Annotated in this window: 54 protein-coding genes (2 of these 54 only partly in view); 31 read left to right on the forward strand and 23 right to left on the reverse strand. The window is 71.8% G+C overall.

What is annotated here, in order from left to right:
* The 8 genes from ABZ444_RS03420 to ABZ444_RS03455 form a co-directional block, all read left to right on the forward strand.
* On the forward strand, window positions 1-430 hold the 3' portion of the coding sequence (locus tag ABZ444_RS03420) for a PaaI family thioesterase (RefSeq protein ID WP_357992030.1). 125 nt of this gene lie to the left of the window's left edge; only the last 430 of its 555 coding nucleotides appear in the window; its start codon lies beyond the left edge, outside the window; it ends in the stop codon at window positions 428-430.
* Window positions 427-867 carry a dUTP diphosphatase gene (gene dut / locus ABZ444_RS03425; RefSeq protein WP_352324043.1) on the forward strand — a complete coding sequence of 147 codons (441 nt, stop codon included), beginning with the start codon at window positions 427-429 and terminating at the stop codon, window positions 865-867. The genes ABZ444_RS03420 and dut overlap by 4 nt, the downstream gene beginning before the upstream one ends.
* 59 nt (window positions 868-926) lie before the next feature.
* Entirely contained in the window at window positions 927-1,565 is a 639-nt protein-coding gene (locus ABZ444_RS03430) for a DUF3710 domain-containing protein (RefSeq protein ID WP_357992033.1), read from the forward strand.
* Between the two features lie 103 nt (window positions 1,566-1,668).
* A complete protein-coding gene (locus ABZ444_RS03435; RefSeq protein WP_352324045.1) occupies window positions 1,669-2,055 on the forward strand; it encodes an OB-fold nucleic acid binding domain-containing protein in 387 nt (128 codons plus the stop codon).
* Window positions 2,056-2,059: 4 nt separating this feature from the next.
* Complete coding sequence (locus tag ABZ444_RS03440; protein ID WP_357992035.1) at window positions 2,060-2,731, forward strand: DUF3159 domain-containing protein; 672 nt, start codon at window positions 2,060-2,062, stop codon at window positions 2,729-2,731.
* 78 nt (window positions 2,732-2,809) lie between these two features.
* Complete coding sequence (locus ABZ444_RS03445; protein WP_357992038.1) at window positions 2,810-3,415, forward strand: Uma2 family endonuclease; 606 nt, start codon at window positions 2,810-2,812, stop codon at window positions 3,413-3,415.
* A gap of 25 nt (window positions 3,416-3,440) precedes the next feature.
* Window positions 3,441-4,238: an SDR family oxidoreductase gene (locus ABZ444_RS03450; RefSeq protein WP_357992041.1), complete on the forward strand. Its 798-nt coding sequence runs from the start codon at window positions 3,441-3,443 to the stop codon at window positions 4,236-4,238.
* A gap of 59 nt (window positions 4,239-4,297) precedes the next feature.
* Window positions 4,298-4,780 (forward strand): NUDIX domain-containing protein, encoded by a 483-nt coding sequence (locus tag ABZ444_RS03455; RefSeq protein WP_357992044.1) that lies wholly within the window; start codon window positions 4,298-4,300, stop codon window positions 4,778-4,780.
* On the opposite strand, the gene ABZ444_RS03460 is transcribed toward ABZ444_RS03455, so the two are convergent.
* The 3 genes from ABZ444_RS03460 to ABZ444_RS03470 are packed head-to-tail and all read right to left on the reverse strand — an operon-like array spanning window position 4,746 to window position 6,486.
* Window positions 4,746-5,153, reverse strand: coding sequence for a TIGR03668 family PPOX class F420-dependent oxidoreductase (locus tag ABZ444_RS03460; RefSeq protein WP_357965126.1), 408 nt, complete (start codon window positions 5,151-5,153; stop codon window positions 4,746-4,748). The genes ABZ444_RS03455 and ABZ444_RS03460 overlap by 35 nt on opposite strands.
* A gap of 8 nt (window positions 5,154-5,161) precedes the next feature.
* Window positions 5,162-5,821 carry a TrkA family potassium uptake protein gene (locus tag ABZ444_RS03465; RefSeq protein ID WP_357965123.1) on the reverse strand — a complete coding sequence of 220 codons (660 nt, stop codon included), beginning with the start codon at window positions 5,819-5,821 and terminating at the stop codon, window positions 5,162-5,164.
* Entirely contained in the window at window positions 5,821-6,486 is a 666-nt protein-coding gene (locus ABZ444_RS03470) for a TrkA family potassium uptake protein (RefSeq protein WP_357992047.1), read from the reverse strand. The genes ABZ444_RS03465 and ABZ444_RS03470 overlap by 1 nt, the downstream gene beginning before the upstream one ends.
* Before the next feature lie 101 nt (window positions 6,487-6,587).
* Here ABZ444_RS03470 and ABZ444_RS03475 point away from each other — a divergent pair, with 101 nt between their 5' ends.
* Window positions 6,588-8,633 (forward strand): APC family permease, encoded by a 2,046-nt coding sequence (locus ABZ444_RS03475; RefSeq protein WP_357992050.1) that lies wholly within the window; start codon window positions 6,588-6,590, stop codon window positions 8,631-8,633.
* Here the strand turns inward: ABZ444_RS03475 and ABZ444_RS03480 are convergent.
* Window positions 8,620-10,260, reverse strand: coding sequence for an alpha/beta-hydrolase family protein (locus ABZ444_RS03480; protein WP_357992053.1), 1,641 nt, complete (start codon window positions 10,258-10,260; stop codon window positions 8,620-8,622). The two genes, ABZ444_RS03475 and ABZ444_RS03480, sit on opposite strands and share 14 nt — an antisense overlap.
* Window positions 10,261-10,357: 97 nt before the next feature.
* Between ABZ444_RS03480 and ABZ444_RS03485 the strand changes: the two genes are divergently transcribed.
* The 3 genes from ABZ444_RS03485 to ABZ444_RS03495 all read left to right on the forward strand — a co-directional run bounded on the left by ABZ444_RS03485 (window position 10,358) and on the right by ABZ444_RS03495 (window position 13,316).
* Window positions 10,358-11,614, forward strand: coding sequence for a class I SAM-dependent RNA methyltransferase (locus ABZ444_RS03485; RefSeq protein ID WP_357992055.1), 1,257 nt, complete (start codon window positions 10,358-10,360; stop codon window positions 11,612-11,614).
* A gap of 82 nt (window positions 11,615-11,696) precedes the next feature.
* Window positions 11,697-12,104, forward strand: a complete 408-nt coding sequence (locus ABZ444_RS03490; RefSeq protein WP_357992058.1) for an STAS domain-containing protein — start codon at window positions 11,697-11,699, stop codon at window positions 12,102-12,104.
* Window positions 12,105-12,173: 69 nt separating this feature from the next.
* Complete coding sequence (locus ABZ444_RS03495) at window positions 12,174-13,316, forward strand: DUF418 domain-containing protein (RefSeq protein ID WP_357992061.1); 1,143 nt, start codon at window positions 12,174-12,176, stop codon at window positions 13,314-13,316.
* 47 nt (window positions 13,317-13,363) lie between these two features.
* On the opposite strand, the gene ABZ444_RS03500 is transcribed toward ABZ444_RS03495, so the two are convergent.
* The 4 genes from ABZ444_RS03500 to ABZ444_RS03515 are packed head-to-tail and all read right to left on the reverse strand — an operon-like array spanning window position 13,364 to window position 17,212.
* The gene (locus ABZ444_RS03500; RefSeq protein WP_125646369.1) at window positions 13,364-13,963 is read right to left on the reverse strand and encodes a response regulator transcription factor; all 600 of its coding nucleotides are present in this window, start codon (window positions 13,961-13,963) and stop codon (window positions 13,364-13,366) included.
* Entirely contained in the window at window positions 13,960-15,060 is a 1,101-nt protein-coding gene (locus ABZ444_RS03505; protein WP_357992064.1) for a histidine kinase, read from the reverse strand. The genes ABZ444_RS03500 and ABZ444_RS03505 overlap by 4 nt, the downstream gene beginning before the upstream one ends.
* Window positions 15,057-16,175 (reverse strand): histidine kinase, encoded by a 1,119-nt coding sequence (locus tag ABZ444_RS03510; protein ID WP_357992066.1) that lies wholly within the window; start codon window positions 16,173-16,175, stop codon window positions 15,057-15,059. Before ABZ444_RS03510 ends, ABZ444_RS03505 begins: the two co-directional genes overlap by 4 nt.
* Before the next feature lie 38 nt (window positions 16,176-16,213).
* The gene (locus ABZ444_RS03515; protein ID WP_357992069.1) at window positions 16,214-17,212 is read right to left on the reverse strand and encodes a hypothetical protein; all 999 of its coding nucleotides are present in this window, start codon (window positions 17,210-17,212) and stop codon (window positions 16,214-16,216) included.
* Window positions 17,213-17,331: 119 nt separating this feature from the next.
* Here ABZ444_RS03515 and ABZ444_RS03520 point away from each other — a divergent pair, with 119 nt between their 5' ends.
* The 9 genes from ABZ444_RS03520 to ABZ444_RS03560 all read left to right on the forward strand — a co-directional run bounded on the left by ABZ444_RS03520 (window position 17,332) and on the right by ABZ444_RS03560 (window position 29,585).
* Window positions 17,332-18,246 carry an LLM class F420-dependent oxidoreductase gene (locus tag ABZ444_RS03520; RefSeq protein WP_357992072.1) on the forward strand — a complete coding sequence of 305 codons (915 nt, stop codon included), beginning with the start codon at window positions 17,332-17,334 and terminating at the stop codon, window positions 18,244-18,246.
* Between the two features lie 42 nt (window positions 18,247-18,288).
* The gene (locus ABZ444_RS03525; RefSeq protein WP_357992075.1) at window positions 18,289-19,821 is read left to right on the forward strand and encodes a 3' terminal RNA ribose 2'-O-methyltransferase Hen1; all 1,533 of its coding nucleotides are present in this window, start codon (window positions 18,289-18,291) and stop codon (window positions 19,819-19,821) included.
* Entirely contained in the window at window positions 19,805-22,264 is a 2,460-nt protein-coding gene (locus ABZ444_RS03530; RefSeq protein WP_357992078.1) for a polynucleotide kinase-phosphatase, read from the forward strand. The genes ABZ444_RS03525 and ABZ444_RS03530 overlap by 17 nt, the downstream gene beginning before the upstream one ends.
* A gap of 48 nt (window positions 22,265-22,312) precedes the next feature.
* Window positions 22,313-22,438 (forward strand): hypothetical protein, encoded by a 126-nt coding sequence (locus ABZ444_RS03535; RefSeq protein WP_352326762.1) that lies wholly within the window; start codon window positions 22,313-22,315, stop codon window positions 22,436-22,438.
* An 85-nt stretch (window positions 22,439-22,523) separates the two neighbouring features.
* Entirely contained in the window at window positions 22,524-23,924 is a 1,401-nt protein-coding gene (locus ABZ444_RS03540) for a sugar porter family MFS transporter (protein WP_357992081.1), read from the forward strand.
* 31 nt (window positions 23,925-23,955) lie between these two features.
* Window positions 23,956-24,495 carry a G/U mismatch-specific DNA glycosylase gene (gene mug / locus ABZ444_RS03545; RefSeq protein ID WP_357992084.1) on the forward strand — a complete coding sequence of 180 codons (540 nt, stop codon included), beginning with the start codon at window positions 23,956-23,958 and terminating at the stop codon, window positions 24,493-24,495.
* Between the two features lie 126 nt (window positions 24,496-24,621).
* The gene (locus tag ABZ444_RS03550) at window positions 24,622-25,473 is read left to right on the forward strand and encodes a hypothetical protein (RefSeq protein ID WP_357992087.1); all 852 of its coding nucleotides are present in this window, start codon (window positions 24,622-24,624) and stop codon (window positions 25,471-25,473) included.
* Window positions 25,470-27,326, forward strand: coding sequence for a hypothetical protein (locus tag ABZ444_RS03555; RefSeq protein WP_357992090.1), 1,857 nt, complete (start codon window positions 25,470-25,472; stop codon window positions 27,324-27,326). Before ABZ444_RS03550 ends, ABZ444_RS03555 begins: the two co-directional genes overlap by 4 nt.
* Before the next feature lie 15 nt (window positions 27,327-27,341).
* Window positions 27,342-29,585: a hypothetical protein gene (locus ABZ444_RS03560; protein WP_357992093.1), complete on the forward strand. Its 2,244-nt coding sequence runs from the start codon at window positions 27,342-27,344 to the stop codon at window positions 29,583-29,585.
* A gap of 44 nt (window positions 29,586-29,629) precedes the next feature.
* Here the strand turns inward: ABZ444_RS03560 and ABZ444_RS03565 are convergent, their stop codons facing one another.
* The 4 genes from ABZ444_RS03565 to ABZ444_RS03580 all read right to left on the reverse strand — a co-directional run bounded on the left by ABZ444_RS03565 (window position 29,630) and on the right by ABZ444_RS03580 (window position 32,711).
* Complete coding sequence (locus tag ABZ444_RS03565) at window positions 29,630-30,499, reverse strand: CAP domain-containing protein (RefSeq protein WP_357992095.1); 870 nt, start codon at window positions 30,497-30,499, stop codon at window positions 29,630-29,632.
* Window positions 30,500-30,664: 165 nt separating this feature from the next.
* Entirely contained in the window at window positions 30,665-31,345 is a 681-nt protein-coding gene (locus tag ABZ444_RS03570; RefSeq protein ID WP_357992098.1) for a DUF6879 family protein, read from the reverse strand.
* 93 nt (window positions 31,346-31,438) lie between these two features.
* Window positions 31,439-31,921, reverse strand: a complete 483-nt coding sequence (locus ABZ444_RS03575; protein WP_357992101.1) for a DUF1707 domain-containing protein — start codon at window positions 31,919-31,921, stop codon at window positions 31,439-31,441.
* A gap of 55 nt (window positions 31,922-31,976) precedes the next feature.
* Window positions 31,977-32,711 (reverse strand): PadR family transcriptional regulator, encoded by a 735-nt coding sequence (locus ABZ444_RS03580; RefSeq protein ID WP_357992104.1) that lies wholly within the window; start codon window positions 32,709-32,711, stop codon window positions 31,977-31,979.
* Window positions 32,712-33,022: 311 nt separating this feature from the next.
* Here ABZ444_RS03580 and ABZ444_RS03585 point away from each other — a divergent pair, with 311 nt between their 5' ends.
* Window positions 33,023-33,751, forward strand: a complete 729-nt coding sequence (locus ABZ444_RS03585; protein WP_357992106.1) for a metal-dependent hydrolase — start codon at window positions 33,023-33,025, stop codon at window positions 33,749-33,751.
* Between the two features lie 145 nt (window positions 33,752-33,896).
* A complete protein-coding gene (gene acnA / locus ABZ444_RS03590; RefSeq protein ID WP_357992108.1) occupies window positions 33,897-36,626 on the forward strand; it encodes an aconitate hydratase AcnA in 2,730 nt (909 codons plus the stop codon).
* Window positions 36,627-36,779: 153 nt separating this feature from the next.
* On the opposite strand, the gene ABZ444_RS03595 is transcribed toward acnA, so the two are convergent.
* Entirely contained in the window at window positions 36,780-37,574 is a 795-nt protein-coding gene (locus ABZ444_RS03595; protein ID WP_357992111.1) for an ABC transporter permease, read from the reverse strand.
* 29 nt (window positions 37,575-37,603) lie between these two features.
* Complete coding sequence (locus ABZ444_RS03600) at window positions 37,604-38,518, reverse strand: ATP-binding cassette domain-containing protein (protein WP_357992114.1); 915 nt, start codon at window positions 38,516-38,518, stop codon at window positions 37,604-37,606.
* Between the two features lie 70 nt (window positions 38,519-38,588).
* On the opposite strand from ABZ444_RS03600, the gene ABZ444_RS03605 reads away from it, so the two are divergent.
* On the forward strand, window positions 38,589-39,269 hold the full coding sequence (locus tag ABZ444_RS03605; RefSeq protein WP_357992117.1) for a TetR/AcrR family transcriptional regulator C-terminal domain-containing protein: 681 nt from the start codon (window positions 38,589-38,591) through the stop codon (window positions 39,267-39,269).
* On the opposite strand, the gene ABZ444_RS03610 is transcribed toward ABZ444_RS03605, so the two are convergent.
* Complete coding sequence (locus ABZ444_RS03610; RefSeq protein WP_357992120.1) at window positions 39,206-39,934, reverse strand: neutral zinc metallopeptidase; 729 nt, start codon at window positions 39,932-39,934, stop codon at window positions 39,206-39,208. The genes ABZ444_RS03605 and ABZ444_RS03610 overlap by 64 nt on opposite strands.
* Before the next feature lie 341 nt (window positions 39,935-40,275).
* Here ABZ444_RS03610 and ABZ444_RS03615 point away from each other — a divergent pair, with 341 nt between their 5' ends.
* Entirely contained in the window at window positions 40,276-40,965 is a 690-nt protein-coding gene (locus ABZ444_RS03615) for a sulfite exporter TauE/SafE family protein (protein WP_357992123.1), read from the forward strand.
* A gap of 7 nt (window positions 40,966-40,972) precedes the next feature.
* Here the strand turns inward: ABZ444_RS03615 and ABZ444_RS03620 are convergent, their stop codons facing one another.
* A complete protein-coding gene (locus ABZ444_RS03620; protein WP_357992126.1) occupies window positions 40,973-41,512 on the reverse strand; it encodes a DinB family protein in 540 nt (179 codons plus the stop codon).
* A gap of 524 nt (window positions 41,513-42,036) precedes the next feature.
* Between ABZ444_RS03620 and ABZ444_RS03625 the strand changes: the two genes are divergently transcribed.
* The 4 genes from ABZ444_RS03625 to ABZ444_RS03640 are packed head-to-tail and all read left to right on the forward strand — an operon-like array spanning window position 42,037 to window position 46,480.
* Entirely contained in the window at window positions 42,037-43,155 is a 1,119-nt protein-coding gene (locus ABZ444_RS03625; protein ID WP_357965037.1) for a substrate-binding domain-containing protein, read from the forward strand.
* Window positions 43,156-43,215: 60 nt separating this feature from the next.
* Window positions 43,216-43,980, forward strand: coding sequence for an ATP-binding cassette domain-containing protein (locus ABZ444_RS03630; protein ID WP_357992129.1), 765 nt, complete (start codon window positions 43,216-43,218; stop codon window positions 43,978-43,980).
* A complete protein-coding gene (locus tag ABZ444_RS03635; protein WP_357992131.1) occupies window positions 43,977-45,239 on the forward strand; it encodes an ABC transporter permease in 1,263 nt (420 codons plus the stop codon). Before ABZ444_RS03630 ends, ABZ444_RS03635 begins: the two co-directional genes overlap by 4 nt.
* A 35-nt stretch (window positions 45,240-45,274) precedes the next feature.
* A complete protein-coding gene (locus tag ABZ444_RS03640) occupies window positions 45,275-46,480 on the forward strand; it encodes an ROK family transcriptional regulator (protein WP_352365559.1) in 1,206 nt (401 codons plus the stop codon).
* Here ABZ444_RS03640 and ABZ444_RS03645 read toward each other — a convergent pair.
* Genes ABZ444_RS03645 through ABZ444_RS03655 form a run of 3 tightly spaced genes read right to left on the reverse strand, consistent with a single transcriptional unit; the run spans window position 46,477 to window position 49,016 of the window.
* A complete protein-coding gene (locus ABZ444_RS03645; RefSeq protein ID WP_357992135.1) occupies window positions 46,477-47,226 on the reverse strand; it encodes a neutral zinc metallopeptidase in 750 nt (249 codons plus the stop codon). The two genes, ABZ444_RS03640 and ABZ444_RS03645, sit on opposite strands and share 4 nt — an antisense overlap.
* Window positions 47,227-47,262: 36 nt before the next feature.
* On the reverse strand, window positions 47,263-48,075 hold the full coding sequence (locus tag ABZ444_RS03650) for a neutral zinc metallopeptidase (protein WP_357992137.1): 813 nt from the start codon (window positions 48,073-48,075) through the stop codon (window positions 47,263-47,265).
* 53 nt (window positions 48,076-48,128) lie between these two features.
* The gene (locus tag ABZ444_RS03655; protein WP_357992140.1) at window positions 48,129-49,016 is read right to left on the reverse strand and encodes a neutral zinc metallopeptidase; all 888 of its coding nucleotides are present in this window, start codon (window positions 49,014-49,016) and stop codon (window positions 48,129-48,131) included.
* Between the two features lie 148 nt (window positions 49,017-49,164).
* On the opposite strand from ABZ444_RS03655, the gene dxs reads away from it, so the two are divergent.
* A complete protein-coding gene (gene dxs, locus ABZ444_RS03660; RefSeq protein WP_357965864.1) occupies window positions 49,165-51,048 on the forward strand; it encodes a 1-deoxy-D-xylulose-5-phosphate synthase in 1,884 nt (627 codons plus the stop codon).
* Here dxs and ABZ444_RS03665 read toward each other — a convergent pair.
* A complete protein-coding gene (locus ABZ444_RS03665) occupies window positions 50,993-51,628 on the reverse strand; it encodes a DedA family protein (protein ID WP_357992143.1) in 636 nt (211 codons plus the stop codon). The genes dxs and ABZ444_RS03665 overlap by 56 nt on opposite strands.
* 90 nt (window positions 51,629-51,718) lie before the next feature.
* On the opposite strand from ABZ444_RS03665, the gene ABZ444_RS03670 reads away from it, so the two are divergent.
* Window positions 51,719-53,182, forward strand: a complete 1,464-nt coding sequence (locus ABZ444_RS03670) for an amino acid permease (protein WP_357992146.1) — start codon at window positions 51,719-51,721, stop codon at window positions 53,180-53,182.
* Between the two features lie 42 nt (window positions 53,183-53,224).
* Here ABZ444_RS03670 and ABZ444_RS03675 read toward each other — a convergent pair whose 3' ends face one another.
* From ABZ444_RS03675 to ABZ444_RS03685, 3 genes are all read right to left on the reverse strand, one after another.
* The gene (locus tag ABZ444_RS03675) at window positions 53,225-53,617 is read right to left on the reverse strand and encodes an SSI family serine proteinase inhibitor (protein WP_357965016.1); all 393 of its coding nucleotides are present in this window, start codon (window positions 53,615-53,617) and stop codon (window positions 53,225-53,227) included.
* Between the two features lie 88 nt (window positions 53,618-53,705).
* Window positions 53,706-55,793, reverse strand: a complete 2,088-nt coding sequence (locus ABZ444_RS03680; protein ID WP_357992149.1) for a 3-hydroxyacyl-CoA dehydrogenase NAD-binding domain-containing protein — start codon at window positions 55,791-55,793, stop codon at window positions 53,706-53,708.
* On the reverse strand, window positions 55,790-56,051 hold the 3' end of the coding sequence (locus ABZ444_RS03685) for a thiolase family protein (RefSeq protein ID WP_357992153.1). It continues 923 nt past the right edge of the window; only the last 262 of its 1,185 coding nucleotides appear in the window; the start codon falls outside the window, past its right edge; it ends in the stop codon at window positions 55,790-55,792. Before ABZ444_RS03685 ends, ABZ444_RS03680 begins: the two co-directional genes overlap by 4 nt.

A 56,051-nucleotide genomic window follows, 5' to 3' on the forward strand; every position in this document is an offset into this window, starting at 1 on the left:
CCACCCGACCGGCCTGCACCTGAAGGCGGTCACGCCCGACGGCGTCACGGTCGAGGCCGAGTTCACCGTGGGGGAGGCCCACCAGGGCGCGCCGATGCTGGCCCACGGGGGCGTGCTGGCCGCCGCGATGGACGAGGTCATCGGAATGTCCGTCTACCTTTTCCACAAGCCCTATGTGACGGCCCGGCTGGAGACCGACTACCTTCTCCCCGTTCCCGTGGGCACGACACTCCACCTGCGCGCCTGGTGCAACGGGATCATGGGCAGGAAGGCGTACCTTGAGGCTGAGGGGCGCGTCGGCGCCCCCGACGGGCCGGTCGCCGTCCGCGCGGCGGCGCTGTTCATCGAGGTGAGCATGGAACACTTCGCCGAGCACGGCGACCTCGCGGCCATCGCCGCCGAACACCAGGACTTCGAGGTGAACCCGTGAGCGACGTGGAGGTCCTCATCCAGCGGCTCGACACCGGGCTGCCGGTGCCGTCCTACGCCCACCCGGGCGACGCCGGCGCCGACCTCTACGCGGCCGAGGACGTCGAGCTGCTGCCCGGCGAGCGGGCCGTGGTCGGCACCGGCGTGGCGATCGCGCTGCCCGACGGCTACGCCGCGTTCGTGCACCCGCGCTCCGGCCTGGCGGCCCGCCACGGCGTCACGCTCGTCAACGCCCCCGGCACGGTCGACGCGGGCTACCGGGGCGAGATCAAGGTGACGCTGATCAACACCGACGCCAAGGAGCCGTTCCGCCTCCAGCGAGGCGACCGGGTGGCCCAGCTCGTGGTCCAGCGGGTCGAACGCGCGGCCTTCTACGAGGTCGAACGCCTGCCCGGCTCGGTGCGCGGCGCCAACGGATTCGGATCGACGGGCCGCTGAAGCGGCCGGCCCGAAGCAAGCCTGGGGCTCCGGCCCCGCGAACAGGGAGAGTGAGGAACGTGTTCCGACGTCGTCGTCGTGATCAGCCGGAAGCGGTGGCCGAGCAGGAGTCGGCGGCCCCCACCCGTGAGTCCGGCCCGTGGGACGCCGACGAGCCCCACCCCGACACGGACAGGATCGACCTCGGCGGCCTGCGGCTGCCGCACAACCCCGACTTCGACGTGCGCCTGGCCTCGCTCGGCGACCAGCACGTCGGTGTCGTCGTCCTGTACGAGGACAGCTCGCTGCAGCTCCAGGCCCTGGCCGCGCCGCGCTCGGCCGGCCTGTGGGACGAGGTCAGGGCCAAGATCGTCGCCCAGGCCAAGACCCTGGAGGAGCGGCAGGGCCCGTTCGGCGTCGAGCTGGCCGGCGAGGTCACCATGGAGGACGGCAGCAGGGCGGCCCGCTACATCGGCATCGACGGCCCGCGCTGGTTCCTCCTGGCCGCCATCACCGGCCCCGGCGCCCTCGACGAGCGCGTCTCCGGGGCGTTCATCGACTTCGTCCAGGACGTCGTGGTCGTGCGCGGCAACGAGCCGATGGCCCGCGAGGAGCCCATCACGCTGAGCCGCCCGCACGAGCGGCAGGCCGTCGAGCAGGACGAACGCCCGGCGTTCAGCCCCTTCAAGCGTGGCCCGGAAATCAGCGAGACCCGCTGAGCGTTGTCCTACCGGGCCCCGCGCCCGGCCCGGCCCGGCGACATTCCCAAGACCCCCCATCGGCTATTCGCTGACGGCTTACCATCACATAGGCTGAACCATCATGAGTACGGCAGAGCCTCCGAAACGCGGGGGATTGCGCGGCTTCTTCAGCCGGCTGGCCACCACCCAGTCGGAGATCGAGGCCCAGGAACTGCGGGAAGACGCCGACGAGGTCGGCGCGACGCCCATCGTGTCGTGTGGCGGGCGCCGCAGGTTCTGTGTAGCGGGTACGCTACGTACGGTGACACTGCGTCCGAGGGGTGGCGCCCCCGCCCTGGAGGCCGAGCTGTACGACGGGTCCGACGTGATCGACCTGGTCTGGCTCGGCCGCCGCAAGATCGTCGGCATCGAGCCGGGCCGCACGGTCAAGGCCGAGGGCCTGGTCAGCATGCAGGACGGGCGCAAAGTGATGTTCAATCCGCGATACGAACTGCGCCCAGGGAGTTGATCAGGTGAGTGCTGAGGCGGAAGAGGCCGCGCACGAGACCGTCGAGGCGGCGGTGCGAGCCCAGCTCGCCAAGGCCTTCGGCGGCGTCCGCGGCATCATCGAGGCCGCGGTGCCGACGATCGCCTTCACGGTCTCGTGGATCGTCACCGAAGACCTGAAGACGTCGCTCATCGTCAGCATCTCGCTCTCGGTGCTGCTCCTGCTGGTCAGGGTGATCCAGCGGTCCACGCCGCAGTTCGTGATCAACAGTCTGATCGGCATCGCGATCGGCGCGTTCTTCGCCAGCCGCACCGGCAACGCGAAAGACTACTTCCTGCCCGGCATCGTGTGGAACGGCGTGTACTCGCTGGGCATGTTGCTGTCCATCGTCACCCGCTGGCCGGTCGTCGGGTTCCTCATCGGCTCGGTCACCAACGACCCGGTGGGCTGGCACAAAGACGCGGGCGTCGTCCGCCTCTGTACGCGGCTGACCTGGCTGCTCATGCTGCCGTGCGTGGTGCGGGTGGCCGTGCAGGGCCCGGTCTACCTGTTCGGCGGCGGTGACGAGGCGGTGGCCGCGCTCGGCTTCGCCAAGATCGTGATGGGCTGGCCTCTGCAGGTGGCGGCCCTGGCCGCGATGCTGTGGCTGCTCGGCCGCGGCCGCACCCCCATCAAGCCCCCGGTCGCCCCGGCCTGACCCATCGGGCCTCCCGGCCGCCGAAACGTGTGCGCCCGTTCACCTGGCGTGAGCGCATTACATTGGTAGCGTAGATGCATGACGGCCGAAGCGGTGAGCCTCGAGATGACCACTTCCTCGCTGCCTGACTGGGTCTTCCCGCCGCCGGGAGGCTTTGTCGCAGAAGACCTCGATAACATTCCGTATCTGCCTGCGCACACAGAGTTGATTGACGGAAGCTTGGTCTTCGTGAGCCCCCAAGCATCCTTCCACGCCGTGATAGTCGACCTCCTCGCTGCTGACCTGCGCGGAGCCGCTCCCGAAGAGCTTCGGGTTCGCCGCGAGATGAGCGTGGTCCTGGGACACGATCAACGCCCCGAGCCTGACCTGGTCGTGCTGAGGGCCGAGGCCCTCGGCAGCGGTCGCGAGACCTTCTACAAGGCGCAGGACGTGGTCCTGGCTGTCGAAGTGGTGTCACCCGAGTCCCGGAGCCGGGACCGGGAGCGTAAGCCGGCTCTCTATGCCGCGGGCGGGATCCCGCACTTCTGGCGGGTCGAGGACGACGGCGGCGAGCCCGTTGTGTACGTCTACGAGCGTGACCCCGCCACCCGCGCCTACGCGCTCACCGGCATCCACCACGACAGGCTCAAGCTGACCGTCCCCTTCGATCTGGACGTCGACCTGAGCCGGATCCATCGCCTCTGACCTCTTGACCCGCCATGATGCTCGGATGAGCCATGGACGAGGGCCCCTGGCGGGGCGGGTGGCGGTGGTGACCGGGGTGAGCCGCCGGGCGGGCATCGGGTTCGCCGTGGCACGCGAGCTGCTGGCGTCCGGCGCGCGGGTGGCGGTGCAGTCCTGGACCCCGCACGACGCCGGCCAGCCCTGGGGCAGCGACCCGGCGGGCATCGACGGCGTGCTCGACGCGCTGGGCGGCACCGGTGACGAGCTGATGCACGTGGAGGCCGACTTCGCCGACCCGGAGGCCCCTGAGCGCGTGATGGAGCAGACCGCGGACCGGTTCGGGCACGTGGACGTGCTGGTGGCCAACCACGCGCGCAGCTCCCGGCAGGCGCTGGCCGAGGTGACCGCCGCCGAGCTCGACCTCACGTGGGCGGTCAACGCGCGGGCCGGTGTGCTGCTGACGCAGGCGTTCGCCGCCCGGCACGATGACCGGCGTCCGGGTGGGCGGGTGATCCTGTTCACCTCCGGCCAGCACCTGGCGCCGATGCCGGACGAGCTGCCGTACGCGATCAGCAAGGGCGCGATCCACCAGATGACGCTCAGTCTGGCCGACGCGCCGGCCGATCGCGGCATCACCGTCAACTGCGTCAACCCGGGGCCGGTGGACACCGGCTGGGCGGGGCCGGAGCAGGCCCGCCAGGTCGGGAACGCGTTGCCGGCGGGCCGGTGGGGGCGTCCGGAGGAGACCGCCCGGCTGGTGCGCTGGCTCGTCACGGACGAGGCCGCCTGGATCACGGGCCAGGTCGTCAACTCCGAGGGCGGCTTCCGCCGCTGGGTCAGGTGACCCCGGTGCCCGCTGGGACGGCGCCGCGGGCGGCACTGGAGCGTGGGAGTCTTGGGGGGATGAGGGGGAATGTGGTGGGCTGGGTGGTGGCGCGGGTGTGGAAGGCGCTGGGCGGGCGGGTTCGCTGGCGGGTGTTGTGGCTGACCCATGCCACCTTCATGGTCGGCGTCACCGGCCTCGTACGCGACCCCGACGGCCGGATGCTCGTCCTGCGTCACCGTCTGTGGCAGGAAGGGCGGCAGTGGGGCTTCCCCACCGGGTTCGCCAGGCGGGGCGAGACGTTCGAGGGCACGGTCGAGCGCGAGGTGTACGAGGAGACCGGCCTGCGCGTGCGCACCGGCCGGCTGCTGCGGGTGCGCAGCGGGTTCGGGCTGCGGGCGGAGGTGGCCTACGAGGCCCTGCTCGTCGGCGGCACGCTCAGGATCGACCCGCTGGAGATCCTCGAAGCCCGCTGGGTCACCGCCGACGACCTCCCCGAGGGCCTGCAGGGCGCCCACCGCGACCTGCTCATCCCGAGTACGCCCACCCCGACCACCGACTGACCGCGACCACGATCACCGGCCCTTCGGGCGGCCGCCGGCGGTACTGGTCGTACTTGTCGGCCAGCGCCCGCAGGGCGGCGTCGTGGCCGCCTTCGCGCACGGTCGCCGTGCCGTCGGCGCGCGCCCACCACAGCCTGGCCCAGTCGTCCTCGTAGTGGTCGGCGAGCAGGCTGACCCGCGGGTTCGCCCGGATGTCGCGCAGCCGCGCCAGGTCGTGAGTGCTCTTCGGCTTGTGGTCGACGGCGGTGACCACGTCGTCACCGAGGACGGCGAAGGTGACGGGCACCACGCGCGGCACCCCCGCCGCGTCGGCCGTCGCCAGGCGGGCGACGCGGGCGCCCTCGAACAACGACCGGGCGCGGCCGGCGTCCATGACCGGGCTCAGCGCTGCGAGAGCAGGCGGGCGAGCTCCTCCTCGACCTCCTGGCTGGCCACGAACAGCAGCTCGTCGCCGGCCTCCAGGGGGTCGTCGGCGGTCGGCACCAGCACCCGGCCCTCGCGCAGGATCGCCACCAGCGCGGAGTCGACCGGCCACGGCACCGACCCGGCGCGCTGGCCCACCACCGGGGCGTCGTCGGCCAGCGTCAGCTCGACCAGGTTGGCCTGGCCCTGGCGGAAGGTCATCAGCCGCACCAGGTCGCCGACGCTGACCGCCTCCTCCACCAGCGCGCTCAGCAGCCGCGGCGTCGAGACGGCGACGTCGACGCCCCACGACTCGTTGAACAGCCACTCGTTGTTGGGGTGGTTGATGCGGGCCACCACGCGCGGCACGCCGTACTCGGTCTTGGCCAGCAGCGACACCACGAGGTTGACCTTGTCGTCGCCGGAGGAGGCCACCACGACGTGGCAGTTGCCGAGCCCGGCCTCGTCGAGCGAGGCGATCTCGCACGCGTCGGCGAGCAGCCACTCGGCGCGCGGCACGCTGTCGATCTTGATCGCGCGCGGGTCGACGTCGATGAGCAGGACCTCGTGGCCGTTCTCCAGCAGCTCGGCGGCGATGGAACGGCCCACGGCGCCCGCGCCGGCGATGGCGATGCGCATCAGTCGTCCTGTTCCGGCGCCGCGGCGAGCACCTTGTTGATCCGGTCCATGTCGTTCTCGGCCGCGATGACATGGAGCAGGTCGCCCTCCTGCACCACGGTCTCGTCCGTGATGGTCAGGGCCTCGCCCATGCGGTTGATGAAGGCCACCCGGGCGTGGGCCCGGCTCTCCAGGTCGACGACGCGGGTGGCGATCCAGGCCGGGTTGGTGGCCACCTCGGCCAGCACGACCGTGCCCGTGGGGTCGCGCCACAGCGGCTCGGCGCCCTCGGGGAGGATGCGGCGCAGGATCTGGTCGGCCGTCCAGCGGACGGTGGCCACCGTGGGGATGCCCAGCCGCTGGTAGACCTCGGCCCGCCGGGGGTCGTAGATGCGGGCCACCACGTTGTCGACGCCGAACGTCTCGCGGGCCACCCGCGCGGAGATGATGTTGGAGTTGTCGCCGCTGGAGACGGCGACGTAGGCGGCCGCCGACTCGATGCCGGCCTCGGTGAGCACGTCGCGATCGAAGCCGACGCCGGTCACCCGCCGCCCCCGGAACCCCGCGCGCAGGCGGCGGAACGCCTGCGGGTCACGGTCGATGATGGCGACGGAATGGCCGCTGTCCTCGAGGATGTGGGCGAGGGTCGAACCGACCCTGCCGCATCCCATGATCACAATATGCATACTCCCCCGCACTTCGCGGTCGGCCGGTTGCTCGACACCAGTATGGCCCGATGGGGGAGCGCCGCGTTTAGGGCATCGGCATGCGGCTAGCATCTCGTTACGTGGCGAAGGTAACGGATCTTGTCAAACGCGTGCTCGTGGGACGTGCCCTGCGAAGCGGGCAGCTCCACGAGCAACTCCTGCCCAAACGCATCGCCCTGCCGGTCTTCGCCAGTGACGCGCTGTCCTCGGTGGCCTACGCCCCGCAGGAGATTTTGGTCATCCTGTCGCTGGCGGGCGTCTCGTTCTATTCCTACAGCCCGTGGATCGCCGTCGCCGTCGTGGTGGTGATGCTCACGGTCGTGGCGTCGTACCGGCAGAACGTGCACGCCTATCCGAGCGGCGGCGGCGACTACGAGGTGGCCACCACCAACCTCGGCAAGAACGCGGGGCTCACCGTCGCCAGCGCCCTCATGGTCGACTACGTGCTGACCGTCGCCGTGTCGGTGGCCAACGGCGTCGACTACGTCGGCGCGACCATCCCGTTCGTGGCCGAGCACCGGCCCGCGATCGCCATCATCATCGTGATCCTGCTCACCGTGGTCAACCTGCGCGGCATCCGCGAGTCCGGCGCCGCCTTCGCCGTCCCCACGTACGCGTTCATGTTCGCGGTGATCGGCCTGGTCGCCTGGGGCGGCATCCGGCTGCTGGTGTTCGGCGAGGAGTTGCAGGCGCCCAGCGCCGGGTTCACCATCCGGCCCGAGCAGACGAACCTGGCCTCCTTCGCCGCGGCCTTCCTGATCCTGCGCGCCTTCTCCTCCGGCTGCGCCGCGCTGACCGGCGTCGAGGCCATCAGCAACGGCGTGCCCGCCTTCCGCAAGCCCAAGAGCAAGAACGCCGCCACGACCCTGCTCATGATGGGCCTGGTCGCCATCACCATGTTCGGCGGCATCATCGCGCTGGGGCTGGCCTCCGGCGTGCGGGTGGCCGAGCCGAGCGTCGTCGCCCGCGACCTGCTCAGGCCCGACGGCACCCCGGTCGGCGAGGGCTACTACCAGCAGCCGATCATCTCGCAGGTGGCCGACGCGGTGTTCGGCGGCGGCTCGCTGCCGTTCGTGGTGATCTCCGCGGTGACCGCGCTCATCCTGTTCCTGGCCGCGAACACCGCCTTCAACGGCTTCCCCGTGCTCGGCTCGATCCTCGCCCAGGACCGCTACCTGCCGCGCCAGCTCCACACCCGCGGCGACCGGCTGGCCTTCTCCAACGGCATCATCATCCTGGCCCTCGGCGCCTGCCTGCTGCTGTGGGGCTTCCAGGCCGACGTCAGCCGCCTGCTCAACCTCTACATCGTCGGCGTGTTCGTCTCCTTCACGCTCAGCCAGACCGGCATGGTCATCCACTGGACCCGTCATCTGAGGACGGAGACCGACCGGCAGGTCCGCCACCAGATGCACCGCTCCCGCGTGATCAATTTCTTCGGCGCCATCATGACCGGCCTGGTGCTGATCGTCGTGCTGCTGACCAAGTTCCTGGTCGGGGCGTGGATCGTGGTGATCGCGATGCCGGTGTTGTTCCTCATGATGAAGGGCATCCGCCGCCACTACGACAAGGTCGCCGCCGAGCTGGAGATCACCGACGACTACGAGCCCGCCATGCTGCCGGCCCGCAACCACGCGATCGTGCTGGTCTCCAAGATCCACAAGCCGACCATGCGGGCGCTCGCCTACGCCCGCGCCACCCGGCCCTCCTCGCTGGAGGCGATCACGGTCGGCGTCGAGGGCGAGGAGGCGCGCCAGCTGCAGGAGGAGTGGGAGCGGCGCGGCATCCCGGTGCCGCTCAAGATGCTCGACTCGCCCTACCGCGAGATCACCCAGCCCATCCTCGACTACGTCAAGACCCTGCGCCGCCGCTCGCCGCGCGACGTGGTCACCGTCTTCATCCCCGAGTACGTCGTCGGCCACTGGTGGGAGCACCTGCTGCACAACCAGAGCGCGCTGCGGCTGAAGGCCAGGCTGCTGTTCAAGCCGGGCGTCATGGTGACCAGCGTGCCCTGGCAGCTCCACTCCTCCGACCGGCTCAAGGGCCGGCCCGAGCCGTACGCGCCGGGCGCGGTGCGCCGTCCCTGGCACCAGACCGTCAAGGACGAGGGGCAGATCAAGGCGCGCTGACCAGCGCCCGCAGCCGCCACGTGTCGGACGCCGTCCAGCCCCGCGGCGCGGCGACGGCGGCCCACCCGTCCACGATGTTGGCGCCGTAGCGGTGGCCGTGGCCGGGCGGCACGGACATCGCCGCCGTCATGTCCACCAGCACCTGCCAGAACGTCACCAGCGGGAACCAGTTCATCTGCGGGTTCACCCCGGGCCCCCGCGCGCCCTCCAGCCAGGCGGGCCGGTGGTAGATCAGCGTGGGCGACCACCACACGACCGGGTCGGTGGCGTTCTGCAGGTAGACCACGCGCGGGGAGAGCCACGGGCTCCGGGGACGCCACAGGTCGGCCGGGAGCTGGGCGAAGCGCGCCGTCCTGCCGCCCTGGTAGACCGGCCGCCAGACGGGGGTGCCGGGGTCGCGGTGGGTGGTGAGGTGGTCCCAGATGTGGTTGGCGTTGGGCGGGCCGACGAACAGCGCGCCGTCGGTACGGCCGACCAGGTCGGTCAGGTCGCGGAAGGAGTTCTCCAGCTCGTAGGAGCCGAGGCTCTCGCCGGCGACCAGCAGCCGGGGCCGCCGGCCGGGCGGGAGCCGGTCCCACCTGGCGCGCACCGCCTCGAACAGGGCCCGCCCGGCGGCCGCCGCCTTGTGCCGGTCGGCCAGGAACGACACCCAGCTCGGCAGGTAGGAGTACTGCACCGCGACCATGGCGGTGTCGCCGTTGTACATGAACTCCAGCGAGTCGGCGATGTGCTGGTCGACCCAGCCGGTGCCGGTGGTGCCGAGCACCGCGAGCACCGGACGGCCGAAGCCGCCCGTCCGTTCCAGCTCCCGTACGGCCACCGCGGCCTGCTGCCGGGGTGAGGAGGTGGCGCCGAGGCCGACGTACACGCGGATGGGCTCGGTCGCCGGCCGGCCGGAGAAGGCGGTCAGCTCGGCGACCGTGGAGGCGGTGCCGGTGAAGCGGCGGCCCTCGCGGCCCAGGGAGTCCCAGGCCACCAGCGACCCCGGCCCGCCGGACACCTTGGCCGAGCCCGGCCTGCGCACGCCCGGATGGGTGCCCTCGTTGGTGACCGAGGAGACGTCGCTCATCGTGTTGAGGAACCCCGAGAACAGCACGTCGTCGGCGAACACCGCGACCACGGAGGCGACGATCAGCACGCCGGCGATGTGGCCCACGTAGGCGGGGACGTACCGGTCGAGCCAGTCGATCAGCTTGCGCCCGGCCAGGCGGACGAGGCGGGCCAGCAGCAGGCACAGCGCGAAGAGCGTGACCGCCACCGCGAGGATCACCGGCGGGAACCAGGTGATCCGGGTGTCCATGCCCATGAGCGCCCGCACGTCGCGCTGCCAGTCGATGCTGTACCAGAGGGCCACCACGGTCAGCCCCGAGCAGCCGCCGACCATGATCTGCCAGGCGGCCCGCCGCCCACGCTCCGGCAGCCGGTACGGGATCGCCGCCCGCCCCAGCGCGCCTGCCGTGGCCCCCACGCCGTAGCCGAGGATGCCGGTGACCGCGCCCATCACGCCCTGGAACAACCACGTGCGCGGCAGCAGCGAGGGCGTCAGCGAGGCGCAGGCGAACAGCACGGCCAGCAGCGTGCCCCCGAATCCGAGCCGCCGGCGCACCACCCGACTTCTGTCCATCATCACCCACAGTAGTGACTCAAGTCCGGAAAGTGGGCCTCCGGGGCGCCGGGCGGGGCACGAGGACGTCGCCCGTGGCGGCTCACCATAGGGTGGGGGTGTGGAACAGGCATCTCTGGAGCTGACGGTCGGTCCGGTCGCGCATGGCGGCTGGTGTGTGGCACGCCATGAAGGGCGGGTGGTCTTCGTCCGGCACGCGTTGCCCGGCGAACGGGTGATCGCCGACGTGACCGAGGAGACCACCCGGTTCCTGCGCGCCGACGCCGTGGAGATCCTGGAGCCCTCGCCCGACCGCGTCGTCCCGCCCTGCCAGTACGCCGGCCCCGGCCGCTGCGGCGGCTGCGACTGGCAGCACGCCACTCTTGAGGCGCAGCGCCGGCTCAAGGCCCAGGTCGTGGCCGAGCAGCTGCACCGGCTGGCGGGCATCGAGCGCGAGGTCGTCGTGGAGGAGGTGCCCGGCGCCAAAGACGGGCTCGGCTGGCGCACCCGCGTGCAGTTCGCCGCCACGCCCGCCGGGGAGCTGGGCTTCCGCCGGCACCGCTCGCACGACATCGAGGTCGTCGACGCCTGCCTGATCGCCCATCCCGAGGTCGAGGCGGTCGCCGCCGAAGACCACGAGTGGCCCGGCGCGGCCGGCATCGAGGTCATCGCCTCCGCCGGCGGCGACCGTGCCGTGGTGGTCTCGCCGCGCCCGCGGCGCAGCGTGAGCGTGCCGGAGCTCGACGCGCCCGCCTCGATCCTGCTCGACCAGGGCAAGGGCCGCACGGTGCCGCGCCGCGGCTCCGGCGTGCTCCACGAGCACGCGGGCGACCGCGAGTTCCGGGTCGCGGGCAGCGGCTTCTGGCAGATCCACCCGGGGGCGGCCGAGACGCTGCTCGACGCGGTGCTGGCCTACGCCGCGCCCGAGCCGGGGGAGTGGGCGCTCGACCTCTACTGCGGGGTCGGCCTGTTCGCGGCCGGGCTGGCCGAGGCGGTCGGGCCGGAGGGCGCGGTGTTCGGGCTGGAGTCCGACGCGGCGGCCGTCCGCGACGCCCGCGCCAACCTGCGCGACCTGCCGCAGGCCAGGGTCGAGCGCGGCCGGGTCGAGGAGGCGCTCGACCGGTTCCAGATCGAGCGCGCCGACCTCGTGGTGGTCGACCCGCCGCGGTCGGGCCTCGGGCGCGAGGTGGTGGAGCGCGTCGCGGGGCTGGAGGCGCTGCGCATCGTCTACGTCTCCTGCGACCCGGCGACGCTGGCCAGAGACCTCAAGTGGCTGGGCGAGCGGGGCTACGAGCTGACCGACCTGCGCGCCTTCGACGCCTTCCCGATGACCCACCACGTCGAGTGCGTGGCGCTGCTGGTCGCCGGGCGGCGCTGACGGATGCCGTCCGGCCAAGGCGTGACCTCATCGTGACGGTTTGCCGGAACGCCGGGCGGGTGAAGCTGTCTATCGTGCATCCATGGTCGCCTCCGGAGGCGCGGGCCGTCCAGGATCGGACAGGCCGCCGATGACGCCGCTGACGATGAGCCATCGGCATCTGCCCGGCGTGACCGTGATCGAGGTGTGCGGTGAGGTCGACGCGACCAACCACGCCCGATTACGGGAGCACGTCCGGCAGGCCAGGGCGCGTCCGGCCGATCACGTGGTGTTCGACCTGAGCGCGATGACGTTCATGGACAGCTCGGGGCTGCACGCCCTGCTCGCCTGCCACCAGGAGGCACGCACGCACGACGCGCGGGTCTACCTCGCGGCCCCGCAGGGCGCCCCCGCCCGGCTGCTGGAGATCACCGGGGTCGACGCGCACCTGCCGGTCTACCCCACGGCCGACGCCGCCGTGGCCGCCGCCGCGGCCGATCCGCCCCGCTGAGCCTTTGGTCACGCCCGCCCAGACCAAGGACGGACGCGCCGCGCGGGGAGGCGTCCCTAGCGTCGGGGCATGACGCAAACCACCCTCGCCGGGCGCGTTCAGGAGATCGACGCCGTCCGCGGGTTCGCGCTGGCGGGCATCCTGGTCGCGAACATCGGCTTCCTGGCCGACCCGGGGTACGCGCTGTCGGGCGCCATGCCCATCCCCGACGGGCCCGTGGCCCTGGCGATCACGGCCTTCGTGCTGACGAAGTTCTACATCATCTTCTCGTTCCTGTTCGGGTACTCCTTCACGCTGCAGATGCGGGCGGCCGAGCGGGCGGGGGCGAGCGTACGGGCCAGGACGTTGCGCCGCTGCCTGGCCCTGTTCGTCATCGGGCTGGCCCACGGCCTGCTGCTGTGGATCGGCGACATCCTCACCCTGTACGCCGCGCTCGGCGTGGTCCTGCTGGCCCTGCGCGGGCTCAGACCCCGGACGGCCGTCATCGCCGGATCCTCGATCATCGGCGCGCTGACCCTGCTCTGGCTGGCCCTCGCCTGGCTGTCCACCCTCGACCCGGCCGCCGGGCAGCCCGCCGCGGCCGACCCGGCGGCGGCCGCCCGCGTGCTGGGCCTGGCCACCGGCGGTCCGCTGGACTTCCTGACGATGCAGACCGAGCTCTATCCGCCGCTCGTGGCCATGATCTGGCTCTTCCAGGGGCCGACCGCGCTGGCCATGTTCCTGTTCGGGCTCGCGGCCGGCAAGTCCAGGCTGCTGGAGGACATCGGGCGCCGGCCCCGCCTGCTGTCCCGCGTCCAGTGGGCCGGCTTCGGCGTCGGCCTGCCCGGCGGCCTGCTGTACGCCTGGACGTCCGGCCGGACCGGCGCGGTCGAGCTGCTCGGCGGCGCGGTCAACACGCTCACCTCGATCCTGCTGGCCGCCGCCTACGTCGCCACCCTGCTCCGGCTGATCGGCCGCTTCCCGGCGGCGGGCCGCGTCCTGGCCGCGCCGGGACGACTGGCCGCCTCCAACTACGTCGGCCAGTCGCTGCTCATCGCCCTGGTCTTCACCGGGTACGGCCTCGCCCTCGCGGGCAGGCTGTCGCCGATCGCGGTGATGGGCGTCGCCCTGGTGATCTACACCGTGCTCGTGTGGGCGAGCGCACGCTGGCTGCGCACCCACCGCCACGGCCCGGTGGAGTACGTGCTGCGCCGGGTCACCCACTGGCGCTGAGGTCACCGGCGCTGAGGTCACTGGCGCCGAGGTCACCGGCGCCGAGGTCAGAGCCAGCCCATGCGCTGGGCGGTGCGGATCGCCTCCAGCCGGTTCTGGGCGTTGAGCTTGGTCATGGCGCTGGACAGGTAGTTGCGCACCGTGCCCTCGGTGAGGTGGAGCTCGCCGGCGATCCTGGAGATCGTCGCCCCGTCGCCCGCCAGGCGCAGCGCGTCGCGCTCCCGTTCGGTCAGCGGGCTGTCGCCGGCGGCCATCGCGGCGGCGGCCAGCTCGGCGTCCAGGTAGCGGCCGCCGGCCATGACCTTGCGGATCGCCATCGCCAGCTCCTCGGCGGAGGCGTCCTTGCCCAGGAAGCCGCTCACGCCGGCGGCCATCGCCCGGCGCAGGTAGCCGGGGCGGCCCAGGCTGGTCAGGATGACGATCTTGCATTGCGCGCTGATCCGCTCGGCGGCGCTCAGGCCGTCCATGCCGGGCATCTCGATGTCCAGCACGGCCACGTCGGGGCGGTGTTCGGCGACCGCGTCCACGACCTCGTCGCCCCGGCCCACCTGGGCCACGACCTCGATGCCGTCCTCCAGGTCGAGCAGGGCGGCGATCGCGCCGCGGATCAGGTGCTCGTCGTCGGCGAGCAGCACGCGGGTGGTCATGCCGGCACCGCCGCGCGCAGCAGGTAGCCGCCGTCGGGCGTCGGCTCGGCCCGCAGCACGCCGCCCGCCGCGCCGACCCGTTCGGCCAGGCCCGCCAGCCCGTTGGCCGCGTGCTCGCCCACCGGGCCGCTCACCCCGTCGTTGGACATCTCCAGGACCCCGTTCTCGATCGTGATCGTGCAGCGTTCGGCCTTGCTGTGCTTGAGCACGTTGGTGGCGCCCTCGCGGACGACGGTGGCGAGCAGGGTGCGCGCCTCCGGGGCCAGCGCCGTGGTGTCGGCCCGTACCGTGCAGCGGACCTCGGCCGCCTCCAGCACCGCCCGGACGCTGGACAGCACCTCGTCCAGGTCGAGCGCCCGGTAGTTCTGGACCACGGCCCGTACCTCGCGCAGCGACCGCCTGGCCAGGTCGCGCACCTCGAACATGGCCCGCTCGGCGGCGGCCGGGTCGCCGGGCAGCGAGTCGGCGGCGCGGGCGGTCCTGGCCGAGACGTCGGCGAGGCTCTGCCCGAGCAGGTCGTTGAGGTCGCGGGCGAAGCGCAGCCGTTCCTCCGAGACCGCCAGCCTGGACCTGGCCTCCTGCCCCTCGTGCGCCTCCTTGGCCACCCGCCACAACCACAGGTTCGCCAGCACGCCGCCCACGCCGAGCCCGCTGAACACGGTCAGGATCGCGACCGCCGACAACATCTCCACGGGCAGGCCCATGGTCAGCGCGAGCACGAGGACGAGGACGGCGATCCAGCCGACCGACAACGTGACGATCGTCCGCCGGCGGACGAAGGGGGCGAGCATCGCCAGCCACACCGGCACGGTGTACAGGATCGTGCCGGCCGCGAGGACCAGCGCGAGCACCCCGGCGACGGCCAGCAGCGCCGTCGGGCGGGGGCCGCCGCGCACGGCGATCCGGAACGGCCGCGTGGCCAGCGCCATGAAGACCAGCAGCAGCACGCCGGCGGCCACGAACACCTGCCAGGGCAGATCGACGCTCTGCCCGAGGAGGTACAGGTTGTAGAAGCCGGTCGCGGACACCAGCAGGATGATGTCGGTGGAGTAGACGATCAGCCAGCGGACCTTGTCCAGCCGGGTCGGCCGCCTCACGCGGGCACCGCCGCGCGCAGCAGGAACTCGCCGGTGGGCGTCGGGGCGGCCGAGAGCGAGCCGCCCGCCGTGGTCAGGCGCTCCGACAGGCCGCGCAGGCCGCTGCCCGGGGCCGCGGAGAGGTTCTTGACGCCGTCGTTGCGCATCTCCAGCACGCCGCCCTCGATCGTGATCGCGCAGGTGGTGGCCGAGCTGTGCTTGAGCACGTTCGTGCCGCCCTCGCGCACGACCCACGCCAGCAGCGCGCGCCCGGCGGGGGACAGGTCGCCGGCCCTGGTCTCGATCAGGCAGCGGGCGCCGGTCGCCTCCAGCGCCGCCCGTACGCCGGCCAGCTCGGTGTCCAGGTCGAGCGTGTGGTAGCCGTCGACGGCCAGTTGCACCTCGGCCAGCGAGCCGTGGGCCAGCCTGCGCACCTCGTCCATCTCGGCGAGGGCCCTGGCCTGGTCCTTGGTCGACAACTTGGCCGCCAGCTCGCTCTTCAGCGTGATCACCGACAGGCTGCGGCCGAGCAGGTCGTGCAGGTCGCGGGCGAAGCGCAGGCGTTCCTCGGCGATGGCCAGGCGGGCCTTGGCCTCCTGGCCGTCGTTGGCGTCCCTGATCGTCCACCAGAGCCAGCGCCACAGCAGCATGGCCGCGACCATGAGCGCGCAACTGGCCGCCTCGGGGATCAGCGTGCCGGCCCAGGACCGGCCGGTGATCAGCACGACGTACGCGCTGACCAGGACGGTCACGGCGGCGCCCAGGCAGGCCGTGGCCCACAGCGGCAGGTAGAACGCGACCACCGACACCCACAGGACGCCGGTCTCCAGCCAGGTGGCCGTGCTCGCCATCTCGTCGTGCGGCAGCAGCAGCACCGAGCCGGTCGCGCACACCCCGGACAGCAGCAGCTTCGCCGTGGGCCGCGGCCGGTCGTCGAAGGCGGCCCGCAGCAGGGAGGGGAACAGCGTGAACTGGCCCGCCAGGAAGGCGATCGCGAGCAGCGCCTGCGGGACGCCCATCAGGCCGCGCGTGGTGTAGATGAGGACGAGGGTCACGAACACCAGGCCCAGGAGGGTGATCATGGCGTCCATCCAGTAGATGAGGATCTTGCGCGCGCTCTCGGCACGGCTCGCCATCGTCTCCCCCACCCCCTGGATTCGGAGAAAATCCTATGTCAGGAGTGGGTCTTCCAGAGAATGCGGGATATTTCCGGTTTGGGGGGTGCGCCGCGCAGCGACAACCAGGCCAGCCCGTGCCGCACGGCGTACTCCGACAACTTGCGGGCCTCCGGCTCGTCCAGATCGCCGGCCCTGGCGAGCACCGGGGTCAGGGCGAGCCGCTCCCACAGCTGCTCCTCGCCGGGCAGGCCGTAGGCCCGCGCGAGCTGCCCGGCCGCCGCCCGCACGGCCGATCCCAGCCTGCGCAGCCGCCCCTGAGGCCCGGTACGCGGCTCCATCTCGGCCAGCAGCTCGACGGCGTCCACCCGGACGCCCTCCCGCCGGGTCGCGCGCAGCACGGCCAGGTCGGCCGCGTCCAGCCCGTCCGGTGTCAGGCGCAGGGTGAAGAAGACCCGCAGCGGGCGTTCCCCTTGCAGGGCGCGCAGCGCCCGCGCCCTGCGCAGCGCGGCGGCCGTGCCGGCGTCGCGGATCTCGAACCCCGCCGCGGCGGCCCCGAACGCGCCGACCGCCTTGCGGTAGGCGGTGGCCAGGCCGCCCGGCCTGGCGCACGTGACGGCCGGGTCGTCCCCGCCGGGCCCGCCGAACACCGGGAAGGCGTCGCCGCCCGCCGCCCTCAGCCGTCCGAGCCCGGCGGCCACCGGGTCGCCTTCCGGCCGCGACGGCCCGGCCCACCGGACGAGGCAGCCGTCGCCGTCCGCGACGAGATGGCCGAGCGCGTACCGGGCGACGCCGGTGCCGCGCGACTCGGCCGCCAGGTCGAACCCCGGGTCGCGGGCGGTGTCGACGAACCCCACGAACGAACCCGGCGGCTGCTGGACCGCCACCGGCCGCTCCGGCGGCGCGAAGCGGGCGGGGGCGGGGCTGGACGGCGGCGCGGGCTCGGCACCCGCGGGCAACATCCGGATCGCCAGGCCCGTGGCTCCGGCGAGCACGAGCGCGGCGAGCACCGCCAGCGGGCGGGGGAGCGTGCCGGACTCTCTTGCTTTCCGCGACATATGCCACCCATCGTGATCGATCGGCTACTTTCAGCGGTTGCTGGTGAAGGTAGCAAGCGTTCGCCGGACGGCGCGGGGCTTTTCCGGTCGCCGTCCGATGTGGGCGGATAATGAGCCTCATGAAGCTGCGGATCTTCACCGAGCCCCAGCAGGGCGCCACCTATGACGACCTGCTCGCCGTCGCCCAGGCCGCGGAAGGCCTGGGGTTCGACGCCTTCTTCCGGTCCGACCACTACCAGCGCATCGGCCCCGGCGACCCCGGCGCCGGCTCCACCGACGCCTGGGTGACGCTCGGCGCCCTGGCCAGGGAGACCTCCACGATCAGGCTCGGCACGCTGGTGACGCCGGCCACGTTCCGGCTGCCCGGCCCGCTGGCGATCAGCGTGGCCCAGGTCGACCAGATGAGCGGCGGCCGGGTCGAGCTGGGTTTCGGCACCGGCTGGTTCGACGGGGAGCACTCCGCGTACGGCATCCCGTTCCCGCCGCTCGGCGAGCGGTTCGGCCGCTTCGAGGAGCAGCTGGAGATCGTCACGGGCCTGTGGACGGCGAAGGACTCCTACTCCTTCGAGGGCCGCTACTACCGGCTGGTCGACTCGCCGGCGCTGCCCAAGCCGGTCCAGCGGCCCCGGCCACCGGTGATCATCGGCGGCTTCGGCGCCAAGCGCACGCCCCGGCTGGCGGCCACCTACGCCGACGAGTACAACGTGCCGTTCCGCACCCTGGCCGACACCGGGCAGGCGTTCACGCGGGTGCGGGAGGCGGCCGACGAGGCGGGCCGCGGCCTGATCCTGTCGGCGGCGCAGACCGTCGTCGTGGGCGCCGACCAGGCCGAGATCGAGCGGCGCGCCGCCGCCATCGGCCAGGACCCCGGCTTGCTGCGCGAGGGCGGCCTGTGCGGCACCCCCGACGAGGTGCTGGCCAAGCTGGGCGCCTTCGCCAAGCTCGGGGCCGAGCGGGTCTACCTCCAGGTCCTCGACCTGGCCGACCTGGAGCACCTGGAGCTCATCGCCGCCGAGGTGTTGCCGCACGTGTAATTCCGTTGGCGGTGCTTCGTCCGGCTGCGGCACACTTGGGACGTGCTGCTGACGATCACGACCACCGCCGCGCCGGCCACCGACCTGGGCTTCCTCCTGCACAAGCATCCCGAGCGCGTGCAGGAGTTCGGCCAGTCGTTCGGCACGGCCACGGTGTTCTACCCGGAGGCGGGCGAGGAGCGCTGCACGGCGGCCCTCCTGCTGGAGGTCGACCCGATCGCGCTGGTCCGCTCGCGCGGCCGGAACTCGCCCGACTTCAGCCTGTCGCAGTACGTCAACGACCGCCCGTACGCGGCCTCGTCGTTGCTGGCCGTCGCGCTCGCCGACGTCTTCCGCACCGCGCGGGCCGGCCGCTGCAAGGCCCGCCCCGAGCTGCCGGGCACCCCGCTGCCGCTGGAGATCCGGCTGCCCGCGCTGCCCTGCCGGGGCGGCCCTGAACTGGCCCGGCGGCTGTTCGAGCCGCTGGGGTGGGCGGTGGAGGCGCGGTCGCTGCCGCTCGACGAGGGTTTCCCCGAGTGGGGCGAGTCCCGGTACGTGCGGCTCACCCTGCGCGGCACCGTGCTGCTGGCCGACGCGCTCAACCACCTCTACGTGCTGCTCCCCGTGCTCGACGACGGCAAGCACTACTGGATGGCCTCCGACGAGATCGACAAGCTGGTCAGGGCGGGGGCGGGCTGGCTCGGCGGGCATCCGGAGCGCGGCCTGATCGCCCGGCGTTACTTCGGGCGGCGCTGGGCGCTGGCCCGCACGGCGCTGACCAGGCTGGCCGAGCTGGGCGACGAGACCGAGGAGGAGCTGGAGCCGGCGCTCGCCGAGGAGGCCCCCGCCGGGGAGACCGCGGCCGACGAGGCCGCCGTCGCCGAAGCCGAGGCCGTCGCCGAAGCCGAGGCCGAGGGCGCTGCGGAAGCCGCCGCCCAGGGGGACGTCCCGGAAGGCGGGGCCCAGGAGGCGGGCGCGGCGCGGAAGGCGCGGCCGCTCAACACGCTGCGGCGCGAGGCCGTGCTGCGCAGGCTCGAAGAGCTCGGCGCGGTCAGCGTGATCGACCTGGGCTGCGGGCAGGGCGAGCTGGTCGCCGCGCTGCTGGCCAGGCCCAGGTTCGCGCGCGTCGCCGGCATGGACGTCTCCTCCCTGGCGCTCACCATCGCCGCCCGCAGGCTGCGCCTGGACCGCATGCCCGACAGCAAGCGGGCCCGGCTCACGCTGTTCCAGGGCGCGCTCACCTACACCGACAAGCGCCTGGCGGGCTACGACGCCGCCGTGCTCATGGAGGTCGTCGAGCACGTCGACCCGCCGCGCCTGGCCGCGCTCGAACGCGTCGTGTTCGGCCGCGCCCGCCCGCGCCACGTGCTCGTCACCACCCCCAACATCGAGCACAACGTGCGCTACGAGTTCCTGACCGGCCTGCGCCACCCCGACCACCGCTTCGAGTGGACGCGGGCCGAGTTCGCCGCCTGGGCCGGCCGGGTGGCCGCCCAGTACGGCTACCACGTCGCCGTCGAACCCGTCGGCGAGGACGACCCCGAGGTCGGCCCGCCCACCCAGATGGGAGTCTTCACCCGTGATCAGCGTTCCTGAGCTGTCCCTCGTGGTGCTCGTCGGCGTCTCCGGCAGCGGCAAGTCCACCTTCGCGCGCCGCCACTTCAAGCCCACGCAGGTCATCTCCTCCGACTTCTGCCGCGGCCTGGTGTCCGACGACGAGAACGACCAGGCCGCCACGCCGGCGGCGTTCGACCTGCTGCACCACATCGTCGGCGTCCGCCTGGCCAGGGGCCTGTTCACCGTCGTGGACGCCACCAACGTCCAGTACCCCGCCCGCAAGAGCCTCATCGAGCTGGCCAGGAAGCACGACGTGCTGGCCGACGCCATCGTGCTGGACACGCCCGAGGAGGTGGCGATCGAGCGCAACGCCGCGCGTCCCGACCGCGACTTCGGCCCCGGCGTGGTGATCCGCCAGCGCAAGGAGCTGCGCCGCTCGCTGTCCAAGATCTCCGCCGACGGCTTCCGGCGGGTGCACGTGCTGCGCGGCCAGGAGGAGATCGACAACGCCCAGATCACCTACGAGAAGGCGTGGTCGGACCGGACCGAGCTGACCGGCCCGTTCGACATCATCGGCGACGTGCACGGCTGCCGCTCGGAGCTGGAGACGCTGCTGGCCAAGCTCGGCTGGCAGGGCCTGGCCCACCCCGAGGGCCGCACCGCCGTGTTCGTCGGCGACCTGGTCGACCGCGGGCCCGACACGCCGGGCGTGCTGCGCCTGGTCATGGACATGGTCGAGGCGGGCACCGCGATCTGCGTGGCCGGCAACCACGAGCAGAAGCTCGTGCGCGCACTGAACGGCCGCAAGGTCACCGTCGCCCACGGCCTGCGCGAGTCGCTGGACCAGCTCGCCGCCGGGCCGCCCGAGTTCGCCGAGCGGGCTCGGACGTTCATGGACGGCCTGCTCAGCCACTACCGCCTGGACGGCGGCCGGCTCGTCGTCGCGCACGCCGGGCTGAAGGAGTCCTACCACGGCCGCGCCTCCAAGCGCGTCCGCGCCTTCGCCCTGTACGGCGACACCACCGGCGAGACCGACGAGTACGGCCTGCCGGTCCGCTACCCGTGGGCCGACGAGTACCGCGGGCGGGCCATGGTCGTCTACGGCCACACGCCCACGGTCACCCCCGAGTGGATCAACAACACGATCTGCCTGGACACCGGCTGCGTCTTCGGCGGCCACCTGACCGCGCTGCGCTACCCCGAGCGCGAGATCGTCCAGGTGCCGGCCGAGCAGGTCTGGTACGAGCCGGCCAAGCCGCTCGGCGACCCCGCCCGCGAGCCCGGCATGCTCGACGTCGGCGACGTGATCGGCACCCGGCACGTCGAGACCCGCTTCGGCGGCCGGGTCAAGGTGCTGGAGCAGAACGCGGCCGCCGCGCTGGAGGTCATGAGCCGGTTCGCGGTCGACCCGAGCTGGCTGGTCTACCTGCCGCCGACGATGGCGCCGCCGGAGACGTCCAGGCTCGACGGCTACCTGGAGCACCCGCACGAGGCGTTCGAGGAGTTCGCCGCGGCGGGGGTGAGCGAGGTCGTGTGCGAGGAGAAGCACATGGGCTCGCGGGCCGTCGCCGTGCTGGCCAGGACGCCCGAGGTCGCCGCGGCCCGGTTCGGCGTGGCCGACGGCAGCGCGGGCGCGGTCTTCACGCGTACCGGGCGGCCGTTCTTCCGGGACATGACGCCGCTGGTCGAGGCGGTGCGCGCGGCCTGCGAGCCGCTGTGGGAGGAGCTGCGCTCCGACTGGGTCGTGCTCGACTGCGAGCTGCTGCCCTGGTCGGCCAAGGCGGGCGAGCTGATCAGGTCGCAGTACGCCTCCGTCGGCGCCGCCGCGCGGGCCGCGCTGCCGGAGGCCGTCACGGCTCTGGAAGCGGCGGCCGGACGCGGGCTGGATGTGGGTGGGTTGTTGGCCCGCACCCGACGCCGCTCCGACAACGCTGCCCTGTTCCGCGACGCCTATGCGCGCTACTGCTGGCCGGTGGACGGGCTCGACGGGATCAGGCTGGCGCCGTTCCAGATCCTGGCCTGCGAGGGGCGGGCCACGGCGCTGGAGCCGCACGCCTGGCACCTGTCCACGCTGGCGCTGCTCGACTCGCCGCTGATCGCGCCGACCAGGAACGTGTCGGTCACGCTTGACTCGCCGGAGTCCAGGGCCGCGGCCACCGCGTGGTGGGAGGCGCTGACCGCCGCCGGGGGAGAGGGCATGGTGGTCAAGCCGGCCACGTACGTGCCCGGCCGGGTGCAGCCAGGCGTGAAGGTGCGCGGCCGGGAGTACCTGCGGATCATCTACGGGCCCGACTACACCGAGTCCCTCGACGTGCTGCGCCGCCGCTTCCTGGGCAAGAAGCGCTCGCTCGCGCTGCGCGAGTACGCCCTCGGCCTGGAGGCGCTGTCGCGCCTGGCGGACGGCGAGGCGGGCTGGCGGGTGCACGAGCCGGTCTTCGCGGTGCTCGCCCTGGAGTCCGAGCCGGTGGACCCGCGCCTGTGACCCCAGCCCCGTCCCCGTGAGGGAGCCTTTCCCGAGAAGGAGAACGTGATGACCGCCGACCGCCACCGTCCCGGCTACGTCCGGCGCGCTCTCGGGCGCGCGCTGCTGCGGTACGCCGTGGCGGTGGTGGTGGCGGTCGTCGTGATCGCGGTCTTCTGGCTGACCCGGGCCTGACGTCCGGTTTGTGGCAAGGTTGGGTAAGCGCCGCGCTACACAGGTGATCTCCGGGTAGGTCCCCGATCACGGGGAAGGGACCTGCATGGCAACTCGGTACACCCATCACGAGCATCTGGGCCACGTCGTCTTCATCACCGCGGCGGCGGCCATCGGCGGGTTCCTGTTCGGATACGACAGCTCGGTCATCAACGGCGCGGTCACCGGCATCCAGCGGCACTTCGACGTGGGAGCGGTCCAGATCGGCTTCGTCGTGGCCATCGCGCTGCTCGGGTCCGCGCTCGGGGCCTGGATCGGCGGCGGGCTGGCCGACCGGTGGGGGCGCACCCGGTCGATGCAGGTGGCCGCGGGCCTGTTCACGGTCAGCTCGATCGGGCAGATGTTGCCGTTCGCCATCTGGGACCTGGGGTTGTGGCGGGTCATCGCGGGCTTCGCGATCGGCATGGCCTCGGTGCTCGGGCCGGCCTACATCGCCGAGGTCGCGCCACCCGCCTACCGGGGGCGGCTGGGCTCGTTCCAGCAGCTCGCCATCGTGCTCGGCATCGCGGTCTCGCAGCTCGTCAACTACCTGATCGCCGAGCTCGCCGGCGGCGACGTCAACAACCGCCTGTGGGGGCTGCAGGCGTGGCAGTGGATGCTGGGCGCCTGTGCCGTCCCGGCCCTGCTCTACCTGCTGTTCGCCTCGACCATCCCCGAGTCGCCGCGCTACCTGATCATGTCGGGACGGTCGCGGAAGGCCCGCGAGGTGCTGGCCGAGGTCGAGGGCGACGACGTGGACCTCGACGCCCGGATCGCCGAGATCCAGCACGTGCTGCGGACCGAGCGCGTGCCGGGGCTGAAGGACCTGCGCGGGAGCGCGCTCGGCCTGCTGCCGATCGTCTGGGTCGGCATCGTCCTGTCGGCGTTCCAGCAGCTGGTCGGCATCAACGTGATCTTCTACTACTCGTCGGTGTTGTGGCAGTCGGTGGGCATCAACCAGAGCAACTCGCTGCTGATCAGCTTCTCCAGCTCGATCATCAACATCATCGGCACGTTCATCGCGATCGCGCTGGTCGACCGGATCGGCCGCAAGCCGCTGCTGCTCGTCGGCTCGGCCGGCATGGCGATCGCGCTGGGCACCGCGGCGTGGGCGTTCAGCGCGTCGCGGGAGGTCGGCGGCGTGGTCTCGCTGCCGAGCCCGCAGGGGCCGATCGCGCTCGTCGCGGCCAACGTGTTCGTGCTGTTCTTCGCCCTGTCGTGGGGCGTGGTGGTCTGGGTGCTGCTCGGCGAGATGTTCCCCAACCGCATCCGCGCCGCCGCGCTCGGCGTCGCCGCCGCCGCGCAGTGGATCGCCAACTGGCTGATCACGGTCTCGTTCCCGGCGCTGTCGGAGTGGAACCTGCCGCTCACCTACGCCATGTACGCCCTGTTCGCCGCGCTGTCCTTCCTCTTCGTCACCAAATGGGTCAAGGAGACCAAGGGCCGCAAGCTGGAAGACATGGGCTGACCACGCCGCGGAGTGGGCTAACCTCCGGCACGTGCTTGTCGACGTGCTCGGTCCCGGCCTGAACGTGCTCTTCTGCGGCATCAACCCCGGCCTGATGTCGGAGGCCACCGGCCACCACTTCGCCCGGCCGGGCAACAGGTTCTGGCCCGCGCTCCACCTGTCCGGCTTCACGCCGCGCCTGCTGGCCCCCGCCGAGCAGCACCTGCTCCCCTCGTACGGGCTGGGCATCACGAACATCGTCCCCCGGGCCAGCGCCAAGGCGGCGGAGCTGACCAAGGAGGAGCTGCTGGCGGGCGGCCGGCAGCTGGCGGAGAAGGTGGCCGAGCTGGGGCCGGAGGTGCTGGCCGTGCTCGGCATCTCGGCGTACCGGACGGCCTTCGCGCGGCCCAAGGCGGTCATCGGCCCCCAGCCCGAGCGGGTCGGCGAGGCCCGCGTGTGGGTGCTGCCGAACCCGAGCGGGCTCAACGCCCACTGGACCGTCGCCACGATCGCCGGGGAGATGGCCCGCCTGCGCGCCTCGCCGGCCCGGCCGCGCGGAGGGGCGCCGGCGCCAGGAACGGGCGGTCGCTGAGCTGCGCTCGTAGCCGGATCCAAGTCACGCACAAGCCTTGATCGCTAGATACGTACCCGGTTCGTTGTGTCTTCGCACTGGGGGGGTCTGGTGGCAAGCCGGCGATTGTCGCGCGTTGTCTGCGCATTGGCGTTGTTAGCGGGTCTGGTCGCGGCCGTGCCGCCACCGGCCGTCGCGTCCGCGACACCGGACGCCGAGACCGCGGCGCTGCTGTCCGCGGTGGAACGGTTCACGACCGCGGGCGGCGGCCTGGCCACGCTCGGCCCGATGGGCGAGCAGCTGCCGTTCGTCGGCCTGGTGCCCGGCGGTGAGGACGCCCTGGGCCTGGCCGACCTGTTCCAGGTGGCCGTCCACGACAAGCTCAAGGACCTCACCACCCTGGACGACCTCCAGGACGAGTACGAGCTGGCCGGCCCCCGCGCCGGAAAGCTCCTGGCCAAGGCGAGCACGCAGGGCGGGACCAGACGGCTCGACCTCACCCTGGAGGTCACCAGGACGGCGGCCGGCCGCCCGATCTCCGTCAGCAGCACCCAGCCCAAGGTCTCACTGACCACCTCGGGCGGCGTGGACGTCACGCTGAAGCTCACCGCCAAGCTGCCCTTCGCCTACGACCCGGCCACGAAGTCCGCCTGGCTGGCCAAGGACGCCACCATGACCGTGCGGGCCGAAGGCAGGCTCGCCGCCGGGGCCAGGCCCACCGCCGCCTTCGGCATCCTCGGCGTCGACCTGTCGGCGGCCTCGACGCTCTCCGTCGACGCGGAGTTCGCCGCCACCGCCGCCGACCCGGACGGCAACGGCAGGCTGGACACCTCCGAACTGGGCTCGGAGAGCCTGTTCGCCTTCACCCGCAAGGGCTCGGCGGCCGCCAGGCTGCAGGTCACCGCCAGCCGTTCGCCGGCGCCCAGGTCGAGGGGGCCGCCGCGACCATCGACGCGAGCTGGCCCGACCTCGCCACCGGCGGGCCCGCCGTCAGCGTGACCCAGGCCGACCTGGACCGGCTCGGCCGCTTCCAGACGCTCACGCCCAAGGACCTGCTCGACGGCCTGACCCACCTGGCCAACGCCGTCACCGCCGCCCAGCGCGCCCGCTGGGACGGGCAGGGCGACCTCGACCTGCCGTTCATGCGCGGCTCGCTGGCCGACGCCGTGCAGGTGTCGGAGGCGATCCACGCCTTCGCCGCCGCCGGCGTGGACCGCAACACCGGCCGGCCCACCTTCACCTCGATCCAGGACCTGTTCGCCGCGCTGGGCAAGGCCCGCGGCCTGCCCGGAGGCGCGATCATCAACGTCGCCGACGCCGGGTACGACGACGCCGCCAAGAAGATCGCCTTCACCCTCGTCGTGGACCGGACCGTCAACCCGGCCCCCGAGCCGCTCAACCCCGCGGGCCAGACCGTCAGCGGGACGGGCGCGGGCGTCACCTACGCGGCCAGGACGCTGCGGCACGCCGGGCAGAAGTGGACGCCGGGGCAGTTCGCCGGGCGCACGGTCACCGCGGGACCGTCGAGCGGCATCGTGGCCGACAACACCGCCGACACCGTCACCCTCGTCGAGGAGGGATGGCGTGGGGGCGTGCCCGCCGCGGGCGCGCCGTACCGGATCTCCGCGAACGACCCCATGATCGGGCAGATCGCCTTCGGCGACACCTTCAAGGCCGCCGCCGGGCTCGACCGCGCCAACGCGACCGCCGCGGTGGCGGGCGTCATGCGCGGCTACCACGCCTCGGCCACGGTCGTGCTCGACCTGAGCGACCCGGTGACGGGCCAGGGGTGCGCGCAGCGGACGGACGGGCAGCAGAAGGCGTGCCCGTACAAGCACGTCAACGCCGACGGCAGCGCCACCGTGGTGAACGAGCTGCCCAGGGCCGCGGACCGGATCATGTTGCGGACCGGCCGCGACCTGTTCGGCGACGCCTCCGACGCCCAGCGGCTCGGCTTCACCGTCAGCCTCAACGCCCCGCCGAAGGAGACCTACAAGGGCTTCCAGCCCGGCACCTACGACCGCCGCACCGACCTGCTGCACGACACCGACGGCGACACCTGGACGGCCGCCGCCCTGCCGCACGACGGTTTCGCCAAGGGCGGCGCCGACCGCATGCGCGGCGGCCCCGGACGCGACAGCATGCACGGCGGTGCCGGTGACGACCTGGTCAACGGCGACAGCGGCGGCGACGAGGTGTTCGGCGGCGACGGCGACGACCTGCTGTGGGGCGGCAAGGGCTGCGACCCGGCCCTGGACGCGGCCACCGCGGACTGCCTGTCGGGCGGCACGTTCGACCCGGCCGCCCGCGGCACCGGCGACCGCTTCGTCGACCACGTCTTCGGCGGGGCCGGCGCGGACCTGCTCGACTACAACCCGCGCGGCTCCTACCCCGGCTCGTGCGCCCCCGGCAAGATGCCGGAAGGCGAGCTCACCACGGTGGTGGACCCGTGCGCGTGGTTCCGCATGACCGACAAGGACAACGCCGCCACCGCCGACGACCAGCACCACCAGGGCGTGGACTGGCAGTACGGCGGCGCGGACCGCGACGTCCTGCAGGGCGACCGCACGGCCAACGGGCCCAACGCCGGCGACAAGATGATCGACTGGAACGGCAACTTCAACCTCTACACCCACTGCGGCCCGGCCAACGGCGGGCACAACATCGTCCGCCAGCACTCCCCGGCGATGCTCGACTTCCTGGCCAAGGTGGCCTGGGGCGCGGGCGCCGGTCGCGGCGCGGGCGACCCGTCGGGTTCGCGGGAGGTGGCCGTCCCGGTCTCGGGCGACAGCGGTTCGCCCTATCCCACCTCACCTGGCCACTTCGACTCGCCCGTGGCCTGCGCGGGCTGATCAGGAGACATGCCGATGTCACGCCGACTGATGGCGACCACCCTGGCGGGGGTGCTGGCGGCCGTGGGGCTCACCACGGCCCCGGCCCACGCCGCCGCACCGGGACAGCCCTCCTGCGTCCCGGGGGACTGCTTCACCGTCGACGTCTCGCTCGACCGCGCCCCCGCCGTGGGGCAGAGCGCGAAGCTGACGATCGAGGTGACCCCGAAACAGGACTTACCCGACGCCACCACGATCATCGAGCTGCCGGACACCCTGAAGTGGGCGACCCCGCCCGCCGGGCTCGCCCGAGCCGCCGCGATGATCGGCCGCAGTCCGGTGGACCGCGCCACGGAGACGCGGCGGGCCCGCGCCGGCAAGCCGATCCGGTACGAAGCGGTGGTCACCGCCGTACGGCCCGGCCCCGCCTCCATCCGGGTCGAGGCCCGCGACGGGCGGCCCGGCCCGGCCTCCGGCGGGCTCGTCTACGTCACCGTCGGCGAGCGCTCCTCGCGGTTCGGCATGCCCCTCCAGAGCCGCGGGCACCGGCTGGAACGGCCGGCGGCGGCGACGCCGGCCGGTGACACGTGCGTGCAGGGACGCGTCACGTACGTCCGGACGGACGGATCCGTCGGCGGCGTGCCGATGGCCGAGGTGGACGCGTTCGACACCGACGCCGCCGGCCGGCTCAAGCTCGGCTGGGCCGAGACCGACGCCACCGGCGGCTACAAGGTGTGCTTCCCGGGCACCGAGGAGGACGGCACCGGCCAGGACGTCACCATCGAGGTCAGCCCCGTCAGCCCCTACTGGTCGGTCGGCTCCTCCGAGAAGATCGACGACATCTACACCGGCGTGAGCACGATGACGCCGGACGTTCCCGTCGGCACCTCGACCACGGTCATCGACTACCAGAGCGCGGGCGGCGACCCGATGGAGGGCGCGTTCCGGCTGCATTCGGCCGCGTACGACACCTGGAAGGCCTACACCGGCTGGCTGAACGAGCCGGCCGACGACTGCTGGAAGCCGGGCGAGGCGAACTGCCAGTCCGTGACGCTGATCTGGCGGCCGGACAAGGTCCTGAACACGTCGTACTACTGCTCGGGCGGCAACGGCAAGGAATGCCTGGGCCGGTTCCAGATGAACCTGGACGCCTCGGAGCACCTGCAGAAGATGACCGTCCCCCACGAGCTGGGGCACTTCATCATGGACTACACCTACGGCGCCATGCCGTCGGTCGCCGGCGGGTGCGGAGACCACTTCATCACGAGGGCGACGGGCAGCCCGGTCTGCGCGTGGAAGGAAGGCTGGGCCGACTGGATCGCCGTCCAGACCTACGACGAGACGCACTACCGGTGGCCCACGTCCGCGATCGACCTGGAGAGCCCGCGCTGGTTCAGCGAGCGCTGGCCGACCGGCGTGGAGGCGGCCAAGACGGAGGGCCGCGTCGCCGGCGTGCTCCTCGACCTCGCCGACTCCGGGACGCGGGACGAGAAGTACTGGGACATCGGCGGCATCGGCCCCGAGGGCGTCGTGGCCCATTTCAGGAAGCTGGCCGCCCAGGACCTCGACCACTTCCTGACCGCGTTCGGCGCCCAGCATCACGACCTGACCGAAGGGGCGATGTTCCAGAACGCCATCAGCGTCGACTTCGTGGAGAACCTGACCGACCGGACCCCGGTGCGCCGGCCCGCCAACGTCCCGCTCCGGACGGCCTTCGTGACCACCCCGGACAAGTGGCACGTGGTCGCCGCCGTCACCGGCCCCGGCGGCGCGGACGTGGACCTCGCCACGACGCCCAACGCCGGCGGCGACGCCGTCAGGAGCGCCGACTGGACCTCCACCAGCACCGACTTCGTCGCGGTTCAGCCCAGCTCCGCCACCCGCAACTGGTTCGTCAACTCGGTCACCTCCGACACCGACTACGAGGAGTTCGCGATGGAGGTCACCGAGGCGGCCGCCGGCAACCTGGAGGCCGGGACGCCGCAGGAGTTCCCGATCGCGGCCGGCCGGCTGGTCGAGGTGCGGACGACGTGGATCGAGAAGGGCGTGCCCGCCACGCTCACGGTCGTGCCGCGCAACGGGCAGGACCTCGACCTCTTCGTGATGGCGCCCGACTCCGCCGCGTGGGGCCTGCCGCGCTCCGCCGCCCGCAAGTCCGCGAGCGGCGGCCCGAACAAGATGGAACGCCTCACCATCAGCGACCCGAAGGTGACCGGGCTGTACGCGGTCATCGTGGTCAGGAAGGCCGGTGACGGAAACGTCCTGCTGACCCGCGTCTGACCCTGCGGTGCCCCGCGCGGCGCGTGCGGGGCACCCACCGGGGACTACCTGGCCGCGAAGTCCTGCGTCCAGTGGATGGGGCCCTGGCCGTTCCTGGCCGCGCCCACGCCGATCACCGTGTACCGGCAGTTCATGATGTTGGCCCGGTGACCCGAGCTGTTCATCCAGGAGTTCATCACGGCGGCCGGGGTGGCCTGGCCCTTGGCGATGTTCTCGGCGAAGGCGGTCCCGCCGGTGAAGCCGGCCGCCCTGATGCGGTCCATGAAGCTGCGGCCGTCCTTCGAGGTGTGGTCGAAGTAGCCCTTGGCGGCCATGTCGGCGGAGTGGTCGTACGCGGCGGCGCGCAGTTGGGCGTCGTGCTTGAGCGGCCGGCAGCCGCCCTTGGCGCGCTCGGCGTTGACCAGGCGCAGGACCTCGTTCTCCTCGGCGGTGCCCACCGTGCCGGCGGGGGCGGTCGCGGACGGCCCGGGGGCCGGGGTGGCCGTCGAGCTGGGCTTGGGGGTCGCCGTGGGCGTCGGGGCCGGGCCCGGGGCGCAGGTCAGCCTGACCGCCCTGGACGTCGCGCCGCGCCCCCGGTGGTCGGTGGCGACCGCGTAGTAGACGCCGGGCGCGCAGGGGAGGGTGAGCGCGACGCTGCCGGACCGGGTGGCGCCGCTCTTGACGACGGGGTCGGTTCCCGGGACGGCGCGCTTGAGCCGGACGCGCAGGAGCGCGTCCGTACGGCAGCCCTGACGGGCGGCGGAGGAGACGATCTGGGCGGTGTCGTTGAGGCGAGGCGTGGCCACGGTGACCCGGCAGCGGCCGGCGGCCTCGCTGCCGGCCGCGGCTGCCGTGCCGGCGTTCGCCGGGGTCATCGGCGTACCGAGTGCAGCCAGGCTCACCAGGCCGGCGAGTACCCCTAGGGGTCTGCGCATTGGGGCTTCCTCCAGTTGCGATGGACGCTGGATCGCACCGCATTCTGGTAGGACCACAACCCCCGTGTCACGAAATTTGCGAAATTTCCTTGAGGTCCGGGTAAACCAAAGTGTCACGAGACGCGTCCTGGTCCGTTCCACCCCGGACCGGAACCTCGGCCCCGCTCAGACCCGGAACTCCTCCGTCCGGTGGGCGTACGGGGGCAGCGCGGCCCGCATCTCGTCGGTGACCGACGGCGGCGGCAGCGGCACGATCTCCCGCCGGTGGAAGTCGCGTACGTCCTCGCCCTCGGCGAACAGCTCCTGGACCGCCCGCAGGCACGGGCCGATCACGCCGGGATCGGTGATGCGCCGGCCGCCCCGGCCGCCGCCGTACTCGTCGTAGAGAACCTCGTACATCAGGACGGGGGAGAAGATCACCAGCTCGGGCACCGGTTCGAGGGTGGCCACGCGCGCCGCGGGCACCACCCGGCAGGGGGAGCCCGCCCTGGCCCGCATGTCCAGCAGGTGCATCTCCCACTGCAGGTACGCGCTGACGGGGAACTCCACCACGCGCACCCGGCGCACCGGCATCCGGTGGCGGAAGTAGCCGGCCACCAGCGGCGCCATCTGCTCGGCCAGGGAGAGGGAGCCGGTCCAGTCGCCGTCCATCATGGCCCGCCAGCTCGCCACGTCCGGCTCGTAGAAGCTCTGGGCGCGCTCCAGCTTCCACAGGGGGACGACGCAGCCCGCGTGGTCGCGCTCGAAGGCCGCCAGGTAGCCGGGCGCGTCCAGCACGAGTGCGTCGGCGCCGCCCACCGCGGCGAACGGATTCGTGACGGCCACCACGGAACCCGGCTCGGTCATACGACGCCCCTTCGTTCGGTGAGATCCGCCCGCCAGATCATGAAATGTCAGTTGATTCTGGTCAAGGCCCAACGTCACGAAGGGACGCGAAGGTCACCCGCGGTAGTGAAAGTGGCGGTGCACCAGGTTGAACACGGTGCCCACCAGGAAGACCGCCAGCAGGATCTTGAAGATGCCGAACCCGAAGACCAGCCCCAGCACCCCGAAGACGATCAGGAGGGGGAGGAACGGGCCGGGGCCGCGGTGGCCGCGCCAGTGACGCTGGGAATGGTCATGCCGGCGGCCGGTCTGCCCGTGGCGCATGGCCTGCATCTGGTGGCGGTGCGCCTTCATCGCCTGGCGCCAGGCGTCCCGGTCGAACTGGGGCATCTGCTGCGGCTGGGCGTAGGCGGGGGACGAGCCGGGCAGGTCGGCCGTCACCTGGGACAGGTCGCGGACCGTCTTGGCGGCCAGCGTCCGGTCGAGCCGTTCGTCGAGCTCTTCGTGGGTCAGGCGGCCCTGGGCGAAGTGCTCGCGCAGGGCCGCCATCGTCTGCTCGCGCTCGGCGTCGCCGATGCGGAGATCGTTGTGGTCCATGTCTGGTTCCTCGCTCTCCCCGAACCGGCCTGTCGTTGCGGAGCCGGTCACCTGGTTACTCCTCGCCCGGTTCGCCGTCGGCCAGGATCTGATAGAGCTTGCGCCGGGTCTCAACCAGAGTCTTACGCGCTTCGCGGATTTGTGCGTCGTTTCCGGTCTGAAGAACCTGCATCATGGCGAATGCCGACTGTCGGGCGATGTGCCAGAGATCGGCGGTGTTGTCGTCGATGTCCGGACGCATCTCGTCCCAGGGGGCGCGGATCTCGTCGGCGTGCGCGTCGATGTAGGCGCGGCCCTCGTCGGTGAGGCGGAAGGTCTTGCGGCCCTCGTTCTCCTCCGCGATCACCAGGCCCTCGTCGGTGAGCTGCTGCAACGCCGGGTAGACGGCGCCGGGGCTGGGCTTCCAGCCGCCCTCGCTGCGCTCGGCGATCTCCTGGATCATCTGGTAGCCGTTGCGCGGCTCCTCGGCCAGCAGGGCCAGGATCGCGGCGCGGACGTCGCCCCGCTTGGCCTTACGGCCCCGTCCGCCGCCCCAGCCGTGGTGCCCGCCCCAGGGCCCGCCCGGACCGAAGGGGCCGCCGCGGCCGAAGTCGAACGGGAACGGTCCGCCCGGCCCGCCGCGCCGGCCGCGTTGCCTGCGCTCGCCCGGCCCGCCGCCGCCCCGGTGATGGTGGTGATGGCCGCCCATCTGCTCGAAGGCGTCGGCCAGAGCCCTCAGCTTCTCGCGGGCCGCGCGCAGGTTCTCCCGCGGGCCGAACCACTGGTCGCCCGCTGCGTGTGCGTAAGTCATGCTCTTTCTCCCTATATCGCGATGTGTTCTCGATGCGTCAACGATATATCGCTACTGTTTCGTTGGCAAGGCGAGGTTGAGAGTGAGCCAGATCACGAAAAAGTTGCGGAATTGGGGAACAGTCTTGGGATGTCCGCCGTTGAACAGAGCAGACGAGGTCGTTCCGCGTCGGCAGGGCTGGGGGGTGCTGTCGCCGCGGAGACGACCTCGTCTGCGTTTGCGGGTCTTTTCCGGCGGACCGTTCCAGCGTCAGCACAACCTGGCGGCCGGGATCTCCGCGTAAAGCGGTTCTTTGCAATACAGTCCCGATCATGATGGGGCACACGCACGCGATGACCGGGGCGATCGCGTGGCTGGCGCTGGCGCCGCCGCTCGCCGCACTGCCGCTGCTGAACGAGAGCTCCCGGTTCATCGAGACCGGCATCATGGCCGGCGCGCTCGGCCCGGCCGAGCTGATCGCCGGCGCCCTGGTCTGCGCGGGGGCGGCCATGCTGCCCGACCTCGACCATCCCAGCGCGACCATCGCCCAGACCTTCGGGCCGGTCACCTGGCTGCTCAGCAAGTTCGTGTCCTGGATCAGCGGCGGCCACCGCGGCATGACCCACTCGCTGGCCTTCGCGGCGGCGTTCGGGTTCGGCGTCCACTGGCTGGTCAACACCTATCCGATCGCGCGTGACATCACGGTCGTGCTGATGATCGGGCTGGCCCTGCGGGCGATCGGCATCGGCATCCCGGGAAACAAGGCCGGGTCCATCATGATCAACATCGGCATGACGGCCGGGCTCTACGCCGTGTTCCTCTCCATGAACGTCGGCTACGCCTGGCTCGGGCTGGCCGTGGGGGTCGGCTGCCTGATCCACGTCGTCGGAGACTGCATGACGGAGCGGGGATGCCCGGTGCTCTGGCCGCTCGGCGCCAAGTTCGTGCTGCCGTGGAAGATCGGCATCAAGACCGGCAAGAAGTTCGAGCAGAAGATCCTCGCGCCGATCCTCTCCGTCGCCATCATCGGCCTGCTCTTCTGGCGGCTCGCCCCGCTTTAACTTGATGTCGAGATACCGTAGTAATATCTTGACGTCGAGACATCCGCCGCGTGCCCCGCAGGTTAGGTTCACCTAACGTACGTGTCGTTCCGTGGGTGCGGCAGGATTCAAGTGAGCAATTGTCTGATGGAGGAGGCGAATCACCGTGTCCGCGAACAGCTTCGGCAGCCGTGACACGCTACGCGTCGGCGACGCGTCGTACGAGATTTTCCGGCTTGACGCCGTCGAGGGCGCCGCACGCCTCCCGTACAGCCTGAAGATCCTGCTGGAGAACCTCCTCCGCACCGAGGACGGCGCCAACATCACCGCCGACCACATCCGGGCGCTCGGCGGCTGGGACCCGGCCGCGACGCCCAGCGTGGAGATCCAGTTCACCCCGGCCCGCGTCATCATGCAGGACTTCACCGGCGTCCCCTGCGTGGTCGACCTGGCCACCATGCGCGAGGCCGTGCGCGACCTGGGCGGCGACGCCGCCAGGATCAACCCGCTCGCGCCCGCCGAGATGGTCATCGACCACTCGGTCATCGTCGACTACTTCGGCCACCCCGACGCCTTCCAGCGCAACGTCGAGCGCGAGTACGAGCGCAACCGCGAGCGCTACCAGTTCCTGCGCTGGGGCCAGACGGCCTTCGACGAGTTCAAGGTCGTGCCGCCCGGCACCGGCATCGTCCACCAGGTCAACATCGAGCACCTGGCCCGCGTGGTCATGATCCGCGACGGCAAGGCCTACCCCGACACCTGCGTCGGCACCGACTCCCACACCACGATGGAGAACGGCATCGGCGTGCTCGGCTGGGGCGTCGGCGGCATCGAGGCCGAGGCCGCCATGCTCGGCCAGCCGATCTCCATGCTGATCCCGCGCGTGGTCGGCTTCAAGCTCAGCGGCAAGCTGCCCGCCGGCGCCACCGCCACCGACCTGGTCCTGACGATCACCGAGATCCTGCGCAAGCACGGCGTGGTCGGCAAGTTCGTCGAGTTCTACGGCGAGGGCGTCTCCTCCGTGCCGCTGGCCGACCGGGCCACGATCGGCAACATGAGCCCCGAGTTCGGCTCCACCTGCGCCATCTTCCCCATCGACGGCCAGACCGTCGACTACCTGCGCCTGACCGGCCGCTCCGAGGAGCAGGTCGCGCTGGTCGAGGCGTACGCCAAGGCCCAGGGCCTCTGGCTCGACCCGCAGGGCCCCGAGCCGGTCTTCTCCGAGTACATCGAGCTCGACCTCGGCACGGTCGTCCCGTCGATCGCCGGCCCCAAGCGTCCGCAGGACCGCATCGAGCTGTCGGCGGCCAAGGACGCCTGGCGTCGCGACGTCCAGAACTACGTGGCCGACGGCGTCGACGAGGAGGGCGAGGAGTCCTTCCCGGCCTCCGACGCGCCCGCCTCCAACGCCCGCGCCGACGGCGACCGGCCGCACAAGCCGGTCCCGGTCACGCTGGCCGACGGCACGTCGTTCGAGATCGACCACGGCATCGTGTCGATCGCCGCGATCACCTCGTGCACCAACACCTCCAACCCGTACGTCATGATCGGCGCCGCGCTGCTGGCCCGCAACGCCGTCGAGAAGGGCCTGACCCGCAAGCCGTGGGTCAAGACCTCGCTGGCCCCGGGTTCGCAGGTCGTCACCGGCTACTTCGAACGCTCCGGGCTGCAGCCGTACCTCGACAAGATCGGCTTCAACCTGGTCGGCTACGGCTGCACCACCTGCATCGGCAACTCGGGCCCGCTGCCCACCGAGATCTCCGACGCCATCCAGGCCAACGACCTCGCGGTCACCGCGGTCCTGTCCGGCAACCGGAACTTCGAGGGCCGCATCAACCCCGACGTCAAGATGAACTACCTGGCCTCGCCGCCGCTCGTGGTGGCGTACGCGCTGGCCGGCACGATGGACATCGACCTCGACAACGAGCCGCTCGGCCTCGGCTCCGACGGGCAGCCGGTGTTCCTGCGGGACGTCTGGCCCGCGCCGGAGGAGATCGCCGCGGTGGTCAACTCCTCGATCGGCCGCGACATGTTCGAGCGCGACTACGCCGACGTGTTCAAGGGCGACGACCACTGGCGTTCGCTGCCGATCCCGACCGGTGACACGTTCGAGTGGGACCCGTCCTCCACGTACGTGCGCAAGGCCCCCTACTTCGAGGGCATGCCGGAGAAGCCGGAGCCGGTGACCGACATCTCGGGCGCCCGCGTGCTGGTCAAGGTGGGCGACTCGGTCACCACCGACCACATCTCGCCGGCCGGCTCGATCAAGGTCGGCACCCCCGCGGCCCAGTACCTCCAGGCCAACGGCGTCGAGGTGCGCGACTTCAACTCCTACGGCTCGCGGCGCGGCAACCACGAGGTGATGATCCGCGGCACGTTCGCCAACATCCGCCTGCGCAACCAGATCGCGCCGGGCACCGAAGGCGGCTACACCCGCGACTTCACCCAGGCCGACGGCCCGGTGTCGTTCATCTACGACGCCTCGGTCAACTACGCCGAGGCCGGCACGCCGCTGGTGGTGCTGGCGGGCAAGGAGTACGGCTCGGGCTCCTCGCGCGACTGGGCGGCCAAGGGCACCGCGCTGCTCGGCGTGCGCGCCGTGATCGCCGAGTCCTACGAGCGCATCCACCGCTCCAACCTGATCGGCATGGGCGTGCTCCCGCTGCAGTTCCCCGAGGGCGCCACGGCGGCCTCGCTCGGGCTGACCGGCGAGGAGACGTTCGACATCACCGGCGTCGAGGCGCTCAACGGCGGCGGCATCCCGTCCACCGTGCACGTCAAGGCCGGTGACGTGGAGTTCGACGCGGTCGTCCGCATCGACACGCCCGGCGAGGCCGACTACTACCGGCACGGCGGCATCATGCAGTACGTCCTGCGCTCGCTGCTGGCCAAGTAGAACTTCCCGCGCCCGCGCCCGGTCAAGAGCCGGACGCGGGCCGGGGACGGGGCGCGGATCCTCACGCGCCCGCATCGGGGGTTTCACCCGACCCGTGAGAGCCGCCCGGCGGAACACCCTCCGCCGGGCGGCTCTCCGCTGTCCGCCGCGGGTTCACCGGCTGGACGTGCGGTAACGGTGGGTCGCCAGCGGGGCGAAGACGGCGATGAGCGCCACCGACCACAGCAGGCTCGCCGCGACCGGATGTTGCAGCGGCCAGACCGACCCCGCCGAGGTGGGGTTGCCGAACAGGCGGCGGGCGGCGGCCACGGTCGCGCTCATCGGGTTCCAGTCGGCCACCGGCCGCAGCCAGGCGGGCAGGCCCTCGGTGGGCACGAACGTGTTGGCCAGGAAGGTCATCGGGAACAGCCAGCCGAACGTGGCGGCGTCGGCCTGGGCGCCGCTGCGCACGTAAAGGCCGATGTAGGTGCCCACCCAGATCATCGCCAGGCCGAACAGCGCCAGCAGCCCGAACGCCGCCGCCGTCTCGCCCGGGGAGCCGTGCGTACGCCATCCGGCCAGCAGCACGGCCGCCGCGACCATGGCGGCCAGCGACATCAGGTGCATCGACAGATCGGCCACGCTGCGCCCGATGAGCACGGCGCTGCGGGCGATGGGCTGCGCGCGGAACCTGTCGATGATCCCGCGTTCCATGTCCTCGCCCACCGCCGTGGCGGCCGCGGTCGCCGTCATGGCCATGACCTGCATGAAGATGCCCGGCATCAGGAAGTTGCGGTAGTCGCCGCCGCCGGGGAGGGTGATCGCGCTGCCGAAGACGTACCCGAACAGCACGGTCATGATGATGGGGAACACCAGGAACCCGGCGATCTCCCCCGGTTGGGCCTTCCACCGCGAGTACGTGCGGCCCGCGATGGTCAGGGAGTCGGTGACGGTCCAGCGCAGGTTCATGCTCGTGGCTCCTGTCATGCGGTCAGGTGTCATGCGGTCAGGTGGAGGAAGACCTCGTCGAGGGTCGGACGGCGGAGCGCGAGGTCCTCGACGGCGATCCCGGCCGCGTCGAGGGCGCGCGCGACGCGGACCAGCGACTGAGCCCCGTCGGGAGCCGGCAGGGTCACCCGCGTCCCGCCGGGCTCGGAGACGAGCTCAGACGTGGGCCCGAGCGTTCCGAGGGCCGTCGCCGCGTCGCCGGGGTCGCGGAAGACGATCTGGACGCGGTCGCCGCCGACCTGCTTCTTGAGCGCGCCGGGGGAGCCCGCCGCCGCCACCCGGCCCTCGCGCAGCACCACGACCTGGTCCGCGAGGTGGTCGGCCTCGTCGAGGTACTGGGTGGTCAGCAGCAGCGTGGTGCCCTCGCGGACCAGGTCGCGCAGCGCGTCCCAGAGCTGGCGGCGGCTGCGCGGGTCGAGGCCGGCGGTCGGCTCGTCCATGAACAGCACGGGCGGCGCGACGATCAGGCTCGCGGCCAGGTCGAGCCGCCGCCGCATGCCGCCCGAGTACGTCCTGACCAGTCGCCGTCCGGCCGCGGCCAGCCCGAACCGCTCCAGCAACTCCTCGGCCCTGCTCCTGGCCCGCGCCCTGGACAGGTGGTAGAGGCGGCCGAACAGTTCCAGGTTGCGCCGGCCGGTCAGCAGCTCGTCCACGGCGGCGTGCTGACCGGCCAGGCCGATGCGGAAGCGCAGCCGGGCCGCGTCGCGCACCACGTCGAGTCCGGCGACCTCGGCCCGGCCGCCGTCCGGGCGGAGCAGGGTGGCCAGGATGCGCACGGTCGTCGTCTTGCCTGCTCCGTTGGGGCCGAGCAGCCCGCACACCGTGCCGGCCGGGACGTCGAGGTCGATGCCCCTGAGCGCCTCCGTGGCCGCGTACCGCTTCCGCAAACCCTCCGCGTGGATCATCGCGAGGCTCCTTAACGGTGTTAAATCTACCAGCGTTAAGGATGCATTGAACGTTGTTAAGCTGTCAACCGTGGCACTTGAGAAGGGCACCATCGTGGCCGCGGCGCTGCGGCTGCTCCAGGAGACCGGGCTCGACGGGCTCACGCTGCGGCGGCTCGCGGGCGAGCTGGGCGTCCAGGCGCCCGCGCTCTACTGGCACTTCAAGAACAAGCAGGAGCTCCTCGACGCGATGGCCGAGGCGATGACCGCCGCCCACATGACCCGCCCCGCGCTCACCGAGCCCGCCGCCTGGCGCGAGTGGATGAGGGACCACGCCCACCGCGACCGGGCGATGCTCAACTCCTACCGCGACGGCGCGCGGCTGGTGGCCGGCACCCGGCCGTCACCGGTGCTGTTCGAGGTGGTGGAGCGGTCGGTGGCGGCCCTGGAGTCGGCCGGGTTCGCGGTGGGCGACGCCGTCCGCGGGTTGTTCGCGACGAGCGTGTACGTCGCCGGGTTCGTGCTGGAGGAGCAGGCCGACCGGATGCGGCCGGACGCCGACGGCGCCATGCCCGACATGGCCGCCTTCCAGCGGGCCCACCCGCGGCTGACGGCCGGGCTGGCGGAGGTGGGCGACCCGCAGGGGGAGCGGTCGTTCGAGGACGGGCTGCGGCTCATCCTCGACGGCATGCAGGGCCGCCTCGACCGTCAGGAGACCCGCGAGGCGGGGGCCGACCAGGTGTCGCAGGCCGCCGGCGAGACCGCCCGGTAGCCGCGCTCCAGCCAGTGGACGCGGTTGGCGCCCGTGCCGTGGCTGTGCTCCTCGCCCTCGTCGCCGGCGGCCCTGGTGGCGTCGAGCAGCGCCGTCCAGTCCTGCCTGGTACGGCTCAGCGACGGCCACACGCTGCCCAGGAACACGCCGGCCAGGCAGTCGGCCTGGAGCTCGTAGCGCCGGCTCTGCGCGCCCTTGCGCATGCCGAGAAGGCTCTGCACGTGGTGTCCGTACTCGTGGGCGGCGACCTTGAACGGGTAGAGGTCGGTACGGCCCTCGATCCAGGCGCCGGTCAGGGGAAAGACGAGGGTGTCGCGGCCGATGCAGTAGAAGGCCGCCGCGTACTCGGGCCAGGCGATCCCGCACACCTCACGCACCGGCTCGTCGTAGTAGCGGACGACGGGCTTGCGGAACGTCCGGCCGGTGCGGCTGAAATGGGCGGCCCACGACTTGTCCAGGCATTTCACGACCGCTGTGAGGTATTCGCGGCTCCTGGGGATCCCGCCTGAGCTGATCGGCGTCTCGGGGCACGCCGACCGGCCGAGCCTCGGCGTCGCAGCGGCCTCCACGGGCCCGGCTTGGAGGACGACCGCCAGCACCGACAGGGCGACGAGGGCGACGAGGGTGACAGGGGTGACGGGGGCGCGCGGAGCGGGGGAGTGCACGGTGAGCAGCATAGGGCTTCGCCGCGAACGCCCCGCTCCCCGCGGTCAGCCTGACCCCTGCCCGCCTCGGCTCACGCTCACCTGGCCTCCACTCGCCGGTCTCCGCTCAGTCCGACCCGCCTGCGGGACCTGCCCCCCCCGTTCAGTCCGACCCGCCTGCGGGACCTGCCCCCCCCGTTCAGTCCGACCCGCCTGCGGGGTCGGCCCCTCGTTCGGCTCGGTCCGGTCGCCGCGCGAGGTGCATGCGTTCGGTGGGTGGGCTGTCCATCGGGGGTGACTCTGAGTGAGGGTGGTTGACTTTCGGCGTGAGTGATGCGGGATTGGTGCTGCTTGTCGGGAGTATGGCGGTATTTCTGGGTGCGGTCGTGCAGGGGAGTGTGGGGTTCGGGCTGGGGCTGGTGGCCGCGCCCGTGCTGACGATGCTCGACCACAGCCTGATGCCCGGCGCGATCCAGGTGGTCAACATGACCCTGCCGCTGTTCACGCTGGCCGCCGAGTGGCGGCGGGTGGACTGGCGGGGGCTGGGGTTCGCGCTGCTGGGCCGGGTCCCCGGCGGCGCCGTCGGCGCCGTCATCGTCGTGTACGTCTCCGTCCAGGCGCTCGGCGTGCTGGTCGGCGTGATGGTGCTGCTGGCGGTGGGGCTCACCGCGCGTACGGTCAGCGTCGTCCGCAACGGCGCGACGATCACCGGCGCCGGCTTCGTGTCCGGGATCACCGGCACCGCCACGGGCATCGGCGGCCCGCCCCTGGCGCTGGTGTACCAGAGTGCCAAGGGGCCGCAGATCCGGGCCACCCTGGCGATGTTCTTCTTCCTGAGCGCCGCGCAGTCGATCGCCATCCTGGCGTTCGTCGGCCACCTGCCCGCCCGCGCGCTGGCCACGGGCGCGATCCTGATCGTGCCGATGATCCTGGGATTCCTGGCGTCGCGGCCGCTGCGGCGCTACCTGGACGGCGGCAAGGTGCGGGCGGCCGTCCTGGTCGTGGCCACCGCGTCGGCGCTGGCCCTGATCGCGCAGAGCGTGCTCGCCTGACGCCGGGCTACTCGCCGGTCTGGCCGTCGACGGACTCGCGGATGAGGTCGGCGTGGCCGTTGTGCCGGGCGTACTCCTCGATCATGTGAACGAGGATCCAGCGCAGGTGGGGGCGGCGGCCGTCCGGCCAGGAACGCTGGGCGGGCTGGTCGAGCCCGCCGGCGGCCAGCGCCTCGGCGGTCAGGGCACGCGAGCGGGCCACCGAATCCCGCCAGAGCGCGCGCAGCTCGTCGGGGGAGTCGTGGGCGGCGGAGTGCCAGTCCCAGTCGGGGTCGGCCGTCCAGTCGACGGTGTCCCACGGGGCGTGCGGGTCGCGTCCGTGCAGCATGCGGGAGAACCAGTGGTCCTCGACGTAGGCCAGGTGCTTGAGCATGCCGCCGAGCGTCAGCGAGGACGCGGCGGTGGTGGCGTCGAGGCCCGCCGCGTCGAGGCCGGAGCACTTCCACTCCAGGGTGGCCCGCAGGAAGTCGAGGAAGCCCAGGAGGGTCTCGGCCTCGTCGCCCATGAGGGGCGGTTCCGGGCGTCCCTGCTCGTCGAGATCGGTCATGGTCGGGCAGTCTAGCGGCGGGGCGATTCCCGGGGCGTCTGTACGCCCGCATGGTGATCAACGTGGTGGAGTGGACCAGGTTGTGAGCCGTGGCGGGTCGCCCGCCGAAAGGGCGCTGCCCCGGCCGGCCGGGTGGTGCCGCCAGGTCGCCGCGGCCCTGCGGCGCCGGTGGCCGGACGCGGACGTCGACTTCGGGGCGCCGGCCCCGTACACGTCACCCCGCTGAGCGAGCGGCCCCTGCGGGTGCGGGGCCGCTCGCGGAACGGCGCAGGCCCCAGGCGACGGAGAAGGGTGGGGTGCCTTTCGTTTCGAGGGCCCCTCCATCCTCACAAGCCTCACGTACAGTAACTAAACAGGCGCTTTAAGTTGCAAAGCCGAGCCCCCGGTCGCGGGTCTACGTTTCTGGATTGTTACCGGAAACAACAAACTGCCGGACAGAAGGGTCTTCCAAAGCAGGCCGTGGCGGAATACGTTGCCGCAAACAACATTCATCCGGGCCCCTCCGGAAGAAAGGACCCTGCATCATGCGCAAGGGGATCCTCAGCCTGACCGCCGCGGCGGCGACGCTCGCCCTCGGTCTCACCGCCTGCGGGGGCGAAAGCGGTCAGACCGGCACCACCTCCACCTCCTCCGCCTCGGCGACGCAGCCCGCGAAGGCCGGCAAGATCGGCGTCATCCTCCCGGACAGCAAGTCGTCGGCGCGCTGGGAGACGGCGGACCGCAAGTACCTGGAAGAGGCGTTCAAGGCCGCCGGCGTCCAGTACGACATCCAGAACGCCCAGAACGACAAGACGGCGTTCCAGACCATCGCCGACCAGATGATCACCAACGGGGCCACCGTCCTGATGATCGTCAACCTGGACAGCGGCAGCGGCAAGGCCGTCATCGAGAAGGCCAAGTCGCAGGGCGTGGCCACCATCGACTACGACCGCCTGACCCTGGGCGGCGGCGCCGCCTACTACGTCAGCTTCGACAACACCAAGGTCGGCACGCTCCAGGGCGAGGGCCTGAGCAAGTGCCTGGCCGACAAGAAGGCCGACAAGCCCATCGTCGCCTACCTGAACGGCTCGCCGACCGACAACAACGCGACCCTGTTCAAGAACGGCTACGACGGCGTGCTCAAGCCCAAGTTCGACGCCGGCGAGTACGTCAAGGGCCCCGACCAGGCCGTGCCCGACTGGGACAACACCCAGGCCGGGACGATCTTCGAGCAGATGCTCACCCAGCAGCCCAAGATCGCCGGCGTGCTGGCCGCCAACGACGGCCTCGGCAACGCCGCCATCACCGTGCTGAAGAAGCAGAACCTCAACGGCAAGGTGCCGGTCACCGGTCAGGACGCCACCGTCCAGGGCCTGCAGAACATCCTGGCGGGCGACCAGTGCATGACGGTCTACAAGGCGGTCAAGAAGGAGGCCGACGCCGGGGCCAAGCTCGCCGTCGCGCTGGCCAAGGGCGAGAAGCCCGCGGCGAGCGCCAGCGTCAAGGACCCCGAGACCAGCCAGGACGTGCCCTCCGAGCTGCTGGAGCCGCAGGCCATCACCTTCGACAACGTCAAGGACGTCGTGGCCGACGGTTACGTCACCAAGGAGGAGCTCTGCACCGCCGACTTCGCCAAGAAGTGCACTGAGGCCGGAATTCAATAGCATGGACGGGCGCGGCCGGGTGCCACCGGCGCGAGGCCGCGCCCCTCTTTAGGGAGCCCCATGACCCCCCTCCTCGAAGTGCGCGGGATCGACAAGAGTTTCGGTCCGGTGAAGGTGCTGCACGAGGTCGAGTTCTCCGCCTACCCCGGCGAGGTCACGGCGCTCGTCGGCGACAACGGCGCCGGCAAGTCGACGCTGGTCAAGTGCATCGGCGGCATCTACCCCATCGATTCGGGCCAGATCCTCTTCGACGGCCGCCAGGTCACCGTCCACACCCCCCGGGACGCGGGCGAGCTCGGCATCGAGATCGTCTACCAGGACCTGGCGCTCTGCGACAACCTCGACATCGTCCAGAACATGTTCCTCGGCCGGGAACGCAAGAACGGCTTCCTGCTCGACGAGGACAGCATGGAGGAACTGGCCGAGAAGACGCTCAGCAGCCTGTCCGTCCGCACGGTGAAGTCCATCAGGCAGCAGGTCTCCAGCCTGTCCGGCGGCCAGCGGCAGACCGTCGCGATCGCCAAGGCCGTGTTGTGGAACAGCAAGGTCGTCATCCTCGACGAGCCCACCGCGGCCCTCGGCGTGGCCCAGACGGCGCAGGTGCTCGAACTCGTGCGCAGGCTGGCCGACACGGGCCTCGCGGTCGTCCTCATCTCGCACAACATGAACGACGTGTTCGCCGTCTCCGACCGGATCGCGGCGCTCTACCTCGGCAGGATGGCCGCGCAGGTCAAGACCGCCGACCTGACGCACGCCCAGGTCGTCGAACTGATCACCTCGGGTCGCAGCGGCGAACTCGGCCTCAAGAACGGGGTCACCTCATGAGCAAGGTCAAGGAACTCCCGGGCGAGGCCATCGTCGTCGCCGCGCAGTCCCCGTCGATCGCGCACAGCGTGCGGGCGTACTGGGAGCGCGTCCGGGGCGGCGACATGGGCGCGCTGCCCGCCGTGCTCGGCCTGATCGTGCTCTGCACGGTCTTCGCCCTGGCCCGGCCCGCCTTCGTCACCTCGATCAACTTCGCCAACCTGTTCACCCAGGGCGCGAACGTCACGCTCATCGCCATGGGCCTGGTCTTCGTCCTGCTGCTGGGCGAGATCGACCTGTCGGCCGGCTTCGCCAGCGGTGTCTGCGCGGCGGTGCTCGCCGTCACGCTGGCGACCTTCGGCCTGCCCTGGTACGTCTGCGTGCCGGCCGCCATCGCCACCGGCGTGCTGATCGGCGTCGTGCTCGGCACGCTGGTGGCCAAGGTCGGCATATCGTCGTTCGTGGTCACGCTGGCCGCCTTCCTGGCCTTCCAGGGCCTGGTCCTCGTGCTGGTCAACGAGGGCACGAACATCTCGGTCCGGGACAGCGTGATCGTCGCCGTCGCCAACAAGAACCTGCCGCCGCTGCTCGGCTGGATCCTGTACGCGGTGTGCGTGGTCGCCTTCGCGGCCGTGCAGCTCCTGCGGGCCAGGAACCGGTCCGCGCGCGGCCTGGTCGCCGACCCGCTGTCGCTGATCGCGGCCCGTGTGGGCGCCCTGGCGCTGCTCGGCGGGCTCGCGGTCTACGTGCTCAACCTGGAGCGCAGCCGCAACCCCGCGCTGGTCTCGCTCACCGGCGTGCCGATCGTGGTGCCGGTGATCGTCGTGCTGCTGGTCGTGTGGACGCTGGTGCTACGGCGCACCGCGTTCGGCCGGCACCTGTACGCGGTCGGCGGCAACACCGAGGCCGCGCGCCGGGCGGGCATCCCGGTCGACCGCATCAAGATCGCGGCGTTCGTGATCTGCTCCGCGATGGCGGCGGTCGGCGGGATCGTGGCCGCCTCCCGGGCCAGCTCGGTCGACCCGAACACGGGCGGCAGCTCGGTCCTGCTGTACGCGGTCGGCGCGGCCGTCATCGGCGGCACCAGCCTGTTCGGCGGCAAGGGGCGGGTGCTCGACGCGGTGCTCGGCGGCGCCGTGGTGGCCGTGATCGAGAACGGCATGGGCCTGATGGGCTACGGTGCGAGCGTGAAGTACCTGGTCACCGGGTGCGTGCTGCTGCTCGCCGCGGGCGTCGACGCCCTGGCGCGCAAGCGGGCGGCTGCTGCTGGTCTAAGGTGATCAGCGACCCGCAGCCCCTGAAGGAACCCCAGACGATGCGTGCCGGACCGTCCCAGGAGGACATCAGGCGCCACAATCTCGGCGCGCTGCTTCGCCATGTCCATCTGGGCGGGCCGATCTCGCGCGCCGAGCTGACCTCGAAGATGGGGCTCAACCGCAGCACCATCATGGCGCTGACGTCCGACCTGACCGCCGCCGGGCTGGTGCGGGAGGAGCTGCCGCGCGAGACCGGCCGGGCCGGCCGGCCCTCGCTGGTGGTGCGCCCGGAGTCGGCGCGCGTCTACGTGTTCGCGTTCGACGTGGGCCCCGACCGGCTCGTGGCGGCGCGGGTGGGGCTGGGCGGCGTCATCCTCGACCGCAGGGAGACCACCCGCGACCGGGGCAAATTCGCCCTCGACGAGCTGGCCGGGGTGCTGTCGGGGTTCGCCAGGCAGATGCGGCGCAAGACGCGCGACGACACCGTGTGCGTCGGCGCCGCCGCCGCCGTGTCCGGCGGGGTGCGCAAGGGCGACGGCGTGGTGACGTTCGGGCCCAACCTGATGGCCCACGACGTGCCGTTCGGTGAGGAGCTCGGCCGCCGGCTGGGCCTCGGGCTGCCGGTCAGCGTGGGCAACGACGCCAACCTGGCGGCCCTGGCCGAGCACAGCCGCGGCCTCGGCGTGGGCGTGCGCGACCTCATCTGCCTGCACGGCGACGTGGGCATCGGCGGCGGCATCATCACCGGCGGCCACCTGCTCGGCGGCTTCGACGGCTACGGCGGTGAGGTCGGCCACATGGTCGTCAACCCCGGCGGGCGCGAGTGCTCCTGTGGCTCGCACGGCTGCCTGGAGGCCGAGGTGGGGGAGCGGGCGCTGCTGGAGCTGGCCGGCCGGTTCGGGCCCGGCCAGCACGGCCGCGACGCGGTGCGGGCCGTGGTCGACGCGGCCGACCGGGGCGACATCGTCGCGCAGGAGGCCCTGAGCCGGGTCGGCGACTGGCTCGGGCTCGGCGTGGCGAACCTGGTCAACATCTTCAACCCGGAGATGGTGATCTTCGGGGGCATGCTGCGGGAGGTCTACCTCGGCTCGGCGGCGCAGGTCCGCACCCGGCTGGCGCTGCACGCCATGGCGCCCCAGCGCGAGCACGTACGGCTGCGCACCTCGGCGCTCGGCGACCACGTGACCCTCGTCGGGGCGGCCGAGCTGGCCTTCGCCCACGTGCTGGCCGACCCGCTGGAAGTGCTGGCCAGGGTCAGCTCCTAGCGCACCCGGGCCTTGGGGGCCGTCCAGGTGTCGCAGGCGGCGGCGGAGCCGTCGCGGTGGCCGCGGTTCTGCCAGTAGGCCAGGTTGCGCGGGCGTCCGTGGATCTTGCTGTAGTCCGCCCTGCGGACGGCGTCCAGCCAGTCGCGCCAGGTGACGTCGGGTTTGATCGAGGTGAGCGCGGCGCTGTAGAAGACGCCGGCGAAGCACTCGGCCTGCATCTCCAGCCGGTGGCTGAGCAGGGTGCGGGCTCCCGTGGAGGCGGGCTGGTACAGGGCGTTCTGCGCGTCCAGCACGCCGGTGAGCTCCTGGACGTGGTGTCCCCACTCGTGCGCGACGGAGTGCGCGATGTTCATCCTGAACGGGTCGTCCAGGTCGTGCTTCATGATGCGGATGACGATCGTGCGCTGCACCGGGCAGTACTGTGCGCCGTTGGCGGTGATCCGGCCGCAGACGGAGTCGCCGCCGGTGGTGACGGTCACCTTGGGCGGGGTGTAGGTCAGGCCCGCGGCCGCGAACCGGCCGGCCCAGAAACGGTCGGCGCACCTGGCCATGGCCCGGTGGAACGACTTGAGCGAGGCGGCGCTGCCCGTCCTGATGGCGGGGACGGCGCACGCCAGGCGCTCCCGCGAGACGACCGGCGCGGCCGACAGACCCCCTCGCGCCGGGCGGCCCGCCGCGGCCGACGGAGCCGGCGACAGCAGAACCGCGATCATGCACATGGCGAGCGCCATGAGGGGAATGCGCACGATCGCGGATCTTAGAGGAGTTTGTACGAGTTTGGCTTAGCCGACCTTGGCCTTGGGGGCGGCCCAGGTGTTGCAGGAGCCCGCCGACTTGCCGGTGAAGCCGCGCTTGAGCCACCACGCGACGTTGGCGTCCGAGCCGTGGGACAGGTCGGCCGAGGAGCGCGTCTTCACGCCGAGCGCGCTCAGGTCGGCCAGGTCGTGCGTGCCCTTGAGCAGGGAGTCGAACTCCTTCTGGCTACGGCCCAGCGAGTCCCAGACGCTGCCCATGAAGGCCCCGGCGTAGCACTCGGCCTGCAGCTCGGTACGGCGCACCGGCTCCAGGTTCCGCGGGTTGTCCAGCACGTACTCGCCGCGCTTGTTGTGCCGGAGCATGCCGGTGAGCTTCTGGACGTGGTGGCCGTACTCGTGCGCCACCACCAGCATCAGCACCGGGTCGGAAGGCTCCTCCACGACGTTCGGGCTGAGCAGGAGGGTCATCGTCTTGTTGACCGGGCAGTACAGCGCCTGCGCGCCCCCCGGGAAGCCGCCGCAGCCCGTGGGGGCGCCCAGCTTGGTGATCACCCGGAACTTCGGCTTGCTGGAGGCGAAGCCCGCCTGCTTGAGCTTGGGGCCCCAGGCCTTGTCGAGGCATTCGAGCACCGCCTCGAAGTAGACCCGCGCCTCGTCCTCGGTCCCGGACTGGACCGGCGGCTCCTCGCACGTCCTGTGCGCGAGCCGGCCTGTCTTGTAGATCGGGTTCTTCGTCAGGACCGGCTTGCTCGCCGGGGCGGCCACGGCCGCGTGGGCCGTACCGGCGACGAAAACGCTCGCCAGGGCGCCGGCAATGATCGCCAATCGGGGGGTACGCATGGGAAGGCACACTACAAAAGAGAGAGATCCAGGTAAAGCGGAAATGCCCGACGTCACTGGACGTTTCGTGCAGCCGCCGCCCACGTGTTGCAGGCGCCCGGCGCGCCCCGGTTGAAGCCCCTGGTCATCCAGGCCGCCTGCGTCGGGCCCTTGCCGTGGTCGTTCTGCGGCCAGCCCTTGGCGCCGTTCTTGTAGAACCACTGGACCGTGTAGTCCCAGTCGGACTGGTTCACCAGTCCGGTGCCCTTCATCGTGCTCATGAAGACGGCGGAGAAGCACTCGGCCTGGAGTTCGGACCTGCGCGAGAGCTGGAGGCGCCCGGCCTTGCCCGCGGTGGACCTGGCCGTCCAGTAGTAGTTCCAGATGCCGGAGGCCTGCTGGATGTGGTGGCCGTACTCGTGGGCGATCAGGCGGCTGATGCCCAGCGGGAACGGGTTGCGGAGCTGGTCGCGGCCGATCAACAGGTACATCGTGCGGTCGGTGGAGCAGTAGACGCCGTCGGCGCCGGTGTTCCAGGCGCCGCAGGGCGTCCTGACCTTCTTGGTGATGATCCGCAGCCGCGGCTTGCTGAACGGCATGCGGGCCTTGCGGAACTGCGTGGCCCACGCCTTGTTCAGGCAGTTCGTCACCCGCGTGAGGAAGCGGCGGTAGGCGATCATGCTGCCCGCGGGCAGTGCGCCCGGCGCGCAGTTCGCGTCGGCGAGCCTGCCGGTCCGGTAGAGGGCGTTGGCCGTGGCCTGCGCCTGACCGCCGGGCGCGGCGGCGCCGGCCCGGGCCGCGGCGGGCGGCGAGGCGAGTTTCTGGGCTTGGCTGACCGGCGCACGCTCGGCCGAGGTCGTGGCGACGTCGGACAGCACGAGCACGAGGGAGGCGGCGGCCATGGCGAGGGCGAGAGCCGCGGCGACCAGAGCCGCGATCCTGCCTTTAGGGAGGGAGTTCATATGTCCGGAAAGACTAGGTCAAGATCGGACATATGTGGGTGGATTTGACTCGATGGAGTCAGTGAGACGTCGGCGAACTAGACTCTTCTGCGTCGTCGAAAGAAGCAGACGGCGAACGAGGCAGAGGGGAGTCGCATCCGTGAGCGGGTTGCTGGGCTCGATAGAGGGACCGCACGACGTCAAACGGCTCGCTGTCGATGAGCTGCCGCGGCTCGCGGGGGAGATCCGTGACCTGCTCGTCGACGCCTGCGCCAGGTTCGGCGGCCACCTCGGGCCGAACCTGGGCGTGGTCGAGCTCACCATCGCCGTCCACCGCGTCTTCGACTCCCCGCGCGACCCGGTGATCTGGGACACCGGCCACCAGGCGTACGTGCACAAGCTGCTCACCGGCCGCGCGGCCGGCTTCGAGGCGCTCAAGCAGGAGGGCGGCCTGTCCGGCTACCCGAGCCAGACCGAGTCCGAGCACGACTTCGTCGAGAACTCCCACGCCTCCACCGCGCTGTCCTACGCCGACGGCCTGGCCAAGGCGTTCAAGCTGCGCGGCGAGCGCGAGCGCACGGTCGTCGCGGTGATCGGCGACGGCGCGCTCACCGGCGGCATGGCCTGGGAGGCGCTCAACAACATCGCCGCGATCAAAGACCTGCCCGTCGTGATCGTGGTCAACGACAACGGCCGCTCCTACTCCCCGACCATCGGCGGCCTGGCCTCCCACCTGTCCTCGCTGCGCGTCAACCGCCGCTACGAGGACATGCTCGAATACGTCAAGGACAAGCTCGGGAACGTTCCGGTCCTCTACGACGCCCTCCACGGCTTCAAGAAGGGCGTCAAGGACGTCCTGGCCCCGCAGGTCATGTTCGAAGACCTCGGCCTGAAGTACGTCGGCCCCATCGACGGCCACGACGAGCAGGCCATGGAGGCTGCGCTGCGCAAGGCCCGCGCCTTCCGCGGCCCGGTCATCGTGCACGCCCTCACCCAGAAGGGCCGCGGCTACACCCCCGCCGAGAACCACGACGAAGACCAGTTCCACTCGCCCGGCGCCTTCGACCGCGCCACCGGCGCCGAGAAGCCCAAGCCGCGCATCTGGACCAACGTCTTCAGCGAGGAGCTGGTCAGGCTCGGCAAGGAGCGCGAGGACCTGGTCGCCATCACCGCGGCCATGCTCCACCCCACCGGCCTCAACGCCTTCGCCGACGCCTTCCCCGACCGCATCTACGACGTCGGCATCGCCGAGCAGCACGCGCTGACCAGCGCGGCCGGTCTCGCGCTCGGCGGCCTGCACCCGGTCGTGGCCGTCTACGCCACCTTCCTCAACCGGGCCTTCGACCAGCTCCTGATGGACGTCGCCCTGCACCGGCTGCCGGTCACCGTCGTCCTCGACCGGGCCGGCGTCACCGGCGACGACGGCGCCAGCCACAACGGCATGTGGGACCTGTCGATCCTCCAGGTCGTGCCCGGCCTGCGGATCGCGGTGCCGCGCGACGGCGACCGCGTCACCGAGCTGCTGCGCGAGGCCGTGGAGGTCTCCGACGGGCCGACCGTGCTGCGCTTCCCCAAGGGCCCGGTGGCCGAGCCGCTGGAGTCCGTGGGCCGCCTGGGCGAGATGGACCTGCTGCGGGCCGCCGAGGGCGAGCCGGACGTGCTGCTGGTGGGCGTCGGCCCGATGGCGCACGTGTGCATGGAGGCGGCCGTCCTGCTCGACGCGCAGGGCATCTCGGCCACTGTGGTCGACCCGCGCTGGGTCAAGCCGCTCGACGAGGCGCTGACGCTGGCCGCCGGCGCCCACAAGCTGGTCGCCGTGGTCGAGGACAACGGCCGCGTGGGCGGCGTGGGCGACGCCGTGGCCCGCCTGCTCCGCGACGCCGACGTCGACGTCCCGGTGCGCACCTTCGGCATCCCGCAGGAGTTCCTCGACCACGCCAAGCGGGCCGTGATCCTCGGCCGCATCGGCCTGACCGGGCAAGACCTCGCGCGCCAGATCACCGAGGCCGTCGCGAAGCGGACCTCCCGCGTGGAGCAGCCGGTCCGCCGTTGAGCACCCGGCGGACCACGGCGGTGATCGCCAGCATGACGACCACCGCCGCGGCCGCCGCCGGCAGCAGCAGGCCCGCCTGCCGCGCCATCTGCCCGGCCACCGCCCCCAGCACGATGTACGTGCTCACCCACGCCGTACTGCCCAGCAGGGCCCACGGCATGAACCGGCGGTAGGGCATGCCCACCGCGCCCGCCACGGCCGGCGTCAGCGCGTGCACCACCGGCAGGAAGTAGGCCAGGGCCAGCGCCCAGCCGCTGCGCCGCAGGATCTGCTCCGCCCGGGTCCAGCGCTCCTCGCCGACGCGCCGGCCGAGCCTGCTGCGACGCAGGCGGGGGCCGTACCGGCGGCCCAGGCGGTGGCCGCCCGTCGCGCCCAGGAGGCAGGCCAGCACGCCGGTGCCGATCAGGGCCAGCGTCTCGGGCACGCTGCCCGACGTGGCGCCCGCGACGAGCAGCAGGCCGTCGCCCGGCGTGATCAGGCCGATCCCCACCGAGGCGTCCAGGGTCAGGAAGACCAGGACGAGCGACAGCACCACCGCCACGTCCTGACCGGCCAGCGTGTCCAGCAGGTCGTCCACCATGATGCGGGTCCGCTACCCCCGACGAGGCGCTTCACCGGCGTGCCCGGCGCGAGCGCATGATCACTGAGGGTCTGGGAAGGATCGCTGATCGTGGACATCTTTCGCACGAAGAGCGTCGAACAGTCGATCCGCGACACCGAAACTCCCGAGCACCAGCTCCGCAAACGGCTGAGCGCCATGGACCTGATGGTCTTCGGCATCGGCGTGATCGTCGGCACCGGGATCTTCGTGCTCACCGGCCAGGTGGCCAAGGAGGTGGCGGGGCCGGCGGTCGCGGTCTCGTTCGTCGTGGCGGCCGTGGTGTGCGGCCTGGCGGCGCTGTGCTACGCCGAGTTCGCCTCGACGATCCCCGTGGCCGGGTCCGCCTACACCTTCTCCTTCGCCACCCTCGGCGAGTTCCCCGCCTGGGTGATCGGCTGGGACCTGATCCTGGAGCTGGCGCTGGCCGCGGCCGTGGTGTCGGTCGGCTGGTCGGGCTACTTCGCCTCGATGCTGGACTCCGTCGGCGTCCACCTGCCGGCGTCCATCGCGGGCGACGATCCCGTGGTCAACGTGCCCGCGGTGGCCATCGTGCTGATCCTCACCGCGATCCTGGTGGTTGGCATCAAGATCTCCTCGCGGGTCAACCTGATCCTGGTGATCACCAAGATCACGGTGGTGCTGCTGGTCATCGTGGCCGGGCTGTTCTTCGTCAAGGCCGCCAACTACACGCCCTTCATCCCCGAGCCGGTGGCCTCGCCGCGGGTCGAGGGGCTGAAAGCGCCGCTGATCCAGGTGCTGTTCGGGGTCACGCCCGTCGCGTTCGGCGTGATCGGCATCTTCTCGGCCGCGGCGATCGTGTTCTTCGCCTTCATCGGCTTCGACATCGTGGCCACCGCCGCAGAGGAGACCGTGCGCCCGCAGCGCGACGTGCCGCGCGGCATCATCGGCTCGCTGGCCGTCTGCACGATCCTCTACGTCGCGGTCTCGCTGGTCGTGGTCGGCATGCAGCCGTACAAGCAGCTGAGCACGAGCGCGCCGCTGTCGGACGCGTTCACCGCCGTCGGCCATCCCTGGCTGGCCGCCATCATCAGCGTGGGCGCCATCGCCGGCCTGACGACCGTGGTGCTGGTGCTGCTGCTCGGGCAGACCCGGGTGTTGTTCGCCATGTGCCGCGACGGCCTGCTGCCGCGTCGGCTGGCCGTCGTCCACCCCACCTTCGGCACGCCCGCCCGGCTCACCATCCTCGTCGGCCTGGTGACCATGGTGCTGGCCGGGTTCGTGTCGTTCGGGGAGCTGGCCGAGCTGGTGAACATCGGCACGCTGTTCGCGTTCATGGTGGTCTCCGTCGGCGTGATCGTGCTCCGGCGCACCCGGCCCGACCTGGAGCGGGCCTTCCGGGTGCCGATGGTGCCGCTGCTGCCGATCCTGTCGGTGCTGGCCTGCCTCTACCTGATGCTCAACCTGCCGCTGGAGACCTGGCTCAGGTTCGTCGTCTGGATGGTCATCGGCGTGGTCGTCTACTTCGCCTACGGCTACCGTCACAGCAGGCGGGGGGCCGTGCCCGGCCGGTGACGCGCGAGGGGGGCGGGCCGGTGGCCCGCCCCCCTCGCCCGCTCAGATCGCCAGGAGCGTTCCGAGGCCCGCCTTCATCGTGCAGGCGTTGGTGTAGACCTTGCCCCACTTGACGGTCTTGTCGTACCACTTGCCGAGGATCATGACGGCGCGCGGCTCCAGCTCCTTGCCGCAGGCCGCGGCCGCCTTCGGCGAGACGTTGATCTTGGCCGGGTCGCCCTTCACCTTGCGCAGGAGCGCGCAGGCGGCGTGGGCGGAGGGGTGGGTGCCGCCGTCGGGGCTGCAGTTGAGCCAGGCGCCCTTGGTGGGGCCGTTCTTCACCGCCATGGTGACCTTGAGGACGACCTTGGGGGTGGGGGGCGCCGCCAGGGAGGGCGACGACGCACCCAGCACGAGGGCTCCGGACAGAGCGATCGTGCCGACTGCTCGCATCATGGTTACTCTCCGTTCGTAGGACGGCACAGTACGCTACGGCGAAGGCGGCCATGACGTACGGAGACCCGCCGGGCGGGCCTCCGTAAAATCACGCGGGCAGCGAGGCCGCACCGGGCGGAAGGAACCGGGGCTGGGCGATCCCCGACCTGTCCAGATAAGGCGTGATGCCACCCAGATGGAACGGCCAGCCGGCGCCCAGGATCATGCACAGGTCGATGTCCTGCGGCCCGGCGACGACGCCCTCGTCCAGCATGATCCGGATCTCCCGGGACAGCGCCCCGAGCACGCGCTCACGGACCTGCTCGGCCGTGGACGGCGACGTGCCGCCGGCGAACAGGGCCACCGCCTCCGGGTCGAGCGAGAAGTCCGGACGGTAGACGCCGGGCTTGCCCGAGGCGACCAGCTTGGCCATGTTCTCCGAGACGCCGAACCGCTCGGGGAAGGCCGCGTGCAGCGTCTCGGCGACGTGCAGGCCGACGGCCGGGCCGACGAGCTGCAGCAGCGCGAACGGCGTCATCGGCAGCCCGAGCCCGTCGAGCGCGTGCTCGGCGACCTCCAGCGGCGTGCCCTCGTCCACGGCGGCCACGACCTCGCCCATGAAGCAGGTCAGCAGCCGGTTGACCACGAACGCCGGTGCGTCCTTCACCAGCACGGACGACTTCCGCAGCGACTTGCCCACCGCGAACGCCGTGGCCAGCGTGGCGTCGTCGGTCGAGGCGCCCCTGATGATCTCCAGCAGCGGCATCACGGCGACCGGGTTGAAGAAGTGGAACCCGACCAGCCGCTCGGGGTGTGCCAGCCCGGCGCCCATCTCGGTGAGCGAGAGCGAGGAGGTGTTGGTGGCGAGCACGCACTCGGCCGAGACCACGGCCTCGACCTCGGCGAACACCTGCTTCTTGACCGCCATGTCCTCGAAGACGGCCTCGATGACGAAGTCGGCGTCGGCGAAGGCGTCCTTGGTCAGGGAGCCGGTGACCAGGGACTTGAGCCGGTTGGCCTGGTCGGCCGAGACGCGGCCCTTGCCCAGCAGCTTGTCGACCTCGGCGTGCACGTACCCCACGCCCTTGTCCAGGCGGGACTGGTCGAGGTCGGTCAGCACGACCGGGACCTCCAGGCGGCGGGCGAACAGCAGCGCCATCTGCGAGGCCATCAGCCCGGCGCCCACGACGCCGACCTTGGTGACCTTGCGGGCCAGCGACCTGTCCGGCGCGCCGGCGGGACGCTTGGCCCGGCGCTGGACCAGGTCGAAGGAGTAGAGCCCGGCCCGCAGCTCGTCGCCCATCAGCAGGTCGGCCAGCGCCTGCGTCTCGGCGGCGAAGCCCTCGTCGCGCGAGGCGGTCGCGGCCAGCGCGATCAGGTCGAGCGCCCGGTAGGGGGCGGGGGAGGCGCCGCGCAGCTTCATGTCCACCAGGAAGCGCGCGTCGGCGACGGCCTTGTCCCAGCCGTCGTGCTCCTGCCGCTCGACGGCGACCTCGCCCTTGACCACGCGGGCCGCCCAGCGCAGCGACTCCTCCAGGAAGTCGGCCGGCTCGAACATCGCGTCCGCGACGCCCAGCTTGTAGGCGTCCGCGCCCTTGATCATGCGGTTCTGCGACAGTGGGTTCTCGATGATCAGCTTGATCGCGTTCGCCGGGCCGATCAGGCGGGGGAGGAGCTGCGTGCCGCCCCAGCCGGGCACCAGGCCGAGGAAGCACTCGGGCAGCGCCACCGCGGGCACGCCGGAGGAGATCGTCCGGTACGCGCAGTGCAGCGCGATCTCCAGGCCGCCGCCCATGGCCGCGCCGTTCACGAACGCGAACGTCGGGATCGGCAGCTCGCCCAGCCTGCGGAAGACGTGGTGGCCCAGCGCGCCGATGGCCTCGGCCTCCGCGCGGGAGGCCACGGCGGCCGCGCCCTTGAGGTCGGCGCCGACGGCGAAGATGAACGGCTTGCCCGTGACGCCCACCGCGGCCAGGTCGGTGCGCGCGGAGATCCGCGACAGGGCCTCGTCCAGCGCGAACAGGCCGTGCGGGCCGAAGGTGTTGGGCTTGGTGTGGTCGAAGCCGTTGTCCAGGGTGATCAGGGCCATCGTGCCGGCGCCGCCGGGCAGCGGCACGTCGCGCACGAGGGCCTTGGTGACGACCTCGTCGGTGTTGCGCCCGCTCAGCAGCGCGCGCCAGGTCTCGATGTCGCTCATGCCAGGTTCTCCCAGATCACAGTGCCGCCCATGCCCATGCCGACGCACATGGTGGTGATGCCGTACCGCACGTCGGGCCGCTCGCCGAACTGGCGGGCGAGCTGCGTCATGAGCCGCACGCCCGAGGAGGCCAGCGGGTGGCCGAAGGCGATCGCGCCGCCGTAGGGGTTGACGCGCTGGTCGTCGTCGGCGATGCCGAAGTGCTCCAGGAAGGCCAGCACCTGGACGGCGAACGCCTCGTTGACCTCGAACAGGCCG

This window comes from Nonomuraea sp. NPDC005730 (assembly GCF_040630865.1).
Lineage (GTDB): Bacteria > Actinomycetota > Actinomycetes > Streptosporangiales > Streptosporangiaceae > Nonomuraea.

Bases quoted from the DNA above. Each gene is read 5' to 3' on its own strand.
- ABZ444_RS03675 (WP_357965016.1), bottom strand. From the start codon at position 53,617: ATGATGCGAGCAGTCGGCACGATCGCTCTGTCCGGAGCCCTCGTGCTG.
- ABZ444_RS03570 (WP_357992098.1), bottom strand. From the start codon at position 31,345: ATGACCGAGCCGGGTTCCGTGGTGGCCGTCACGAATCCGTTCGCCGCG.
- ABZ444_RS03490 (WP_357992058.1), top strand. From the start codon at position 11,697: ATGGTCGCCTCCGGAGGCGCGGGCCGTCCAGGATCGGACAGGCCGCCG.
- ABZ444_RS03535 (WP_352326762.1), top strand. From the start codon at position 22,313: ATGACCGCCGACCGCCACCGTCCCGGCTACGTCCGGCGCGCTCTCGGG.
- ABZ444_RS03630 (WP_357992129.1), top strand. From the start codon at position 43,216: ATGACCCCCCTCCTCGAAGTGCGCGGGATCGACAAGAGTTTCGGTCCG.
- ABZ444_RS03600 (WP_357992114.1), bottom strand. From the start codon at position 38,518: ATGATCCACGCGGAGGGTTTGCGGAAGCGGTACGCGGCCACGGAGGCG.
- ABZ444_RS03515 (WP_357992069.1), bottom strand. From the start codon at position 17,212: ATGTCGCGGAAAGCAAGAGAGTCCGGCACGCTCCCCCGCCCGCTGGCG.
- ABZ444_RS03585 (WP_357992106.1), top strand. From the start codon at position 33,023: ATGATGGGGCACACGCACGCGATGACCGGGGCGATCGCGTGGCTGGCG.
- ABZ444_RS03445 (WP_357992038.1), top strand. From the start codon at position 2,810: ATGACGGCCGAAGCGGTGAGCCTCGAGATGACCACTTCCTCGCTGCCT.
- ABZ444_RS03620 (WP_357992126.1), bottom strand. From the start codon at position 41,512: ATGACCGATCTCGACGAGCAGGGACGCCCGGAACCGCCCCTCATGGGC.
- ABZ444_RS03640 (WP_352365559.1), top strand. From the start codon at position 45,275: ATGCGTGCCGGACCGTCCCAGGAGGACATCAGGCGCCACAATCTCGGC.
- ABZ444_RS03435 (WP_352324045.1), top strand. From the start codon at position 1,669: ATGAGTACGGCAGAGCCTCCGAAACGCGGGGGATTGCGCGGCTTCTTC.
- ABZ444_RS03495 (WP_357992061.1), top strand. From the start codon at position 12,174: ATGACGCAAACCACCCTCGCCGGGCGCGTTCAGGAGATCGACGCCGTC.
- ABZ444_RS03635 (WP_357992131.1), top strand. From the start codon at position 43,977: ATGAGCAAGGTCAAGGAACTCCCGGGCGAGGCCATCGTCGTCGCCGCG.
- ABZ444_RS03460 (WP_357965126.1), bottom strand. From the start codon at position 5,153: ATGGACGCCGGCCGCGCCCGGTCGTTGTTCGAGGGCGCCCGCGTCGCC.
- ABZ444_RS03580 (WP_357992104.1), bottom strand. From the start codon at position 32,711: ATGACTTACGCACACGCAGCGGGCGACCAGTGGTTCGGCCCGCGGGAG.
- ABZ444_RS03465 (WP_357965123.1), bottom strand. From the start codon at position 5,821: ATGCGCATCGCCATCGCCGGCGCGGGCGCCGTGGGCCGTTCCATCGCC.
- ABZ444_RS03665 (WP_357992143.1), bottom strand. From the start codon at position 51,628: ATGGTGGACGACCTGCTGGACACGCTGGCCGGTCAGGACGTGGCGGTG.
- ABZ444_RS03540 (WP_357992081.1), top strand. From the start codon at position 22,524: ATGGCAACTCGGTACACCCATCACGAGCATCTGGGCCACGTCGTCTTC.
- ABZ444_RS03595 (WP_357992111.1), bottom strand. From the start codon at position 37,574: ATGAACCTGCGCTGGACCGTCACCGACTCCCTGACCATCGCGGGCCGC.
- ABZ444_RS03680 (WP_357992149.1), bottom strand. From the start codon at position 55,793: ATGAGCGACATCGAGACCTGGCGCGCGCTGCTGAGCGGGCGCAACACC.
- ABZ444_RS03565 (WP_357992095.1), bottom strand. From the start codon at position 30,499: ATGCGCAGACCCCTAGGGGTACTCGCCGGCCTGGTGAGCCTGGCTGCA.
- ABZ444_RS03650 (WP_357992137.1), bottom strand. From the start codon at position 48,075: ATGCGTACCCCCCGATTGGCGATCATTGCCGGCGCCCTGGCGAGCGTT.
- ABZ444_RS03575 (WP_357992101.1), bottom strand. From the start codon at position 31,921: ATGGACCACAACGATCTCCGCATCGGCGACGCCGAGCGCGAGCAGACG.
- ABZ444_RS03470 (WP_357992047.1), bottom strand. From the start codon at position 6,486: ATGCATATTGTGATCATGGGATGCGGCAGGGTCGGTTCGACCCTCGCC.
- ABZ444_RS03615 (WP_357992123.1), top strand. From the start codon at position 40,276: ATGGCGGTATTTCTGGGTGCGGTCGTGCAGGGGAGTGTGGGGTTCGGG.
- ABZ444_RS03510 (WP_357992066.1), bottom strand. From the start codon at position 16,175: ATGGCGAGCCGTGCCGAGAGCGCGCGCAAGATCCTCATCTACTGGATG.
- ABZ444_RS03520 (WP_357992072.1), top strand. From the start codon at position 17,332: ATGAAGCTGCGGATCTTCACCGAGCCCCAGCAGGGCGCCACCTATGAC.
- ABZ444_RS03625 (WP_357965037.1), top strand. From the start codon at position 42,037: ATGCGCAAGGGGATCCTCAGCCTGACCGCCGCGGCGGCGACGCTCGCC.
- ABZ444_RS03560 (WP_357992093.1), top strand. From the start codon at position 27,342: ATGTCACGCCGACTGATGGCGACCACCCTGGCGGGGGTGCTGGCGGCC.
- ABZ444_RS03480 (WP_357992053.1), bottom strand. From the start codon at position 10,260: ATGATGGACAGAAGTCGGGTGGTGCGCCGGCGGCTCGGATTCGGGGGC.
- ABZ444_RS03500 (WP_125646369.1), bottom strand. From the start codon at position 13,963: ATGACCACCCGCGTGCTGCTCGCCGACGACGAGCACCTGATCCGCGGC.
- ABZ444_RS03655 (WP_357992140.1), bottom strand. From the start codon at position 49,016: ATGAACTCCCTCCCTAAAGGCAGGATCGCGGCTCTGGTCGCCGCGGCT.
- ABZ444_RS03450 (WP_357992041.1), top strand. From the start codon at position 3,441: ATGAGCCATGGACGAGGGCCCCTGGCGGGGCGGGTGGCGGTGGTGACC.
- ABZ444_RS03455 (WP_357992044.1), top strand. From the start codon at position 4,298: ATGAGGGGGAATGTGGTGGGCTGGGTGGTGGCGCGGGTGTGGAAGGCG.